Annotated in this window: 44 protein-coding genes (1 of these 44 running past the window's edge); 28 read left to right on the top strand and 16 right to left on the bottom strand. The window is 72.9% G+C overall.

Going from position 1 to position 57671, the window contains the following annotated elements; genetic code table 11:
* Positions 1–368, top strand: partial view of a lactate utilization protein C gene (locus ACFVFQ_RS21630; RefSeq protein ID WP_383418444.1) — the 3' portion only. It extends 289 nt beyond the left edge of the window; only the last 368 of its 657 coding nucleotides appear in the window; its start codon lies beyond the left edge, outside the window; it ends in the stop codon at positions 366–368.
* A 459-nt stretch (positions 369–827) separates the two neighbouring features.
* Here ACFVFQ_RS21630 and ACFVFQ_RS21625 read toward each other — a convergent pair whose 3' ends face one another.
* Complete coding sequence (locus ACFVFQ_RS21625; protein WP_383418442.1) at positions 828–2750, bottom strand: ABC transporter ATP-binding protein; 1923 nt, start codon at positions 2748–2750, stop codon at positions 828–830.
* A gap of 110 nt (positions 2751–2860) precedes the next feature.
* Between ACFVFQ_RS21625 and ACFVFQ_RS21620 the strand changes: the two genes are divergently transcribed.
* Positions 2861–3325, top strand: coding sequence for a MarR family winged helix-turn-helix transcriptional regulator (locus ACFVFQ_RS21620; protein WP_383418440.1), 465 nt, complete (start codon positions 2861–2863; stop codon positions 3323–3325).
* A 49-nt stretch (positions 3326–3374) separates the two neighbouring features.
* Entirely contained in the window at positions 3375–6359 is a 2985-nt protein-coding gene (locus ACFVFQ_RS21615; protein WP_383418438.1) for an FAD-binding and (Fe-S)-binding domain-containing protein, read from the top strand.
* A 13-nt stretch (positions 6360–6372) separates the two neighbouring features.
* On the opposite strand, the gene ACFVFQ_RS21610 is transcribed toward ACFVFQ_RS21615, so the two are convergent.
* On the bottom strand, positions 6373–7794 hold the full coding sequence (locus ACFVFQ_RS21610) for an alpha-amylase family protein (protein WP_383418435.1): 1422 nt from the start codon (positions 7792–7794) through the stop codon (positions 6373–6375).
* 342 nt (positions 7795–8136) lie between these two features.
* On the opposite strand from ACFVFQ_RS21610, the gene ACFVFQ_RS21605 reads away from it, so the two are divergent.
* Positions 8137–9573, top strand: coding sequence for a Gfo/Idh/MocA family protein (locus tag ACFVFQ_RS21605; protein WP_383418431.1), 1437 nt, complete (start codon positions 8137–8139; stop codon positions 9571–9573).
* Positions 9574–9641: 68 nt separating this feature from the next.
* On the opposite strand, the gene ACFVFQ_RS21600 is transcribed toward ACFVFQ_RS21605, so the two are convergent.
* The gene (locus ACFVFQ_RS21600; RefSeq protein ID WP_383418429.1) at positions 9642–11015 is read right to left on the bottom strand and encodes a cation:dicarboxylate symporter family transporter; all 1374 of its coding nucleotides are present in this window, start codon (positions 11013–11015) and stop codon (positions 9642–9644) included.
* 177 nt (positions 11016–11192) lie between these two features.
* Positions 11193–11960 (bottom strand): hypothetical protein, encoded by a 768-nt coding sequence (locus tag ACFVFQ_RS21595; RefSeq protein WP_383418427.1) that lies wholly within the window; start codon positions 11958–11960, stop codon positions 11193–11195.
* A 259-nt stretch (positions 11961–12219) separates the two neighbouring features.
* Here ACFVFQ_RS21595 and ACFVFQ_RS21590 point away from each other — a divergent pair, with 259 nt between their 5' ends.
* Both ACFVFQ_RS21590 and ACFVFQ_RS21585 read left to right on the top strand, forming a co-directional pair.
* Positions 12220–14220, top strand: a complete 2001-nt coding sequence (locus ACFVFQ_RS21590; RefSeq protein ID WP_383418425.1) for an ABC transporter transmembrane domain-containing protein — start codon at positions 12220–12222, stop codon at positions 14218–14220.
* Positions 14217–16001 carry an ABC transporter ATP-binding protein gene (locus tag ACFVFQ_RS21585; protein WP_383418422.1) on the top strand — a complete coding sequence of 595 codons (1785 nt, stop codon included), beginning with the start codon at positions 14217–14219 and terminating at the stop codon, positions 15999–16001. The genes ACFVFQ_RS21590 and ACFVFQ_RS21585 overlap by 4 nt, the downstream gene beginning before the upstream one ends.
* Positions 16002–16114: 113 nt before the next feature.
* Here the strand turns inward: ACFVFQ_RS21585 and ACFVFQ_RS21580 are convergent, their stop codons facing one another.
* Complete coding sequence (locus ACFVFQ_RS21580) at positions 16115–16906, bottom strand: metal-dependent hydrolase (protein WP_383418419.1); 792 nt, start codon at positions 16904–16906, stop codon at positions 16115–16117.
* A 271-nt stretch (positions 16907–17177) separates the two neighbouring features.
* Here ACFVFQ_RS21580 and ACFVFQ_RS21575 point away from each other — a divergent pair, with 271 nt between their 5' ends.
* Genes ACFVFQ_RS21575 through ACFVFQ_RS21565 form a run of 3 tightly spaced genes read left to right on the top strand, consistent with a single transcriptional unit; the run spans position 17178 to position 20912 of the window.
* Complete coding sequence (locus ACFVFQ_RS21575) at positions 17178–19691, top strand: DEAD/DEAH box helicase (protein ID WP_383418416.1); 2514 nt, start codon at positions 17178–17180, stop codon at positions 19689–19691.
* A gap of 49 nt (positions 19692–19740) precedes the next feature.
* Positions 19741–20613, top strand: coding sequence for an acyl-CoA thioesterase (locus ACFVFQ_RS21570; protein WP_383418413.1), 873 nt, complete (start codon positions 19741–19743; stop codon positions 20611–20613).
* 44 nt (positions 20614–20657) lie between these two features.
* Positions 20658–20912 (top strand): hypothetical protein, encoded by a 255-nt coding sequence (locus tag ACFVFQ_RS21565; protein ID WP_383418411.1) that lies wholly within the window; start codon positions 20658–20660, stop codon positions 20910–20912.
* Positions 20913–21250: 338 nt separating this feature from the next.
* On the opposite strand, the gene ACFVFQ_RS21560 is transcribed toward ACFVFQ_RS21565, so the two are convergent.
* Both ACFVFQ_RS21560 and ACFVFQ_RS21555 read right to left on the bottom strand, forming a co-directional pair.
* The gene (locus tag ACFVFQ_RS21560) at positions 21251–22141 is read right to left on the bottom strand and encodes a DUF6397 family protein (RefSeq protein WP_383418409.1); all 891 of its coding nucleotides are present in this window, start codon (positions 22139–22141) and stop codon (positions 21251–21253) included.
* A 72-nt stretch (positions 22142–22213) separates the two neighbouring features.
* On the bottom strand, positions 22214–22633 hold the full coding sequence (locus ACFVFQ_RS21555) for a roadblock/LC7 domain-containing protein (protein ID WP_383418407.1): 420 nt from the start codon (positions 22631–22633) through the stop codon (positions 22214–22216).
* A 164-nt stretch (positions 22634–22797) separates the two neighbouring features.
* On the opposite strand from ACFVFQ_RS21555, the gene ACFVFQ_RS21550 reads away from it, so the two are divergent.
* Positions 22798–23226 (top strand): PPOX class F420-dependent oxidoreductase, encoded by a 429-nt coding sequence (locus ACFVFQ_RS21550; protein WP_383418405.1) that lies wholly within the window; start codon positions 22798–22800, stop codon positions 23224–23226.
* A gap of 58 nt (positions 23227–23284) precedes the next feature.
* On the opposite strand, the gene ACFVFQ_RS21545 is transcribed toward ACFVFQ_RS21550, so the two are convergent.
* Positions 23285–23881 carry an ATP/GTP-binding protein gene (locus ACFVFQ_RS21545; protein ID WP_383418403.1) on the bottom strand — a complete coding sequence of 199 codons (597 nt, stop codon included), beginning with the start codon at positions 23879–23881 and terminating at the stop codon, positions 23285–23287.
* Between the two features lie 276 nt (positions 23882–24157).
* Here ACFVFQ_RS21545 and ACFVFQ_RS21540 point away from each other — a divergent pair, with 276 nt between their 5' ends.
* On the top strand, positions 24158–25648 hold the full coding sequence (locus ACFVFQ_RS21540; RefSeq protein WP_383418401.1) for a purine-cytosine permease family protein: 1491 nt from the start codon (positions 24158–24160) through the stop codon (positions 25646–25648).
* On the top strand, positions 25645–26256 hold the full coding sequence (locus ACFVFQ_RS21535) for a class I SAM-dependent methyltransferase (protein WP_383418397.1): 612 nt from the start codon (positions 25645–25647) through the stop codon (positions 26254–26256). The genes ACFVFQ_RS21540 and ACFVFQ_RS21535 overlap by 4 nt, the downstream gene beginning before the upstream one ends.
* A gap of 25 nt (positions 26257–26281) precedes the next feature.
* Here the strand turns inward: ACFVFQ_RS21535 and ACFVFQ_RS21530 are convergent, their stop codons facing one another.
* Entirely contained in the window at positions 26282–27193 is a 912-nt protein-coding gene (locus ACFVFQ_RS21530; RefSeq protein WP_383418392.1) for an oxygenase MpaB family protein, read from the bottom strand.
* Positions 27194–27406: 213 nt separating this feature from the next.
* Between ACFVFQ_RS21530 and ACFVFQ_RS21525 the strand changes: the two genes are divergently transcribed.
* A complete protein-coding gene (locus ACFVFQ_RS21525) occupies positions 27407–28192 on the top strand; it encodes a hypothetical protein (RefSeq protein ID WP_383418390.1) in 786 nt (261 codons plus the stop codon).
* A 78-nt stretch (positions 28193–28270) separates the two neighbouring features.
* On the opposite strand, the gene ACFVFQ_RS21520 is transcribed toward ACFVFQ_RS21525, so the two are convergent.
* Positions 28271–28453: a hypothetical protein gene (locus tag ACFVFQ_RS21520; RefSeq protein ID WP_274912171.1), complete on the bottom strand. Its 183-nt coding sequence runs from the start codon at positions 28451–28453 to the stop codon at positions 28271–28273.
* A gap of 147 nt (positions 28454–28600) precedes the next feature.
* Here ACFVFQ_RS21520 and ACFVFQ_RS21515 point away from each other — a divergent pair, with 147 nt between their 5' ends.
* The 8 genes from ACFVFQ_RS21515 to ACFVFQ_RS21480 all read left to right on the top strand — a co-directional run bounded on the left by ACFVFQ_RS21515 (position 28601) and on the right by ACFVFQ_RS21480 (position 38448).
* Complete coding sequence (locus ACFVFQ_RS21515) at positions 28601–31723, top strand: SNF2-related protein (protein WP_383418388.1); 3123 nt, start codon at positions 28601–28603, stop codon at positions 31721–31723.
* Complete coding sequence (locus tag ACFVFQ_RS21510; protein ID WP_383418386.1) at positions 31720–33072, top strand: SWF or SNF family helicase; 1353 nt, start codon at positions 31720–31722, stop codon at positions 33070–33072. Before ACFVFQ_RS21515 ends, ACFVFQ_RS21510 begins: the two co-directional genes overlap by 4 nt.
* Positions 33073–33265: 193 nt before the next feature.
* Positions 33266–34138: a YceI family protein gene (locus ACFVFQ_RS21505; protein ID WP_383418384.1), complete on the top strand. Its 873-nt coding sequence runs from the start codon at positions 33266–33268 to the stop codon at positions 34136–34138.
* Positions 34139–34162: 24 nt separating this feature from the next.
* Positions 34163–35095, top strand: coding sequence for a homocysteine S-methyltransferase (gene mmuM, locus ACFVFQ_RS21500; RefSeq protein ID WP_383418382.1), 933 nt, complete (start codon positions 34163–34165; stop codon positions 35093–35095).
* Positions 35096–35151: 56 nt separating this feature from the next.
* The gene (locus tag ACFVFQ_RS21495) at positions 35152–35877 is read left to right on the top strand and encodes a GNAT family N-acetyltransferase (protein ID WP_383418380.1); all 726 of its coding nucleotides are present in this window, start codon (positions 35152–35154) and stop codon (positions 35875–35877) included.
* 147 nt (positions 35878–36024) lie between these two features.
* A complete protein-coding gene (locus ACFVFQ_RS21490; protein WP_383418378.1) occupies positions 36025–36807 on the top strand; it encodes a basic amino acid ABC transporter substrate-binding protein in 783 nt (260 codons plus the stop codon).
* Positions 36807–37598, top strand: coding sequence for an amino acid ABC transporter permease (locus ACFVFQ_RS21485; protein ID WP_383418376.1), 792 nt, complete (start codon positions 36807–36809; stop codon positions 37596–37598). Before ACFVFQ_RS21490 ends, ACFVFQ_RS21485 begins: the two co-directional genes overlap by 1 nt.
* A gap of 40 nt (positions 37599–37638) precedes the next feature.
* Positions 37639–38448 carry an amino acid ABC transporter ATP-binding protein gene (locus ACFVFQ_RS21480; RefSeq protein ID WP_383418372.1) on the top strand — a complete coding sequence of 270 codons (810 nt, stop codon included), beginning with the start codon at positions 37639–37641 and terminating at the stop codon, positions 38446–38448.
* A gap of 30 nt (positions 38449–38478) precedes the next feature.
* Here the strand turns inward: ACFVFQ_RS21480 and ACFVFQ_RS21475 are convergent, their stop codons facing one another.
* Positions 38479–39309, bottom strand: coding sequence for a septum formation family protein (locus ACFVFQ_RS21475; protein ID WP_383418370.1), 831 nt, complete (start codon positions 39307–39309; stop codon positions 38479–38481).
* A 597-nt stretch (positions 39310–39906) separates the two neighbouring features.
* Between ACFVFQ_RS21475 and xylB the strand changes: the two genes are divergently transcribed.
* The 5 genes from xylB to ACFVFQ_RS21450 all read left to right on the top strand — a co-directional run bounded on the left by xylB (position 39907) and on the right by ACFVFQ_RS21450 (position 46964).
* Positions 39907–41337, top strand: a complete 1431-nt coding sequence (xylB, locus tag ACFVFQ_RS21470) for a xylulokinase (RefSeq protein ID WP_383418368.1) — start codon at positions 39907–39909, stop codon at positions 41335–41337.
* A gap of 204 nt (positions 41338–41541) precedes the next feature.
* Positions 41542–42954 (top strand): family 2B encapsulin nanocompartment shell protein, encoded by a 1413-nt coding sequence (locus ACFVFQ_RS21465; protein WP_383418366.1) that lies wholly within the window; start codon positions 41542–41544, stop codon positions 42952–42954.
* Between the two features lie 144 nt (positions 42955–43098).
* Entirely contained in the window at positions 43099–44514 is a 1416-nt protein-coding gene (locus ACFVFQ_RS21460; protein WP_383418364.1) for a family 2B encapsulin nanocompartment shell protein, read from the top strand.
* Positions 44515–44834: 320 nt separating this feature from the next.
* Positions 44835–45476, top strand: coding sequence for an N-acetylmuramoyl-L-alanine amidase (locus ACFVFQ_RS21455; protein ID WP_383418363.1), 642 nt, complete (start codon positions 44835–44837; stop codon positions 45474–45476).
* Positions 45477–45719: 243 nt separating this feature from the next.
* Positions 45720–46964 (top strand): phosphodiester glycosidase family protein, encoded by a 1245-nt coding sequence (locus tag ACFVFQ_RS21450; protein WP_383418361.1) that lies wholly within the window; start codon positions 45720–45722, stop codon positions 46962–46964.
* Between the two features lie 657 nt (positions 46965–47621).
* Here the strand turns inward: ACFVFQ_RS21450 and ACFVFQ_RS21445 are convergent.
* Positions 47622–47816, bottom strand: a complete 195-nt coding sequence (locus ACFVFQ_RS21445; protein ID WP_383418683.1) for a hypothetical protein — start codon at positions 47814–47816, stop codon at positions 47622–47624.
* Between the two features lie 340 nt (positions 47817–48156).
* Here ACFVFQ_RS21445 and ACFVFQ_RS21440 point away from each other — a divergent pair, with 340 nt between their 5' ends.
* Positions 48157–48978, top strand: coding sequence for an Ig-like domain-containing protein (locus ACFVFQ_RS21440; protein ID WP_383418359.1), 822 nt, complete (start codon positions 48157–48159; stop codon positions 48976–48978).
* A 154-nt stretch (positions 48979–49132) separates the two neighbouring features.
* The gene (gene lysX, locus ACFVFQ_RS21435; protein ID WP_383418357.1) at positions 49133–52447 is read left to right on the top strand and encodes a bifunctional lysylphosphatidylglycerol synthetase/lysine--tRNA ligase LysX; all 3315 of its coding nucleotides are present in this window, start codon (positions 49133–49135) and stop codon (positions 52445–52447) included.
* 149 nt (positions 52448–52596) lie between these two features.
* Here lysX and ACFVFQ_RS21430 read toward each other — a convergent pair whose 3' ends face one another.
* The 4 genes from ACFVFQ_RS21430 to ACFVFQ_RS21415 all read right to left on the bottom strand — a co-directional run bounded on the left by ACFVFQ_RS21430 (position 52597) and on the right by ACFVFQ_RS21415 (position 57383).
* The gene (locus ACFVFQ_RS21430) at positions 52597–53622 is read right to left on the bottom strand and encodes a 2-hydroxyacid dehydrogenase (protein WP_383418354.1); all 1026 of its coding nucleotides are present in this window, start codon (positions 53620–53622) and stop codon (positions 52597–52599) included.
* Positions 53623–53690: 68 nt separating this feature from the next.
* On the bottom strand, positions 53691–54317 hold the full coding sequence (locus ACFVFQ_RS21425) for a histidine phosphatase family protein (RefSeq protein WP_383418352.1): 627 nt from the start codon (positions 54315–54317) through the stop codon (positions 53691–53693).
* Positions 54314–55831 (bottom strand): FGGY-family carbohydrate kinase, encoded by a 1518-nt coding sequence (locus ACFVFQ_RS21420; RefSeq protein ID WP_383418348.1) that lies wholly within the window; start codon positions 55829–55831, stop codon positions 54314–54316. The genes ACFVFQ_RS21425 and ACFVFQ_RS21420 overlap by 4 nt, the downstream gene beginning before the upstream one ends.
* Entirely contained in the window at positions 55824–57383 is a 1560-nt protein-coding gene (locus tag ACFVFQ_RS21415) for an FGGY family carbohydrate kinase (RefSeq protein WP_383418346.1), read from the bottom strand. The genes ACFVFQ_RS21420 and ACFVFQ_RS21415 overlap by 8 nt, the downstream gene beginning before the upstream one ends.
* Between the last annotated feature and the right edge of the window lie 288 nt (positions 57384–57671).

The raw sequence follows: 57671 nt of genomic DNA, 5'->3' as shown, positions 1-57671 counted from the left end.
CCACCGAGGCCGCCCAGGTCCCGGACCGGGCCGCGGACACCGCGCGCGAACTGGACGCCGTGGACAGCGTGGTGACCGGGTGCGCGCTGGCCATCGCCGAGACCGGCACGCTGGTACTGGACGGCGGCCCCGATCAGGGCCGGCGCCGGATCACTCTCGTCCCCGACCACCACATCTGCGTGGTGCGCGTGCCGGACCAGGTGGTCGGCTCGGTCCCGGAAGCGCTGCCACGGCTCTCCCCGGCGCGCCCGCTGACCTGGATCTCCGGCCCGTCCGCCACCAGCGACATCGAACTGGACCGGGTGGAGGGGGTGCATGGGCCGCGGACGCTAGAGGTAATCACTGCGTTTGGCCTGCCCCCCACGTAGTTGGCTTTCCCGCCGTGCGGGTTGCTGTTGTTTGCGCCTGCGGCGCCGGGCCGCTGCGCGGGGCTGTCGGGGTGCGGTGACGGGCCTCCGGGGCGGGTGTGCCAGACTGCTTCGCTTTACGTCTGGCACACCCGCCCCTCCGACCCGTCCCCTCCCGTTGAGTGGGTGGAAAAACAGGTGAGTGGGGGCTAACCATCGTGGTCCCCTGACGGTCACCACTCAGTCCAGAGGCTTGAGTTGACCCACCGGCAGGACATGGCCCCCACCGTTTTTACCCACCCCTCCACGGGAGGGGACGGGCCGGAGGGGCAGGGTGTTCGGACGTAAAGCGAAGCAGTCCGAACACCCTGCCCCGCAGGACCGTCACCGCACCCCGACAGCCCCGCGCAGCGGCTCGGCCCCGCGCAGCGGACAACAACTCGGCCCGCCCCGCGCAGCGGACACCGCCCGCCGCAGGCGCTACGGCGGGGAAGCCAACGACGTGGGCTGAGACTCGCCCCGCGGCACCGCCCCGCGCAGCGGCTCGGCCCCGCGCAGCGGCTCGGCCCCGCGCAGCGGCACGGCGGGGCAGCCGACAACGTGCGGCGCCGACCCCTGGGCGTCACGACGAACCAACGCCGCATAGCGGCCACCCGCGGACAACAGCTCCTCATGGGTGCCGCGTTCGGCGATCCGGCCGCCGTCGAGGACGACGATCTGGTCGGCGTCCCGGACGGTGGACAGGCGGTGCGCGATGGTGAGGGTGGTGCGGCCCTCGGAGAGCGCGTCGACGGCCTTCTGGACGGCGTGTTCGGTGCGGGTGTCCAGCGCGCTGGTGGCCTCGTCGAGGACGAGGACCGGGGGGTCGCGCAGGATGGTGCGGGCGAGGGCCAGGCGCTGCTTCTCGCCGCCGGAGAAGCGGTAGCCGCGCTCGCCGACGACGGTGTCGTAGCCGTTGGGCAGGGCCGCGATGTGGTCGTGGATCTGGGCGATCCGGGCGGCCCGTTCGATCTCCTCGTCGGTGGCGTCGGGCTTGGCGAAGCGGAGGTTCTCGGCGACCGAGGCGTGGAAGAGGTAGGTCTCTTGGGAGACCACGCCGACCGCGTCGGCCAGGGTGTCGAAGCCGAGGTCGCGGACGTCGGTGCCGTCGAGGGTGACCCGGCCGCCGGTGACGTCGTACAGGCGTGGGACGAGGTAGCTCAGGGTGGTCTTGCCGCTGCCGGTCGGGCCGACGACGGCGAGGCTGGTGCCGGCCGGGACGGTCAGGTCGATGCCGTCGAGGGTGGGGGCGGCCTCCGGGTCGTAGCCGAAGGAGACGTTCTCGAAGCGGATCTCGCCGCGCGGGGCGGGCAGTTGGACGGGTTGCGCGGGTTCGGTGAGGGCGACCGGCAGGTCGAGGTACTCGAAGATGCGCTGGAAGAGCGCGAGCGAGGTCTGCATGTCGACGCCGGTGGACAGCAGGGAGACGGTGGGGCGCAGCAGGCCCTGCTGGAGGGTGACGAAGGCGACCAGGGTGCCCAGCGAGAAGGTGGGGCCGCCGAGTTGGAGGACCAGGCCGGCGGCCCAGTAGATGAGCGCGGGCATGGCGGCCATGACGATGCCGATGGTGGCCATCCGCCAGCGGCCGGCCATGCTGGCGCGGATCTCCAGGTCGACCAGGCGCTCGGACTCGGTGGCGAAGTCCTTGGTGAGGGAGTCGGCGCGGCCCATGGTGCGGCCGAGCAGCACCCCGCTGACCGAGAGCGACTCGGTGACCATCGCGGACATCGCGGCCATCTGCTTCTGCCGCTTGGTGGTGATCTTCTTGCGTTCGTTGCCGACCCGGCGGCTGACCCAGACGAAGAGCGGGAGGAGCAGCAGGGAGACGACGGTCAGCCGCCAGTCGAGGGCGATCATGGCGACGACGGTGGCGGTGACCGAGGTCAGGTTGGAGACCAGGGACGTCGCGGTGGAGGTGACGGTGGCCTGCATCCCGCCGATGTCGTTGGCGATCCGGGACTGGACCTCGCCGGTGCGGGTGCGGGTGAAGAACGCCAGCGGCATCCGCTGGAGCTTGGCGTAGACGGCAGTGCGCAGGTCGTGCATGACGCGCTGGCCGACGGTGGTGGAGATCAGGGTCTGGAGGACGCCGAAGACGCTGGTGGTGATGGCGGTGGCGATCATGCCGAGGGAGAGCAGGGTGAGCAGGCCGGTGCGCCGGTCGGGGATGGCGACGTCCAGGACCTCCCGGAGGAGGAAGGGGGAGGCCACCGAGACCAGGGAGGACGCGGCGACGAGCAGGCCGACCAGGGCCAGCCGGCCGCGGTAGGGGTGGAACAGCGCGAGGATCCGGCGGAGTTGGACCGGGGCGTCGGGGTCCTTGGGCGGCGGGGTCCAGTCCGGTGCGGGCGGTTCGGGACGCATGGGCTCCTTCGAGGGGGCGGGAAGCGGAAGGCCGGGCGGAGGGGGACTTTGCCGAGCCTAGCTCATTGTTACCTAGACTCACAATGAATCTTGTCCTGTACCCTGGGGCCATGTCCTCCCCCGAGCCGTCGGTGAGCGGCACCGAAGCCAACGTGGCCGAGCAACTGGTGCGACTGACCCGTCGGATGCACCGCAGCCAGCGGCGCCACATGGCCGACCTGGATCTCGCGTTCACCCCCGCGCAGTCCCGTCTGCTGCGGATCGTCGGCCACTGCCGCGACGCACCGCCACGGATGGCCGACCTCGCCGAGCGGCTGGAGGTGGTGCCCCGCGCGGTGACGACGCTGGTGGACGCGCTGGAGGCGAACGGCACGGTGCGCCGGGTGCCCGATCCGACCAACCGCCGAGTGGTGCGGATCGAGCTGACCGACACCGGCCGGTCCGCGCTGCGGGCGTTGCGCGGCGCCCGTCGGGCCGCCGCGGAGGAGATCCTGGCCCCACTCACCGCCGAACAGCGCGCGGAGCTCGGCGGCCTGCTGTCCACCCTCGTCGACGGTCCGGGCGAACCGCACTGACCGGGCCGCCCGGCCCACCGCACTGACGCACCGTCAACCGGAGGTCACCGTGCCCCTGCTGGAGCCCACCCCCGAGGCCCTGCGGCCCACCGCGACCCGTCCCGCATCCGACCGGGTGCCCGAGCGGCTGGCCGGCGGCACCCCCGAACCGCTGCGCGCCGACCTGGTCGCCCTGCTCGGCGCGGACAAGGTGCGGCACGGGGTCTCGGACCTGGTCCGCTACGCCTCCGACGCCAGCCCCTACCGCTTCGTCCCGCAGGTCGTGGTGGTCGCCGAGACCGCCGACGACATCGCCGCGGTCTTCGGCTACGCCCGCGCGCACGGCCGCCATGTGGTCTTCCGGGCCGCCGGCACCTCCCTCAACGGCCAGGCGCAGGGCGAGGACATCCTCGTCGACGTGCGCCAACACTGGTCCGGCATCGAGGTGCTGGACGACGGCGCCCGGGCCAGGATCCGGCCCGGCACCACCGTCCTGCGGGCCAACGCCACGCTCGCCCGCCACGGCCGGCTGCTCGGCCCCGACCCGGCCAGCGCCATCGCCTGCACGGTGGGCGGCGTGGTCGCCAACAACGCCTCCGGCATGACCGCCGGCACCACCCGCAACTCCTACCGCACGCTGTCCTCGCTGACCGTCGTGCTGCCGTCCGGCACCGTCGTCGACACCGCCCACCCGGACGCCGACGCCCGGCTGGCCCGGGCCGAACCGGTGCTCTGCACCGAGCTGTTGGCCCTCAAGGCGGAGATCGAGGCGGACCCGGAGCTGGTCGCCCGGATCCGCGCCAAGTACGCGCTGAAGAACACCAACGGCTACCGCCTGGACGCCCTTCTCGACGGGCGGACGCCGACGGAGATCCTGCGCGGCCTGATGGTCGGCTCCGAGGGCACCCTCGGCTTCATCGCCGAGACGGTCTTCACGACCCTGCCCCTGGACCGGTGCACCTCCACCGCGCTGCTGTTCTTCCCCACCCTCGCCGCCGCGGCATCCGCCGTCCCGCGCTTCAACGAGGCCGGCGCCCGGGCCGTGGAGCTGATGGACGGCAACACCCTGCGCGCGTCGGTCAGCGTGGCCGGAGTGCCCGCGGACTGGGCCCGGTTGCCCAAGGAGTGCGCGGCGCTGCTGGTGGAGTTCCGGGCGCCGGACGAGGACGGGCAGCGGGCCCAGGAGGAGGCGGCGGCCCGGGTGTTGGCGGGGCTGGAGCTGGTCGCCCCGGTGCCGTCGGTCGACAACGCCTTCACCCGGGACGCGGCCACCATCGCCGGCTACTGGAAGGCCCGCAAGGCGTTCGTCACCGCGGTCGGCGGCTCCCGGCCCTCCGGCACGACGCTGATCACCGAGGACTTCGCGGTGCCGCCGGCCCGGCTTGCCGACGCCTGCACGGCGCTGCTGGAACTCCAGGCCCGGCACGGCTTCGACGCGGCGGTCGCCGGGCACGCCGCCCACGGCAATCTGCACTTCCTGCTCGCCTTCGACGCCGGCGACCCCGACGACGTGGCCCGCTACGCCGCCTTCATGGACGCCTTCTGCCGGCTGACCGTCGAGCGCTTCGACGGCTCGCTCAAGGCCGAGCACGCCACCGGCCGGAACATCGCGCCGTTCCTGGAGCTCGAATGGGGGCCGCGGGCCACCGCGTTGATGTGGCGGATCAAGGAGATCGTGGACCCGCGGGGCATCCTCGCCCCGCGGATCCTGCTCGACCGCGACCCGCGGGCGCATCTGCGCGGGCTGAAGACCATCCCGCGGGTCGAGGCGATCGCCGACCCCTGCATCGAGTGCGGCTTCTGCGAACCGACCTGCCCCAGCGAGGACCTCACCACCACACCCCGCCAACGCATCGTGCTGCGCCGCGAGATGCTGCGCCAGCCGCCCCGCTCCGCGGTCAACGACGCCCTGCTGAGTGCCTACGGCTACGACGCGGTCGACACCTGCGCCGGCGACTCCACCTGCAAACTGGCCTGCCCGGTCGGCATCGACACCGGCGCGCTGATGAAGGACTTCCGGCACCGGCGGCACTCCCCGCGCGAGGAGCGGATCGCCGAGCGGGCCGCGCGGCACTTCGCGACCGTCGAGCGGGCGGCCCGGCTGGCGGTGGCCGCCGCGCACCGGCTCGACGACCGGCTGCTGACCTCGCTGACCGGTGCCGCCCGCAAGGCCGTCCGCCCCGACCTGGTGCCGAAGTGGCTGCCCCAACTCCCCGGCGCCGCGGCCCGCCAGCTGCCCGCGACCCGCCGGCCGGGCGCCACCGCCGTCTACTACCCGGCCTGCGTCAACCGCATCTTCGGCACCCCCGCCGACCACCACGGCCCCTCCCTGCCCGAGGCCGTGGTGGCGCTCGCCCGCCGCGCCGACCGCCCGGTCTGGATCCCCCCGGACGCCACCGGCACCTGCTGCGCCACCATCTGGCACTCCAAGGGCTACGAGCGGGGCAACCGCCTGATGGCCAACCGCATCGTCGAGGCGGCCTGGGGCTGGACGGCCGGCGGCCAACTCCCGCTGGTCGTGGACGCGTCCTCCTGCGCCCTGGGCCTGGCCCGCGAAGTGGCCCCGTATCTCACACCGGCCAACCGCACGTTGCACGCCGAGCTGACCGTCGTCGACTCGATCGTCTGGGCCGCGGAGCTCCTGCCCCGCCTGGAGATCGGGCGCACCCTCGGCTCCGCCGTCCTCCATCCCACCTGCTCCATGCAGCACTTGGGGGACGAGGAGCAGCTACGGCGGATCGCCGAGGCGTGCGCCGACGAGGTGGTGGTTCCGGACGACGCGGGCTGCTGCGCCTTCGCCGGCGACCGCGGCATGCTCCATCCGGAACTCACCGAGTCCGCCACCGCGCGGGAGGCCGCGGAGGTCACCGCCCGCCACTTCGACGCCCATCTCTCGGCCAACCGCATGTGCGAGATCGGCATGGACCACGCCACGGAGGGCCGCGGCTACCACTCGGCCCTCCTGACCCTGGAGTGGGCGACCCGGCCAGATGCCAGCCCGCCCGGCAACAGCCTCAGCCCGTCCGGCAACACCCCCAGCCCGTCCGGCGGTTGAGGACGAGCGAGCGTCAGCGAGCGATATGCAGCGCCACGGCTCCGTGCGCCGGCACCGTGATCACCGCCGAGCCATCCCCGCCGACACTCACCTCGTGCCCGCCACACGCCTTCGGATCCCCCGCGACCACGTCGCAGTACGTGCCGGCCGGCAACGACGTCGCAAACGTCCGCTTCACTTCCCCGTCCCCGCCGTTGAGGGCGACGAACCCCGCCGACCCCCGCCCGAACGCAATCGCATTGCCCCCGTTGTCCCACCAGTTGGTCAGCCCCGCCGACCCCACCGCATTGCGGAACCCCACCATCCCGGTGATCTCCCGTTTGGCGTGCTCGCCGGTCCACGCGTTGCTGCCCGACGGCGGCGGGCCGGCGTCCTTGTCGGTCCAGGTGTAGCCGGAGTAGACGTTGGGCGAGCCGTAGGGCGAGGCGAGCATGAAGACGTTGGCGAGGGTGTAGGCCGCGCCGTCCTTGTAGCTGAGGGTGGAGCCGTTCCGCTCGGTGTCCCAGTTGTCGACGAACGTACGGGCCTTGTCGCTGCCCAGCTTGCCGTCGGCGACGGACTTGAGCTGGGCGAGGTTGCCGCCCTGGAAGGCGCTCTTGAGGTGGGTGCCGTAGCGGAACTCGTCGACGTCGCCGGTGCCGGTGTACTCGTCGGGCTGGACGGCTTCGCCCGCGCCGTAGACGACCTCCTGCACCCAGTAGCCGGGGTCCTTCATCTTGCCCTTGATGGCGGCGAGGTCGGTGGCGGCGATGTGTTTGGCGGCGTCGATCCGGAAGCCGTCCGCGCCCAACGACCGTAGGTCGTCGAGGTACTTGGCGAGGGTGGTGCGGACGTAGTCGCTGCCGGTGTCGAGGTCGGCGAGGCCGACCAGTTCGCAGTTCTGGACGTCGGAGCGGTTGGTGTAGTCGGAGATCGGCTTGCGGCAGGTGTGGAAGTCCCAGTCCTGGTAGGAGCCGGGGTAGTTGTACTTGGTGTACTGGGTGCCGCCGGTGCCGGTCCCGGAGCCGGCGGACATGTGGTTGATGACGGCGTCGGCGATGACCTTGACGCCGGCGCCGTGGCAGGCGTTGACCATCGAGGCGAACGCGGTGCGGTCCCCGAGCCGGCCGGCGATCTTGTAGCTGACCGGCTGGTACGAGGTCCACCACTGGTCGCCCTGGATGTGCTCGGTGGCGGGTGAGACCTCCACGTAGCCGTAGCCGGCCGGGCCCAGTTGGTCGGTGCAGGCCCGGGCGACGTCCGCGTACTTCCACTCGAAGAGGGTGGCGGTGACGGTCCGGTCGCCCGGTGGGGTGGCCTGCGAGGGCCAGGGGGCCAGGACGGCCAGGCCGACCGCGGTCACCATCCCGGTCAGCGCCCCGCCCAGAACGCGGGCCCGGCGTCGGGCGGTTGGGCTTCCGTGTCGCCGTGCGGGACGGCTCCTGCGTCGTTGCATCGTTGCGGCTCCTTCGTCATGGGGCACGGGGACCGCGCCCACGAGAGCAGCCACGCGCCAGGCCGCCATGGGGGGATTTCCGTTCCGGAGCCTGCCTTTTCGTGCGTGGACACGTCAAGATGTTCAGCAAGGCTTTTCAGGCTCTTGCGAAAGGCGCTGACGGTGGCGGGCGGAGCATCGCGCCTCGACCTCGACAGCCGGGCACTCGCCCCTGCGCGGAAAAGTCCAGCTACGCGCACCAGGAGTCCAATGTGCCCTCTTGTGCCCCAGGCCGCCCAACCGCCAAGGTCCTCACCGAGGTTCACGACTGTCCCGCGTACGATCCGCTCCTTTGGAGGACCGATGCACGAGGCACCACCGCAGAACCAGGAGCCCGAGGAGGCCGGCCCCAGCCGCCGCTCGGTGCTGTGGACCGCCGGCGCGGCGGGCGCCGCCGGGCTCGGACTCGCCGCCCTCGGCACCGGCCCGGCGGCCGCGGCCGCCCCCGGCGCGGCCGACACCGCGCAGGCCGCCGCGACCGCCCCGAAGCCGCAGGGCAAGACCATGATCGGGGTGCCGTTCGCACCGCGCAGCACGGTCCGGGTCGGCATCATCGGCCTCGGCAACCGGGGCGGCAGCATGATCGACCTCTTCCTCGCGGTACCGCACGTCCGCGTGGTGGCGCTCTGCGATCCGGTGAAGGAGAAGGTCGCCAAGGCCGTCGCGAAGGTCACCAAGGCCGGCCAACCCGCCCCCGCCGTCTACACCAACGGGGACCTGGACTTCGAAAACCTCTGCCGCCGCACCGACATCGACTTCGTCTACGTGGCGACGCCCTGGGACTGGCACTTCGAGATGGCGAAGACCGCCCTGCGGAACGGCAGGCACGTCGGCACCGAATGCCCGCTGGCGCTGCGCCTGGACCAGCTCTGGGAACTGGTGGACCTGTCGGAGCGCACCCGAAGACACTGCCTCCAGTTGGAGAACTGCTGCTACGGCAGGAACGAGATGCGGGTGCTGCGGATGGCGCACGCCGGCCTCTTCGGCGAACTGCTGCACGGCGCCGGGGCGTACCTCCACGACCTGCGGGGCCTGATGTTCGACCCGAAGTACTACGAGGGGCCCTGGCGCCGGCTGTGGCACACCCGGCTGCGCGGCGACCTCTACCCCACCCACGGCTTCGGTCCGGTCGCCAACTACATGGACGTCAACCGCGGCGACCGGGTGGTGCGGATCGCCAGCTTCGGCACGCCCGCGCTGGGCCTGGCCGCGTACCGCAAGCAGCACATGCCGCCCGGCGACCCGAGTGGGAAGGAGTCGTACGTCGAGAGCGACCGGACGGTCAGCCTGGTGCAGACGGCCAAGGGCCGGGTGATCCGCCTGGAGCACGACGTTTCCACCCCGCACCCGTACAGCCGGATCAACAGCCTCGGCGGTACCAAGGGGGTCTTCGAGGACTACCCCGAGCGGATCTACCTGGAGCCGGACCAGGGCAACGACGAGTGGGGCGACTTCGGCAAGTACGCCGAGTGGGACCACTGGTTGTGGAAGGAGCACGCCAACCCGCCGGGCGGTCACGGCGGGATGGACTACATGCTGGTCTTCCGGCTGACCCAGTGCCTGCGCCTGGGCCTGGTGCCGGACTTCGACGTCTATGACGCGGCGACCTGGTCCGCGCCGGTGCCGCTGAGCGACCGCTCGCTGCGGGCGAAGGGCGTGCCGCAGGAGATCCCGGACTTCACCCGGGGGCTGTGGCACAAGGCGCGGTCCGGGGTGGACTCGCCCAAACCGGCCGAGTAGCGGGGGACTTGGCCCCGGCTCGGCTCCGGGGTCCGGTGGCCGGTGGCAGGCCGCCGGACCCCGGTGGGTCACTGCTCGCCGGGGGTGACGGCGGTGCCGTCCGACTTCTCCTGGCCGGCGGGGGCGGGCGTCGCCGGCGGCCGCCCGGCCGGGGCCGCGCCGGCCAGTACCTGCTTCGCCGTCACCCGGTCCAGCGCGCCCTCCCAACGGGAGACCGCGAAGACCGCGACGCAGTTGCCGAGCAGATTGGTCGCCACCCGCATCGAGTCCATGATCCGGTCGACGCCGAGCAGCAGGGCGACCGCGGCGGCCGGGATGACGCCCAGCGCGGAGGCGGTCGCGGACAGCGCCAGGAAGGCCGACCCTGGCACCCCCGCCATGCCCTTGCTGGTCAGCATCAGCACCAGGACGACGGTGAGTTGCTGGCCGAGCGAGAGGTGCACGCCGATGGCCTGTGCGATGAAGAGCGTCCCGACGGAGAGGTAGATGGAGGCGCCGTCGAGGTTGAAGGAGTAGCCGGTGGGCAGCACCAGGCCCACCGCGTCGTCGCGGCAGCCGGCGGCGCGCAGTTTCTGCATCATCCGGGGCATCACCGTCTCGCTCGATCCGGTGCCCAGCGCCAGCAGCAGCTCCTCGCGGGTGTAGCGGACGAACTTCCACAGGCTCAGCCCGGTCACGGCCTTGAGAGCGAGGCCCAGCAGGACGAGGAAGACCAGCGCGACGCCGTAGCAGACCGCGATCAGCTTGCCGTACGTGGCCATCGCGCCCAGCCCGTATTGGGCGACGAGGTGGGCGGTGGCCCCGAAGACCGCGAGCGGGGCGAGGCGCATGAGGTAGCCGACGATGGTGAAGACCACGTCCTGGGTCTGCTCGATCAGCGGCAGCAACTGGGGCACCCGCTTCTGCCCGAGGTGCAGCAGCGCCGCGCCCACCAGGCAGGCCAGGACCAGGACTTGGAGCAGCGCGTTCTCGGCGAACGCGCCGACCGCGCTGTTGGGCAGCGCCTCCAGGACGAACTGGGCGGCGGAGGGCAGCTTTCCGCCGCCGGTCTGGGCGTTCACCGCGCCCTTGTCGAGCGTGGCGGGGTCGATGTGCATCCCCGCGCCGGGCGCGAGGACATTGCCCGCCAGCAGGCCCACGACCAGGGCGGCGCTGGTCGCGACCTCGAACCAGATCAGGGCCTTGACGCCGATCCGACCGAAGGATCTCAGGTCGCCGGCCTTGGTGATGCCGGCGACCACGACGCAGAAGACAAGCGGGGAGATCACCGCCTTGATGAGGCGGACGAAGCCGTCGCCCAACGGCTGGAGCGAGCCGCCCGCCTGCGGCCAGAGGCGTCCTACCAGGACACCGAGCAGCAGGGCGAGCAGGACCTGGGCGAACAGGCTGGTGCGCAGCAGTCGTCCGGCGCGGCGGACGAGGGTTCCGGTGGCGTGCGGCACGGGCACTCCTCCATGGACGGATTTTGGAGTACGGAAGTGGACTTCCGAAGTCCGTCACTATGGTCGGTCGCCGTTCGCGCCGGAAGAGGGCGGTGTAACTTCCGGGAAAATCTTGGAGCTTGATCCAAGAAGGGGCCGGTGACGGTCGCCTCCACCGTCGGCCCGTCGCGCACCGGCTCACCCCGACAGGTGCGCCTTGTCCCCCATCACCACCACCGGCCGCCGCGCCGGATCGAGCCCCCGCAGCAACGCCGCCATCGCCGGCTCGGCCACGCTGATGCACGCCGAGGTCCCGCTCCCGTGATCCACATGGAGCCAGACCCCGCCGCCCTTGGACTGCCCCTGTGGGCGCGTGGGGTCCAACGGGGAGGCCCCCGCGACCCGGTTGTAGTCGATCGCCACCACGTAGTCGAAGTCGTGACGGGTGTTCTTCGACCAGTACGACGGCGGGGTGAAGGCCGCCGAGTGGGTATACGGCAGCCGGGTCCCCGGATTGCCGCGCACCCCGCCGGCGTCGGTCAGCCGGAACACCCCGACCGGGCTGCGCTGATCGTCCTCGTGGTGATCCACCGTCCACCCGCGCCGACCGTTGTGCGCCGGCCAACTCCCCTTGCGCACCCAGTCGTTGCCCTCCCGGTCGTACAGCACCACGGTCGCGTCCGGAGAGTTCGGGCCCGCCCCGTACACCGCGACGACCTGGCGGCTGCCGGCCGGAATCCGGGAGCGCAGCGCGACGCCGACCTCCGGGAGGTCCTTGTGACGGGTGGTGGCCGAGCCCCCGCGGGCCGGACCGCCGGGCCGCTCCCGGGCCCCGGCCCCCTCGCCCTTGGCGTCCCGCCGCCCCTCGCCCCCGTGGCCGGCACCGCAGCCGGCCAGCAGGACCGCCGTCGCCGCGGCCACCGCCGCCGCCCTCATCGCACCGCCCACCGTCCACATGACGCCCATGGTCCCACCTCACCCTGACGGGTCATCCGCCCCCAACGGGTGGGGACCGTAAGGCCGTTCCAACGGCTTAACCACCTTTCTGGGGAAAAACGGTTTGAAGCCGGACCCCTCGACGCGCCACGCTTCCCTGTGCCGCCGCTCGCGCCGGGGCCCGTCACGGCCGGTCGCGAGGGCCGCTCCGGCCTGCCCGCACGGCACCGCACCAGCCGACGCCCGCACGGCCCACCCCTCGACCACCGCGACAACTCCCCTGGACATCATGCGCATTCGTGACCTACCCCATCCCGACCCCGGCGTCCCCGACGTCCGCAGCGGCGGCAGGTTCCTCGCCTGGCTGTGCCGGCAACAGCGCGGCGGGCTGCTCAAGGCCCTCTTCTGGGGGCTGGTGCACATGGGCTCGCTGGCCGCCTTCCCGCTGCCGGTGGGCCTGGCCGTGCAGGCCGCGGTCGACGGCCACGGCTCCCGACTGGCGCTGGCGGGCGGGGTGTTGGCGCTGCTCGGCACCGCGGTCGCGGTCAGCGACATCATGCTGCACCGCGCCTCCGTGACCAACTGGATCGTCACGGTGGCCCGGATGCAGCAACTGCTCAGCCGCAAGACCGCGGAGCTGGGCGGGGCGATGACCCAACGGGTGGCCGCCGGCGAGATCGTGGCCGTCAGCACCGGCGACCTGGAGCGCATCGGCTGGTTCGTCGAGGCGCTCTCGCGGTTCGCCGCGGCGCTGGTGGCCTCGGTCGGCGTCTGCCTGGCGCTCGTCGCCTACCAGCCCACGCTCGGCCTCGTCGTCGCCCTCGGCACGCCGGTCCTGGCGCTGGCCGTGCTGCCACTGCTGCCGCCGGCCACCCGCCGGGCCGACGACCAGCGCGAGAAGGCCGGGCGGGCCACCGAACTCGCCTCCGACACCGTCGCCGGACTCCGGGTGCTGCGCGGCATCGGCGGCGAGGACCTCTTCCTCGGCCGCTACCGCGACGCCTCCCAGGAGGTCCGCCGGGCCGCCGTCCGCAGCGCCCGCATGTGGTCGCTGATCTCGGCCGTCCAGGTCGCGCTGCCGGGCCTGCTGCTGATCGCGGTGGTCTGGTACGGCGTCCGCCTCGCGCTCGACGGCACCATCGCCATCGGCGAACTCGTCACCGTCTACGGCGCGGTGTCCTTCCTGCTGTACCCGCTGCGCCACTTCGAAGAGCTCACGATGTCCTGGTCGTTCTCCCTCCCCTCGGCGGGACGCACGGCCCGCGTGCTGGCGCTGAGCCGGCCGGCGGCGGGCCGACTGACCGCCGCGGAGCCGCCCTCCGGCGACCTGCACGACCCGGTCAGCGGACTGACCGCCCGGGCCGGGCAGTTGACCGCCGTGGTCTGCGGCGACCCGGACGCGGCCGGCCGACTCGCCGACCGACTCGGCGGACATGCGCTGCACAGCGACCCGGTCCGGAGCCCGGATCTCGACCCTGCCGTCGGAGCCGGCGCCGGAGCGGCCGCGCTCCCCGGTCCGCAGACCGGCGAACCGGCCTCGCCGCGCCACGACGGGGGCGGACCCGACCCGGAGCACCACGCCCCGGGCCACCGCAACGCGGACCACCACGCCCCGGCTCGCCGCGATACGGCCAACTCCGGTGCGGCATCGGACCGTTCGCCCTCCGTCGTCCTCGGCGGCACCCCGCTGGACGATCTCCCCCGCGACACCGCCCGGGCCGCGGTGCTCGTCCAGGACAAGGACCCGGTGCTGCTCTCCGGGACGCTCGGGGAACTCCTCGACGTCCCGGCATCCGGCCGGGTGGCCGCCACCGCGGCGCTCGACGCGGCCCACTGCGGCGATGTGCTGGCCGCGTTGGCCCGGGCGTCCGCCGACGAGCGCGACGACCCGATGCGCAGCCGCCTCACCGAACGCGGCCGGTCGCTCTCCGGCGGCCAGCGACAGCGCCTCGCCCTGGCCCGCTCGCTGGTCGCCGACCCCGAGGTGCTGGTGCTGGACGAGCCGACCAGCGCGGTCGACGCCCACACCGAGGCCCGGGTCGCCGACGGCCTGCGGGATATCAGGACGGGCCGCACGACCGTGGTCCTCACCTCCAGCCCGCTGCTCCTGGACCGCGCCGACCAGGTGGTGTTCGTCCAGGACGGCAAGGTCGCCGGCGAGGCCCCGCACCGCGAACTGCTCGTCACCCACCCCGAATACCGCGCCGTCGTCACCCGCGAACCCGACCCCGACCCCGCCCCCGTCGCGCCGGCGCCCCGCGCCGAACCCACCATCGAGGAGACCGCATGATCGGCCTGGCCCCGCCGGAGCAGGACGCCGGCCCGCCACCGACCGCCACCACCCTGCCGGTCGGCTCGCCGGCGACGGTCCGCGCCTATGTCGGCGAGCTGATCCGCCGGCACCGCGGGCCGTTCACCGTGCTGGTCACCGTGAACGCCGTGGCGGTGATCGCCTCGATGGTCGGGCCCTACCTCCTCGGCGGGCTGGTCGAGGACCTGTCGGCGGGCCGCGGCGGTCAGATCCAACTCGGCCGCACCATCGGCCTGTTCGCCCTCGCGCTGGTCGTCCAGACGGTCTTCGTCCGGATGGTGCGGCTGCGCGGGGCGATGCTCGGCGAGCAGATGCTGGCGGACCTGCGCGAGGACTTCCTGGTCCGCTCGGTGGCGCTGCCGCCGGGCGTCCTGGAGCGCGCCGGCACCGGCGACCTGCTGTCCCGGATCACCACCGACATCGACCGGCTCGCCGAGGCGATGCGGGAGGCCGTGCCGCAACTGTCGATCGGCGTGGTGTGGATCGGCCTGCTGCTCGGCGGGCTCACCGTCACCGCCCCGCCGCTCGCGCTGTCCGTACTGATCGCGCTGCCGGTGCTGTTCGTGGGCTGCCGCTGGTACTTCAAGCGCGCGCCCGCCGCCTACCGCTCCGAGGCCGCCGGCTACGCCGCGGTCTCCGCCGTCCTCACCGAGTCCGTGGACGCCGGCCGCACCATCGAGGCGCACCGGATGGGCGCCCGCCGGATCGCCCTGTCGGAGCGCCGGATCCGCACCTGGACCCAGTGGGAGCGCTACACCCTCTCCCTGCGCTCGGTCCTCTTCCCCGTCATCAACGTCACCCACGTACTGATCCTCGGTGCGGTCGTGGTGCTCGGTGGGGCGTTCGTGCTGCGCGGCTGGCTCACCCCGGGGCAGTTGACGACCGGCGCACTGCTGGCCCAGATGCTGACCGAACCGGTCAACCTCGTGCTGCGCTGGTACGACGAGCTCCAGGTGGCCCAGGTGTCGATCGCCCGGCTCGTCGGCGTCCGGGAGATCGAGCCCGAGGCCGCCGACTCCTCGGCGGCGCCCGACGGCCGGGAGGTGCGCGCCGAGAACGTCACCTTCGGCTACCGCGCCGGCGTCGACGTGCTGCGCGAGGTGTCGCTGCGGGTCCAACCGGGCAGCCGGGTGGCGCTGGTTGGCCCCTCGGGTGCCGGAAAGTCCACCCTGGGCCGGCTGTTGGCCGGCATCTACGGGCCGCGGGCCGGCTCGGTGTCGCTGGGCGGCACCGAGCTGTCCACGATGCCGACCGAGCGCGTCCGGGAGCACGTCGCCCTGGTCAACCAGGAGCACCATGTCTTCGTCGGGACGCTCCGCGACAACCTGCTGCTGGCTCGCACCGACGCGGCCGACGCCGAACTCTGGGCGGCGCTGGGCGCGGTGGACGCGGACGCCTGGGCCGGCGCGCTGCCCGACGGCCTGGACACCGAGGTGGGCTCCGGCAGCACGACACTGACCCCCGCCCAGGCCCAACAGATCGCGCTGGCCCGCCTGGTGCTGGCCGACCCGCACACCCTGGTCCTGGACGAGGCGACCTCGCTGCTGGACCCGCGCGCCGCCCGCCAGTTGGAGCGGTCCCTGGGCAAGGTCCTCGACGGGCGCACGGTCGTCGCCATCGCCCACCGGCTGCACACCGCGCACGACGCCGATGTGATCGCGGTCGTCGAGGACGGCCGGATCAGCGAACTGGGCAGCCACCGCGAACTGGTCGCCGCCGGCGGCGCGTACGCGGCGCTGTGGCGCTCCTGGCACGGCTGAGCCATGGACGACGCGTGGTGGCGCCCCGACGTGCAGCGGTGCGCCACCCGCGCACCGCTCCGCCGTGACGCACCGGACGCGACGGATGCGACAGACGCGGCAGACGCGACGGATCAGACGTAGCCCAAGGCCCCCAACGCCCCCATGCCGCCCAGCAACATGAAGACCGGCATCAGCACCTTGATCTCCACCCAGCTCCCGGCCCGGAACCGCATCGGCTTGGGGGTGCCCAGCGGGTACCACCGCTTCCGGCCTATCGGGATGGGCCACAGGATCGGGCAGCCCGAGACGGTCAGCGCGTCGCCGATGTCGTGCACCAGCGCACCCAACATGATCGGCAGGCCCAGCCAGAGGTACTCCTGCCCTGGCTCGGCGAACAGCCAGTTCGCGCCGTTGCCCGGCTCGTCCATCACCTGCGCCAGGATCCACGCCGTCGTGGCGCCGAGCAGCCACACCAGCACGTCGCTGGAGACCCGCGCCGCCCGCCACAGCAGTCCCTCGATGGCGAGCACCATGTGCACGAAGAGGATGCCGAGCACCGCCCAGCGGCCCCCCTCCGTGGCCAGCAGCGACATGCCACCACCGACCAGCACCGCCCACAGCCAGGTGTGGGTCAGCGTCCGGTGGCCGCCGGAGCGGTTCGCGTCGCCGCGCATCTTGGTCGCCTTGTAGGCGGCGTGCGAGAGGGTGTCGACCACTTCGCACAGCCACCGCGACAGCGGCCCGAAGGCGCGCGAGATGGTGGCCGCCTTGTGGTCGAGGTCCGGAGCGAGCGCGGCCCCGGCACAGATCAGCGCACCACTGACCAAGACCGGCCAGGGCATTGGATGCCCGGCGCCGTAGGCCGCCGCTCCCACCCCCAGCCAGGCCGCGGCTCCCGACAGCGAGTGCGCCGGTCCCATCATGGTTGTTCCCCACCCCTTGTTCTGCGCTTCTGATGCCCGGTCGGCAACTCAGCGTAGCGTCAAACGATCTCCGTCCGAGGAGCGGGTGCGGCGGCCCGCCTGCGCCGACGGCAGGGTCCGACACGGTCCGCACGCGTCCGTGCGCGGGGTGTGCGCCCCCTCGTGCGCGGGGGCGCAGAACGGCCTCCCCCGACCGTCGTTGGTCTCCGGTTGATCTCCATCCGGAGCACCGGTTCCCGCATCCGGGTGCCGGGCAGGCAGTATGGGGGGCGTGACCCTCATCGATCATCTGCCGAACACCGCCGACCCCGACGCCCTCTTCGAAGCCTTTTCGGGCTGGGCCGAACAGCAGGGCATCGCGCTCTACCCTGCCCAGGAGGAGGCGCTGATCGAAGTGGTCTCGGGGGCGAACGTGGTGCTGTCCACCCCCACCGGCTCCGGCAAGAGCCTGGTGGCGGCCGGCGCGCACTTCACCGCCCTCGCCAACGACCAGGTCACCTTCTACACCGCGCCGATCAAGGCGCTGGTCTCGGAGAAGTTCTTCGACCTGTGCAAGCTGTTCGGCACCGAGAACGTCGGGATGCTCACCGGCGACGCCTCCGTCAACTCCGATGCCCCGGTGATCTGCTGCACCGCCGAGGTCCTCGCCTCGATCGCGCTGCGTGACGGCAAGCACGCCGACATCGGCCAGGTCGTGATGGACGAGTTCCACTTCTACGCCGAACCGGACCGCGGCTGGGCCTGGCAGATCCCGCTGCTGGAGCTGCCGCAGGCGCAGTTCGTGCTGATGTCGGCGACGCTCGGCGACATGTCGCGCTTCGAGGAGGACCTGACCCGGCGCACCGGCCGACCCACGTCGGTGGTCCGCTCCGCGACCCGTCCCGTGCCGCTGTCGTACGAGTACCGCACCACGGCGATGACGGAGACGCTGACCGAGCTGCTGGAGACCCGCCAGTCGCCGGTCTACATCGTGCACTTCACCCAGGCCGCCGCCGTCGAGCGGGCGCAGGCGCTGATGAGCATCAACATGTGCACCCGCGCCGAGAAGGACGAGATCGCCAAGCTGATCGGGAACTTCCGCTTCACCACCAAGTTCGGGCGGAACCTCTCCCGTTACGTCCGGCACGGCATCGGCGTGCACCACGCGGGCATGCTGCCGAAGTACCGACGGCTGGTGGAGAAGCTGGCGCAGGCGGGACTGCTGAAGGTGATCTGCGGCACCGACACCCTCGGCGTGGGCGTCAACGTCCCCATCCGCACGGTGCTGTTCACCGCGCTGACCAAGTACGACGGGACGCGGGTGCGGACGCTGCGGGCGCGGGAGTTCCACCAGATCGCGGGCCGCGCCGGGCGGGCCGGCTTCGACACCGCCGGCTTCGTGGTGGCGCAGGCGCCCGAGCACGTGGTGGAGAACGAGAAGGCGCTGGCCAAGGCGGGCGACGATCCGAAGAAGCGCCGCAAGGTGGTCCGCAAGAAGGCGCCGGAGGGCTTCGTCAACTGGAACGAGAACACCTTCGAGAAGCTGATCGCCTCCGATCCGGAGCCGCTGACGTCCCGTTTCCGGGTGACGCACACGATGCTGCTGTCGGTGATCGCCCGGCCGGGCAATGCGTTCGAGGCGATGCGGCGGCTGTTGGAGGACAACCACGAGCCGCGCCGGAACCAGCTGCGCCACATCCGCCGCGCGCTCGCTATCTACCGCTCCCTGGTGGACGGCGGCATCGTCGAACGGCTTCCGGAGCCGGACGCGGAGGGGCGGATCGTCCGCCTCACCGTGGACCTCCAGCAGGACTTCGCGCTCAACCAGCCGCTGTCGACGTTCGCGCTGGCCGCGTTCGACCTGCTCGACCCCGAATCCCCGTCCTACGCCCTGGACATGGTCTCGGTGGTGGAGTCCACGCTGGACGACCCCCGGCAGATCCTGGCCGCCCAGCAGAACAAGGCGCGCGGCGAGGCGGTCGCGCAGATGAAGGCCGACGGCGTCGAGTACGAGGACCGCATGGAGCGCCTCATGGACGTCGAGTACCCCAAGCCGCTGGACGAGCTGCTGTCGCACGCCTACGGCCTCTACCGCAAGAGCCACCCGTGGGTCGGCGACCACCCGCTGTCGCCGAAGTCGGTCATCCGCGACATGTACGAACGCGCCATGACGTTCACGGAGTTCACCTCCTTCTACGAGCTGGCGCGCACCGAGGGCATCGTGCTGCGCTACCTCGCCAGCGCGTACAAGGCGCTGGACCACACCGTGCCGGACGACCTGAAGTCGGAGGACTTCCAGGACATCGTGGCCTGGCTGGGCGAGATGGTCCGGCAGGTCGACTCCAGCCTGCTGGACGAGTGGGAGCAGCTGGCCAACCCGGAGGTGGAGACGGCTGAGGAGGCGGCCGAGCGCGCCGACCAGGTCCGGCCGGTCACCACCAACGCCCGGGCGTTCCGCGTGCTGGTCCGCAACGCGATGTTCCGGCGGGTGGAGCTGGCGGCGCTGGACAAGGTCGAGGAACTCGGCGAGATGGACGGCGAGTCCGGCTGGGACGCCGATGCCTGGGGCGAGGCGATGGACGCCTACTGGGACGAGTACGAGGACCTGGGCACGGGCCCGGACGCCCGCGGCCCCAAGCTCCTGCAGATCGAGGAGGATGCCGAGCACGGGCTGTGGAAGGTGCGGCAGACTTTCGCCGACCCGAACGGTGACCACGACTGGGGTATCTCGGCCGAGGTGGATCTGGCCGCCTCGGACGAGGAGGGGCGCGCCGTCGTGCGGGTCACCGAGGTGGGGCAGTTGTGAGGCGGCGGCCTCGGCCGAGGCCGCCGGGGAAGACGACGGAGGGCCACCGGTGACGACGAATCCGGCAGAGAAACTGGTCGATCTGCTGGACCTCGAACAGATCGAGGTCAACATCTTCCGGGGGCGCAGCCCCCAGGAGAGCCTCCAGCGGGTCTTCGGCGGGCAGGTCGCCGGCCAGGCGCTGGTGGCCGCCGGGCGGACCACGGACGGGGACCGCCCGGTCCACTCGCTGCACGCGTACTTCCTCCGGCCGGGCCGGCCCGGGGTGCCGATCGTGTACCAGGTCGAACGCGTCCGGGACGGGCGGTCGTTCACCACCCGTCGAGTCGTCGCCGTCCAGCAAGGACGCACGATCTTCAATCTCACCGCCTCCTTCCACAAGCCGGAACCCGGCTTCGAACACCAACTACCGATGCACCGGGCGCTGCCCGACCCGGAGGAACTGCCCAACGTCGCGGAAGAGGTCCGCGCGCACCTGGGCGGTCTGCCCGAGGCGCTGGAGCGGATGGCGCGCCGGCAGCCGTTCGACATCCGGTACGTCGACCGGCTGCGCTGGACCCCGGACGAGATCGAGGGCGCGGAGCCCCGCAGCGCGGTCTGGATGCGCGCCGTCGGACCGCTGGGCGACGACCCGTTGGTGCACACCTGCGCCCTGACCTACGCCAGCGATATGACGCTGCTGGACGCGGTCCGCATCCCGGTCGAACCCCTGTGGGGCCCGCGCGGCTTCGACATGGCCTCCCTCGATCACGCGATGTGGTTCCACCGCCCGTTCCGCGCGGACGAGTGGTTCCTCTACGACCAGGAGTCCCCGATCGCCACCGGCGGCCGGGGCCTGGCTCGCGGCCGCATCTACGACCGCGCCGGCCGCCTGCTGGTCTCCGTGGTCCAGGAGGGCCTGTTCCGCAAGCTGGGCGACTGACGGGGCCCGGACGACGGGCGGCGTCGAAGTCCTACGCTCGACTCATGGACTTCACCCTCACCGCCGCGGAGCAGGCCACCGTCCGCCAGGTCGCCGCCCACCTGCGGGCCGGCGCGCCCCCGACCGATGACGACCTGGCCGACGAACTGGGCGACGAGACCCGCCCGCTGCTGCAGTCCCTGCTCGACAAGGGCTGGCTGGTCGTCGGCGAGGACCGCACCGTGACCCTGTCGACCATCGCCCGGGCCGTGCTGTGGGAACCGTCGGACCAGGGGGACGCCGGGCAACCCCACCGGTGAGGGCGGGCGGCGCCTCCTGACTCACCGCCCACGCCCCGGGCAGCCACCTGACAGCCACCGCCTCCCCCTTCGCGGCGGCCGGACCGCGTGCCGCGAGGGGGCCCGCCGGACGCCCGGTGACACCGCGGAGATCCGTGAGCGCGCCCTAAGGGTCTGTCCGATGGGTCAGGGTCGGATAGGCCGCGGCGTCTGGTGCAGGGGGCACCTCCCAGCGGTAGCTGGGGGCGCATCGCAAGGCGCCAAAGCGGCCTGATAGCGGAGCTATTGGGGCGGTTTGGCAACGCCGCGAGGTGCCGTGCCAGGCGTCGCGGCCCCGGCCGTGACCCATCGGACAGACCTTAGCCACGAGCGGTGAGGTTTCTGGCCCCGACCGGCCAAGTGGGGGCGTTCCGCAGGCTCGGCGGCCGGCCGGTGCGCCGAGCGGCAGCCGGGCGGGCCCGGCCCGGGTCCTCTCGGCGGGCGGTTTCCAGGGCGCGGGAGAGATTGACGCGATACCACAGCACCTCGTCGAACTCCTCCGCCACCAGGACCCGTTCGAAGGATTCTCGGGCCGCCGGGGTCGCCGTGATCGCGGCGGCGAGGGTGGGCCGGAGCCGGCGCAGCACGGCGCGCTCCAGCGCGTCCTCGGCCACCGACGCCAGCTCCTCCGGTGGCAGGACGGCGGCGATCACCGCCGCCGACTCCCAGGGATCGGCGGTCCGGCCCATGAGTTGGGCGACCCGGCGGCTGCGCCACTGGCGGGCCCGCCAGTCCTGCCCGCTGGTGAGCATCACCCGCATCGCGAGCGGGGTGTTGCCCCGCAGCAGTTCCGGCTCGCGGTCGGCGAACTCCGCGATCTCCGCGGCGAGATAGAGCCAGACCACGGCACCGAAGCGGTTCACATAGAAGCGGACCGGGGCCACGCAGCCGGCGCGGGTGAGCCGCAGCGCCCGGCCGGGGCCGACGCCCATCAGTGCGGCCGCCTCATTGGTGGTGACCGTACGGAGGCGGGTGCGGAGCGTCTCGGGAAAGCCCGGCTCGATCTGGAGGCGGGCGACCTCCTCCGCCGGCACCCGGCGTCGGCCGGGCGGCCCCCCGCTTCCCGGCCGGCCATCGGACCGGGCCGGGACCGTACGGACCTCCCCGAGCTGGGTGGCGAGCTCGAACTCACCGGTCCGCAACTGGAGTTCCTGGGCGGCGCGCCCCGTCGAGAGCGTCTGCTGCCCGTCGCACATCACTGTCACCGTCATGGTGGTTTCCCCCTGCGACTCGTTCGTCGTTCACTGACGGTTACGACGTTAGCCGCTGGCGGTGACAGCGCGTCAACGCTCGCTTCGGGCCTGTGGATAACTCTCCGGCCGGCGGGCCGCGACGCCCAGGTGCTCCCCCACGCGGTTGACCAACAGCGTCATCTCGTAAGCGATCTGGCCCATGTCGGCGTCGGCGCCGGCCAGCACGCAGAGGCAACTGCCGTCGCCCGCCGCCGTCACGAACAACACCCCGTCGTCGTACTCGATCATCGTCTGCCGCACCCGACCGACGCCGAAGTGCAGCGCGGATCCCTTCGCGAGACTGTGCAGTCCGGAGGCGACCGCGGCGAGGTGCTCGGCGTCCGCCCCCGCCAGCTCCTGGCTCGCGCCGGTCACCAGCCCGTCGTTGGACAGCACCAACGCGTGCCGCACCAACTCGACGCGCTTGGTCAGGTCGTCCAGCAGCCAGTCGAGTCCGCTGCTCAGTGCCATGCCGCTCCCTCCCCGTATCCCCGTCCGCGGTCTGACCGGACGGCAGTTCGCGGCCCGTCGACGGGCCGCCGTGCCAGCCTGTCCCACCTCCGCCGTCTCGGCAAGCGGCCCCACAACGGCGTGCCACGTGCGGCGCTGATCGTGCCGACGGCGAGGATTGCGGCATGGCACACAGGATGACGAAGGATGAGTGGCGGGCGTTCCTTTCCGAGGGCACCCGAACCGGAAAACTCTCGACGGTGCGGGCCGACGGCAGCCCGCACATCGCCCCGGTGTGGTTCCTCATGGACGGCGACGAGCTGGTGTTCAACACCGGTCGGGACACGGTCAAGGGCCGCAATCTGGCCCGCGACGGCAGGGTGGCGCTGTGCGTCGACGACGAGCGGCCGCCGTTCTCGTTCGTCGTCGTGCAGGGGACCGCGGAACTGGGCGAGGAGTTGTCGGACGTGCGGCACTGGGCGACCCGGATCGCGGCGCGCTACGTGGGCGAGGAGCGGGCGGAGGAGTACGGCGCCCGCAACGGCGTCCCGGGCGAACTGGTGGTGCGGGTCCGGATCGACAAGGCGGTGGCGCTCGCCGGGGTCTCGGACTGAGGAACGGCCCTGCTGGCCGGCGCCCGCGCCCGGTGCCGGTCAGCCCGCCGGGCCCCAACTACCGGGCGGAGTGCCGCCGCCCGGCGTACTCGACCAGCCGGACCAGCACCTCCTTGCCCGAGTCGCGGTCCCGCGCGTCGCACAGCACGACGGGCGTCCCGCGGCCCAGGTCCAGGGCGCGGGAGACCTCGTCGGCCCCGTAAGAGCCGGCCCCCGGGAAGCAGTTGACGGCCACCACGAACGGCAGGTCGCGGCGCTCGAAGTAGTCCACGGCCGGGAAGCAGTCCGGCAGCCGCCGGGTGTCGGCCAGTACCACCGCACCCAGCGCCCCCTCGGAGAGGTCGTCCCACAGGAACCAGAAGCGGTCCTGGCCCGGGGTGCCGAAGAGGTACAGGGAGAGTCCCGCCCGTATGGTGATGCGGCCGAAGTCCATCGCCACGGTGGTGCTGGTCTTGCCCACCACTCCCCCGGCGTCGTCCACCACCCGGCCCGCCTCGCTGAGTTGCTCCTCGGTGCGCAGCGGCCGGATCTCGCTCACCGCGCCCACCAGGGTCGTCTTGCCCACCCCGAATCCGCCCGCCACTAAGACCTTCAGGGCCATATCGGGGGCAGGGGGCGGGGGCGTGTCCTCCGGGGGCCCTTGTACGGCGTTCATCGGCCGTCTCCTCCAAGGTGCGAGGTCCCGCGCGGCGCGGGCGTGCGGATCCAGGGCACAGCGCTGGGGCCGGCAGCGGCACCGCGTGCCGTCCGGAACCATGGCGAGGACCGTACCTTCCGCTGATCGGGATGTCCTCGGATTCGGGAAAGCCGGTGCCGGCCCGTTCGGTGCGCTGCTTTCGGCCAACCCCGCCACGGACCGGGGCGGCGTCGGACCTCCGTTGTCGTACGGGCGTTCCCCCCGCCCGCGCCGGCCATGGGGAATCATGTGCGCATGACGCAGCAGCGGGCAGCGCGGTCGCCGGAGCGGCACTCGACGGCCGCCGGGGCCAACACCTCGGCGGCGGCCGTCGAACGCAACGGCATCAACCCGGTGCCGGACGCCGAACGGCACGGCGCGCCCCGGGCGTTGCTCTGGCCCTGGGCCGCCTCCGGGCTCTCCCTGCTCGGCATCGCCTACGGGATCTACGTCATGGGGCTCGGCCTCAATGCCTGGCAGGCGGTGGTCACCGGGACGGTGGGCTATGTGCTGTCGTTCCTCCTGGTGGGCCTGGTGTCGGTGGCCGGGGTGCGAACCGGCGCGCCCACCATGGCCATCGGGCGGACCGTTTTCGGCCGTCGGGGCAACGCGCTGCCCACCGTGTTCAGTTACGTCTCCAACGTCGGCTGGGAGACGGTCCTGGTAGCACTCTCCTCCCTGGGTGGTGCCACCATCCTGGCGCGCGTTGCGCCGGCGGCCTTCGCGCGGGCGGACGGGCGGACGCCGACCACCGGGGCGCAGGCGCTGTGCTTCGCCGTGACCGCCGTGACGGTGGTGGTCGTCGGCGTCTACGGGCACGCGCTGATCATGAAGGTGCAGAGGTACCTGACCGCCGCCATCACCGCGATGACCGCGGCCTACCTGGCGCTGATGGCGGACCGGATCCACCTCTCCGCCCTCGGGGCGGGCCGGCCGGCCCCCCTCGGCACCGCCATCGGGGGCGTGGTCTTCGCAATGACCCTGTTGGGGCTGGGGTGGGTCAACTGCGCCGCGGACTACAGCCGTTACCTGCCGCGGGACAGCAGCGCCCGGGCCGTCGCCGGCTGGACGACGCTGGGTGGGGTGCTGGCCCCGGTGGTGCTGCTGGTCTTCGGGGTGCTGCTGAACGCCGGCGACCCCAAACTGGCCGCCGCGGCCGCCGCCGACCCGGTGGGTGCGCTGGCGGCCACGCTGCCGACCTGGTTTCTGGTGCCCTATCTGCTCACCGCGATCGGGGGGTTCGCCTCCGGGGCGATCATGGACATCTACAGTTCGGGGATGTCGCTGCTGACCCTCGGGGTGCCCGTCCGACGGCACCTCGCGGTGCTGGTGGACGGGGCGTTGATGGCCGTCGGCGGCTGGTACGTGCTGTTCGTCTCGCCCAGTTTCTTCGCCACGTTCCAGGCGTTCCTGTCGGTGGTCGGGGTGGCGATGGCCGCGTGGACGGCGGTCTTCCTCGTGGAGCGGTGGCGCGCCCGCCGCTCCAGTACGGGGCTGGCCGCGGCGCCCGCCGTCAGGTGGCCCGCGCTCCTCTCGCTCACCGTGGCCACCGCCGTCGGGCTCGGCCTGATCACCTCCGCCGACCCCAACATCGCCCGCGCCACCGGCTTTCTGCTCGGCGACGACGCCGCACACGGCACGCTGGGCGCCATGAACCTCGGCGTGGTGGCCGCGCTGCTCGTCGCGGGCGCCCTCTACGCCCTCACCGCCCCTCTGGCCCGTACCGCACCCGAAGGAGACCGATGACCGGCCCGCACAGCAGTCATCCGCACGACGTCCGCGCGTTCTTCGGCGTCCGCGCCGCCGGCTGGGACGCCAAGTTCCCCCACGACGGCCCCGCTTACGCCGCCGGTGTGGCCGAGTTGGGCCTCCGGCCGGGGCAGCGGGTGCTGGACGCCGGCTGCGGCACCGGACGCGCCCTGCCGGCCCTCAGGGCGGCCGTGGGGGCGCATGGGACGGTGCTGGGCGCGGATCTCACCCCGGAGATGCTGGCGGCCGCCGTGCGGGCCGGACGGGACGCCTGCGCGGGCCTGATGCTCGCCGATGTGGCCCGACTCCCGCTGCCGTCCGCGGCGTTGGACGCCGTGTTCGCCGCCGGGCTGATCTCCCACCTGGCCGACTCCGCGGGCGGGCTGTCCGAACTCGCCAGGGTGGTGCGCCCCGGTGGGCGGCTGGCGCTCTTCCACCCCATCGGAAGGGCCGCCCTCGCCGCCCGCAAGGGGCATCCGCTCACCCCCGACGACCTGCGGGCCGAGCCCCGGCTACGGCCCCTCCTGGCCAGCAGTGGATGGGAGCTTCGCCAGTACACCGACGAGGACACCCGCTATCTGGCGCTGGCGGTACGGCGGGGGTGATGCGCCCCTGGCGGACCGCCGCGCCTCAGGCCGCCGGGTCCCCTTGGGCGGGAGCGTCGCCGACGGGGTGAACGGGACAGCCGCCGAGCCCACGGGACTTGGGGAAGGTCCCGAGTTCGGCGACCCGGTAGCCGTTCGGGTAGCCCTTGATCTCGGGGTTCTGGCGGGCGTAGTGGGGCGTGCGGCGCGGCGGCAGCAGTCGCACGGCCTTGGCGCGCAGCTTCAGCGCCGTCTGCACCGCCGTCCGCACCGCGGGCCGGGGGCGCTCGTAGCGGAAGGTGTCCAGCAGCGCGTCGTCCAGGAGGGCCTTACTGGCACCGCGCACCACGGGGGCGAGCGGGCCGTACCAGCCCGCCATCAGGTCCAGGGAGGCGTCGGCCACCCGGCGGGCACCGGGGTCCCACCCGAAGTGCGCCTCCTCGTAGGCGTCCAGGCAGTTCAGGAACTCCTGGTAGGTCTCCGGGATGTCGCTGATCCCCATATGGCGGCCGAGGGTGCGGTAGTACGCGGCGATGGCGCGCTTCTCGTGTTCGCTCAGCCGTCGCCAGCCGTACTGCTCGATCCAGCGGATCGGGACCGCCACGAAGGTGCACAGCACATAGCGCATGTCGTCGTTGCTGATGTCGTAGCTGCGGTGCATCTGGTTGATGCGGCGGATCGCGGTCCGGCCCTCGCCGGCCTCGAAGCCGTGCTCGATGACGGTGTCCAGGAGCAACGCGGTGTCGTCGTAACGTTTTTGCGTGCGGTCCGTGAGCTCCGCGGTCTCGGCGAGCAACCGCCCAATGCTCGGCACCGCGTAGGTGCGGTAGAGCGCCAACTCCAGGGCCCTGGTGATGTCCCAGGGGAACTCGTGGGCGTAGGTGATGCGGTGGATCGTTAAGAAGTCGCGCTCGGGGTCGAGCCGTTGGATCTCCTTGAGCCAGTCGTAGCGCTGCACCGGTCGTCCGTCCCTTCGTCGCCGAACCTCCCACAGTACGGGCTGCGGAGGTCATCCCGCCCCGAAGGGGACCGAGTTGTCGCCGCTCCTACGGGCCGGCGGCCCCGCGTCCCGGTAGCGGTCGCATCGTCGCAGCGTACGAGTGGTGACAAGGTCACTCCCGGCCAATTAGGGTGCGCGGCGAAGTGCGGACCCGATGGAGGGAGATCCGGCGTGACCACGACCGAGAGCGGCGACGGCGATCAGCTGTTCGTGCTGACGGCGGTGCTGCTCACGCCCGCGCAGTTCCCGAGCGTGCTCGGCGACGACTATCCCGAGGTGTGCGCGGGTCTCGGTCTCGAACCGTACGCGGAGGGCTACGGGTTGCTGCTCGGGCAGGACGGCACCGGGGCGCGCTGGACGGTGGCCACCGAGGACGTGTCGCTGGTGGCCTGCGCCATCGCGGCCTGGGACTGCGGCATGGAGTACGACCTGTCGCCCGACGAGGAGAGCATGGTGGCGGCGCTGCCGGGCTGGCCGCTGGCGCTCGCGGTGTCGGCCCCCGGGGTCCCGCAGCCGCACGACCCGGAGCCGCAGGAGGGCGACCGGGCGCCGCTGACGCCGCCGGACGCCGACGACTGGGGGCCCGCCCAACGGCGGCTGGGCGCGGACGAGATAGCGCTCCAGTGGGCTTCCTGGCGCGCCCAGGTCGAGGACGCGGACGTGACCTTCGCCGAGCCCGGCGCGGAGCGGCACCGGGGCGTGCGGCGGGTGCTGGCCGAGGCCCGTGGCTATGTGACCGATCCACCGCCGCCCGGCCGGGTGCGGTCGTCGTTCGCCGCGGGCGGGGCCCGCACGCTGCGGGTCGACGGGCCGGGGTGGAGCATGGTGGCCCGCACCGACGACATCGCGCTCGTCCTGTTGGACGACGAGCCGGGGCAGGTGCACCCGGTGGGCCGGGGGCCCGAACTGCCCGGCCTGTTGGCCTCGTTGGACGGGCTGGCGGCCCGCCCCGTCTGACGGCGGTGCCCCGGGCCGCGCTCATCCGCGGCCCGGTGGGGCCCGTCGGCCAGGGCCTGTCCGATGGGTCCGGCGGCCCTAGCGGCCGAGCTCCTTGCGGCTTGCCCTGCGCAGCCGACGCCGCTGGGAGGGGTCCAGCGTCAGATACGCGGCGGCCGGGATCCCGACCATGACCAAGACGGCCGCCCAGAACGGCAGCAGCCACAGCAGGATCACTCCCACCGCGACGCCGCCGATCGCGACCTTCGCCTGTGTGGACATCCTTCACGCCCTTTCTGCGGCGCGTGCCGCGCTCCGTCGTATTCCATTGAACGCCGGTTCGGCGCCGGAGGTTCCCTCACGGGGCGGTTCGTGCTGTACCCTCGGCCGCTCCCCGCCCAGTAGTCAAATTTGAGGAGTACCGATCCAGTGGGTTCCCTCCCCTCGGTCACGCCCGCGCCGCGCTCCGCGCTCTCCGGCTGCGCGGCGGTCTTCCTGCCGTCGGATCCGCCGCGACTCGGACGGGTCGCCTTCTGGCATCCGGGCGGCGAGGGTGCCCTGGACACCGTCGTACGGGACGCCTCCCGAGAGGCCGGCGGACGGGCTCCCGTACTGGAGGACCTGACGGTCGTGCTGCCCACCGGGGCAACGGGTGGCACCCCGGCCGACGGAGGCAGCGGCGACGGCATCGCCGTGCGTGCCGTGCCGGCCCTGGTGCTCCCGGTCGCCGAGGCGCTCCCCCTCCTCACCCGCATACGGGGCCGCCGCGACGCCCATCCGGCCGCCGCCTTCTGGGGCGCGGCCGCCCTCCTGGCGCTCCACCTCGCGGCCCGCGGCCGGCTGCTGCCCGGCCTGTCCCCCACCGACCACGACGCCTGGCGGGCCGGCCCGCTCGACCCGGACGACATGGCGCGGCTGCGCGAGCTGGCCGACGCGATGCCGCCGCACGCCCATGCCACCCCGCTCCCCGGTTCCACCCCGGTGCGACTGCCGGAACCGGAGCGCCAGGTGCGGGCCTTCCTGGACGCGGTCGCCGACGGGCTGCCCCGTACACCGGCCGCCGAACTCGCCGCCGGCGGACCGGCGTTCGCCGCGTCCGCCCCGCAACACGTCCCCGAGCTGCGGCCCTGGGCGGCGGAGGTGGCCGCCGGGCACGACGCCGGGGTGCGGCTCTCCCTACGGGTGGAGGTGCACGGCGTGGACCTGGGGTGGCCGGGGGTACCGGCGGCGACCGGGGAGCGCGCGGGCGAGTCGGGTACGCCCCGAGAGCAGGTGGCAAGCGGCGCGGCGGGTCCGTCGACAAGAGGGGACGACGGCGAGGCGCCCGGTACGAAGGGGGCGGGCATCGCGTCCTCGGAGGCGACGTTCTCCGCCGTCGTCCAGGTGCACAGCGCCTTTGACCCCACCGTGGTCGCCGACGCCGCCGAGGTGTGGGCGGGCACGGCGGCGACGGGGCGCGAGTTCGGCGCGCGGGCGCGGGCGGAGACGCTGCTGACGCTGCGCCGGGCGGCCGGGGCCTGGGAGCCGCTGGCGCCGCTGCTGAGCGCGGCGGTGCCCGATGCGCTGGAGCTGGCGGACGAGGAAGTCGCCGCGCTGCTGGGGCCGGCCTCCGGCGCGCTGGCCGCGGTCGGCGTCCGAGTCCACTGGCCCGAGGAGCTGACGCGGACGCTGACCACGCGGGCCGTGGTGGGACCGCCGGACGGGCCCGACGCAGGCGCATACGGGGCCGGGCCCGGGCCCGTTGGGATGCCGTCGCTGGTCTCCGCCGACGCGCTGCTGTCGTTCAGTTGGCGGTTCGCCGTCGGCGACCGGGAGATCGACCGGGCGGAGCTGGACCGGCTCGCCGAGGCCCGGCGCCCCTTGGTGCGCCTGCACGGCCGATGGGTCCTGTTGGACCCGGAGGAGGTGCGCGCCGCCCGGGAGCGCCGGGACCGCGCCGTCGCCCCGTTGGACGCGCTGGGGGCCGCGCTCACCGGTTCCGCCCGGGACGACGACGGCCGACGGGTGGAGGTCCAAGCGGCGGGCTGGCTGGCGCAGTTGCGCGACCGGCTGGCCGACCCGGAGCGGGCGCAGGGGCCGTCCATCGGGCAACCGGCCGGCCTCACCGCCACGTTGCGCGACTACCAGGTGCGCGGCCTGGATTGGCTGCACGGCATCACCTCGCTCGGCCTGGGCGGCTGCCTGGCCGACGACATGGGCCTGGGCAAGACCCTCACCCTCATCGCCCTGCATCTGCACCGGCAGACCGACCCGGAGTCGGCGGGCCCCACGCTCGTCGTCTGCCCCACCTCCCTGATGGGCAACTGGCAGCGCGAGATCGAGAGGTTCGCGCCGGGGACACCGGTGCGCCGCTTCCACGCCGGGCGGCGGAGCCTGGCGGACCTCGCCGACGGGGAGTTCGTCCTCACCACCTACGGGACGATGCGCCTGGACGCCGCCAGACTGGCGGAGGCCGGCTGGGGGCTGGTCGTCGCCGACGAGGCGCAGCACGTCAAGAACCCGTTCTCCGCCACCGCCAGGGCGCTGCGCACGCTTCCCGCCGGGGCCAGGGTGGCGCTGACCGGCACGCCGGTGGAGAACAACCTGACGGAGCTGTGGGCGATCCTGGACTGGACGACGCCGGGGCTGCTCGGGCCGCTGGCCCGGTTCCGGCGGCTCTACGCGCAGCCCGTCGAGGGTGGTGCGGCCGGGTCCCACGAGGTGGCCGCGGCGGCGGAGCGGCTGGCCCGCTTGGTGCGGCCGTTCCTGCTGCGCCGGCGCAAGTCCGACCCGGGAATCGCCCCCGAACTGCCGCCCAAGACGGAGACCGACCGGGCGGTGGCGCTCACCCCCGAACAGGCCGGGCTCTACGAGGCGGTGGTGCGCGAGGGGCTCGACGAGATCGCCGGGACGGACGGCTTCACCCGCCGGGGCCTGGTGGTCAAGCTGCTCACCGCGCTCAAGCAGATCTGCAACCACCCCGCGCACTACCTGAAGGAGCCGCCAAACGGGCGCGACACCGGCACCGCGCGCTTCGCCGGCCGCTCCGGCAAGACGGAACTCCTGGACGAGCTGCTGGACACCCTGCTCGCCGAGGACGCCGGCGTCCTGGTCTTCACCCAGTACGTGCAGATGGCGCGGCTGCTGGCCGGGCACCTGGCGGCGCGTGGGGTGGCCGCCCAACTCCTGCACGGCGGAACGCCGGTGGCCCAACGGGAGGCGATGGTGCGGCGCTTCCAGGAGGGGGCGGTGCCGGTGTTCCTGCTGTCCCTGAAGGCGGCGGGGACGGGCCTGAACCTGACCCGGGCGTCGCACGTGGTGCACTTCGACCGCTGGTGGAATCCGGCGGTCGAGGCGCAGGCCACCGACCGGGCGTACCGCATCGGGCAGACCCAGCCGGTGCAGGTCCACCGGATGGTCACGGAGGGCACGGTCGAGGACCGGATCGCCACACTGCTGGCCCGTAAGCAGCGGTTGGCGGACGCGGTCCTGGGTTCCGGTGAGGCGGCGCTGACCGAGCTGTCCGACGCCGAGCTGGCGGACCTGGTCGCCCTGCGCGGCGGCGAGCGATGAACACGAGGGACGAGCGGGAGGACGGGCCGGTGTACGGGGACCCGACGGATGGGGGCACGGTGTACGGGAGCGGAACCGAACGACCGGGTGTGGAGCGGACGTTCGCCGCGCTCCCGGTACCGCGCGGCCGGGGCTTCGCGCAGACCTGGTGGGGGCGGGCGTGGCTCAAGGCGCTGGCGGACACGGCGCTGGATGGGGAGCAGGTGAAGCGGGGGCGACGGCACGCGCGCTCCGGGGCGGTCGGCGCGGTCTCCGTGCGCCCCGGGCGGGTCACCGCCGTCGTCCAGGACCGCGACCACACCCGGTACCGCGCCGACGTGTTGCTCCAACAGTTGTCGGCGGCGGACTGGGACCGGCTGCTGGACGTCGTCGCGGACCGCGCCGGGCACCTCGCGGCGCTGCTGGACCGCGACCTACCGCCCGTATTGGCACAGGACGCGGCGGCCGCCGGCGTGGAACTCCTGCCGGGCATCGGGGACTTGGAGCCGGAGTGCGACTGCGGCGCGTGGGACCACTGTGCGCACACGGCGGCGCTGAGCCACCAGGTGGCGCGGCTGCTGGACGAGGACCCGTTCGTGCTGCTGCTGTTGCGCGGGCGGGACGAGGAGGAGCTGCTGGCCGAGCTCCAGCGGCGCAGCGCGTCCCGGGCCGGCATGGCGGCCGGGGGCGGCCGCACGCAGGCGGGCGTGCCGGCCGGCGCGGCGTACGCGGCGCTGGACGCGCTACCTCCGCTGCCCGCGCCCCCGCCGCCGGTCGCGACCCCCGGCCCGGCGCCGGTGCTCGGGGACTGCACCCCGCCGCCCGAAGTGGCCACAGACGCGCTGGAGTTCCTGATCGGCGACGCCGCGGCGCGCGCCCAGGGGCTGCTGGCCGAGGCGCTCTCCCCCGGGCACCCGAACGACTCGCCCGCGCCGGCCCTGACGCTCGCGCAGGACGCGGTGCGGCAGGCGGCCGCCGGCCCGGGGGCGGCGGTCTCGGCGCGGCTGGCGGACGGTTCGGGGCGCGATCCGCGGGGCCTCGTACTGGCCGTCCGCGCCTGGCAGTTGGGCGGTGCGGCCGGGCTGGCGGCCCTTGAGGAGGAGTGGGTGCCGGCGCCGGAGGTGGCGGCAAGGGCGCGGGACCGGCTGGCGGCCGCCTGGGCCGACGAGGCGTCCCGGCCGCGGCTGCGGGCCGCCGGCAACCGCTGGACGGTCGTGGGCGGCGGCACCCAGCTCCGCTACGGGCGCGACGGCCGTTGGTGGCCGTTCCGCAAGGAGGGCGGTCGGTGGGCGCCCGGGGGTCCGGCGGCGGACGATCCGGCGGCGGCGTTGGCCGGGATCGCACCGGATCTACCCGATGCGAACTCGTAGGGGAATCCCCATGCAGTGCGAGAAACCTCACGTTTAGACAAGCCTTGACACCTGGTGGTCAGTTCGGGTCGCCACCAATGACAGGATGGAACCGAATCCGCACCCTTTTCGTGCGATTCATTCCGCGACGCCGCCCGCTTGCGTCCGCATACGTCCTCGTCCGACCGATCCGACCGTTAGGCCCCGTCCTGCCATGCCGCTCGCCATCCTCCGCCGCCTGCGCGACCGCACGCCGCACAGCCCGCAGCCGACCCTCCCGAACGGGGCGGGCGCGTTGGACCTGTGCGTCAACGATCCCGTCGGACTGCCGATGGCCGGAGTGGAGATCGCCGTCCGGGACGCCGAGGGCCGGGACGTCACGCACGGCCAGACCGACCCCAACGGCCGGCTCACGGTGACCCTGCGGCCCGGCCCCTACCGGGTCGTGATGACCTCCGACGGCTTCCAACCGGCCCGTTTCGAGGTCGCGGTGGTGGCGGGCGAGCGGACCGCGCCCCTCCCGGTCACCCTGGAGCTGGCGCCCGCCCTGCCGCTCCCGGAGGCCGGCCAGTGGCGGCTCGACCCCGACCACAGCGCCATCCGCTTCACCGCCCGGCACATCGGACTGGCCGAGATCCACGGCCGGTTCAACCGCTTCGAGGGCGGGCTGTGGATCGGCGAGCGGATGCAGGACTCCCGGGTCGACGTGACCATCGACGCGGCCAGCATCGACACCGGCGTACGGATGCGCGACGACCACCTGCGGTCGGCGGAGTTCCTGGACGTGGACCGGTACCCCCACCTCCAGTTCGTCAGCGACAAGTTCGTCCACAAGGGGGGCGGCCGGTGGACCGTGCAGGGCGTGCTCTACCTGCACGGCGTCAGCCGCACCATCCAACTGGACACCCGCTACCTGGGCATCGGCACCGGCATCATGGGCGAGACCCGCACCGCCTGCCAGGCCGTCACCGAACTGCACCGCGAGGACTTCACCCTGGACTGGCGCAAGATGCTGGCCAGGGGCATCGCCGCGATCGGCGCTACGATCCGGATCGAGCTGGACATCCAGGCGGTCCGGCCCGAGTAGTTGCCGCGAAGAGAGGTTGTCGCCATGACCGGCCCGTCGCCGAAGCCGTCGCCCCCACTGGCCGAGGCGCTCGCCGCCGGCCCGGTGGTCCTCGACGGTGGCCTGTCCAACCAACTGGAGGCCGACGGGCACGATCTGAGCGACGCCCTGTGGTCGGCCCGGTTGCTCGCCGAGGACCCGGAGGCCGTGGTCCGCGCCCACCTGGCGTACTACCGGGCCGGCGCCCAAGTGGCCATCACCGCCAGCTACCAGGCCACCTTCGAGGGGTTCGCGCGGCGCGGCACCGGGTCCGAGGAGGCCGCCGGGCTGCTGCGCCGGAGCGTCGCACTGGCCCGCGAGGCGGCCGCACGGGCCGCCGCGGCCGGAACCGCCGGCCCGCTGTACGTCGCCGCGTCGGCGGGCCCGTACGGGGCGATGCTGGCGGACGGCTCCGAATACCGCGGCCAATACGGGCTGTCCGTAGACGCGTTGCAGCGCTTCCACCGACCGCGCCTGGAAGTCCTGGCCGCCGCCGGGCCGGACGTCCTGGCCCTGGAGACGGTGCCGGACGCGGACGAGGCGCGGGCGCTGCTGCGAGCGGTCCGCGGCCTCGGCGTCCCGGCCTACCTGTCGTACAGCATCGCCGGGGACCGCACCCGCGCCGGGCAGCCGCTGGCCGAGGCGTTCGCGCCGCTCGCCGACGCGGACGAGGTGATCGCCGTCGGCGTCAACTGCTGTGCGCCGGACGACGCCGATGCGGCGGTGGCGCTCGCGGCCGACCTCACCGGCAAGCCGGTGGTGGTCTATCCGAACAGCGGCGAGCGCTGGGACGCCGCGGCCCGGACCTGGCGCGGCAGCCCGGCGTTCCACGCCGACCGGGTGGCCGGCTGGGTCGCGTCGGGCGCCCGGCTGATCGGCGGCTGCTGCCGGGTCGGCCCGGAGACCATCGCCGAACTGGCGGCCGTACTGGGCCGCTGACCTGCCCCGGGGAAAACGGGGCGCGTACCAGCGGCGCGCCCCGTTAGCCTCCCGCCATGGAGTGGGACGACGCGGCATTGCTCGCGCTGGAAGTGGACACCATCTACGGGCTGGTGCCGGCCACCGCCGACGGCCCGGCGACCGTGACCAACAAGCCGGTCAAGGCCGTCTGGGCCTGGTCACCGCGGGCCCGCCTGCTGGCGCTGGGGCCCGGCGCGTCCGGCCCGTTGCCGCCCGCGGCCACCGCCGGTAACCAGGCGCAGCCCTACGCCCCGGAGGTGGCTCCCCTGGAGCTGGTGCGGCTGGCCCGCGCCCTAGGGGTGGCCGACCCGGACGCCGCCATCGAGGGCGGCCCGTCGTTCGTCTTCCCCCGCCAACTCCCGGCGCCACCCCCGGCGGAGCTGCCGGTGATCGTGTCGGACGCCGACGGCCGCCGGGCCGCAGCGCGCCTGGACCGGCCCGGCAACTGGGAGCCCGACGAGTGGGCGGAGTTGATCTCCGGCGCCGCCGGGGAGTGGGCGATGGCCCTGGACGGCCCCGCGCCGGTGTCCATCTGCCACACCCCGGAGGCCAACGCCACCGCCGCGGAGGCCGGGATCTGGACCCGCGCGGACTTCCGCGGCCGCCGGCTGGCGCCGGCCGTCGTCGCCACCTGGGCCCACCGCATCGCCCGCCACAAGGAGGTGCTCTTCTACAGCACCACCGCCGGCAACCACGCCTCCCGTTCGGTCGCCCGTGCCCTCGGCCTCACCCCACTCGGCTGGCTCTGGACGCTGCGCTGAGCCGCCAGGGGGTGGCGCGGCCCCCTACGGGCGTTACGGAGCCGCAACGGGACGCACCGCAGACAGCGCCCCCGGCCGATGGCAGGATGCAGCGCAACTCGCCGCACCCACGGCCCGGTTGCCCGGCACGGCACTCCTGGAGGACCTGTGACCGCTCGCTCCGCGTTGCCCGTATCAGCCGCCGCGGCGGTAGCCGCCCTCCTGGCGGGCTGCACCAGCACCGCCCCCAACGGGAAGCAGGGCGCCGGCCCCGAACTGGTCCGCCCCGGCACCCTGGTGACCTGTACTCACCTGCCCTACGCCCCGTTCGAGGAGACCCGGAACGGCAAGATCGTCGGCTTCGACGTCGACCTGGTGGACCTCGTCGCCAAGGATCTAGGCGCCACCCAGCGGATCGTCAACACCCCGTTCGAGGGCATCGAAACCGGCCAGGACTTCGCCATCCGCACCTGCGACCTCGCCGCCTCGGGCATGACCATCACCCCCGCCCGCGCCAAGGTCATGGACTTCTCCGACCCGTACTTCGACGCCACCCAGGCACTCCTGGTCAAGCGCGGCACCACCCCGGTCAAGAAGATCGCGGACCTGAGGGGAAAGAAGCTCGGCTACCTCAAGGCCACGACCGGCGCCAGCTACGCCAAGGAGCACGGACCGGGCGTCGAGCTCGTCGAGTTCGAGGACGTCGGGCTGCTGCTGGCCGCGGTACGGTCCGGCCAGGTCAACGCCGCCATCAACGACAACGGCGTGCTCCTGGACTACGCCAAGCACAACCAGGACACCACCGTGGCCACGGAGTTCGACACCGGCGAGCGCTACGGACTCGCCGTCCGCAAGGGCAACGACGCGCTGCGGCGGCGCATCAACGCGGTCCTCGCCAGGGCAAAACGGGACGGGAGCTACGACCGGATCCACCGGAAGTGGTTCGGCTGATGCCCCGGCCGCGCTCCCGGCGCCGCCGGGCCCGACTGGTCCGCGGCGCCCAATACGGCGTACTGGTCGCCGCCGTGGCGGCACTCGCCCTGCTCGCGGACTGGCACCGGCTGGGCACGGCGTTCTTCGACCCCGCCGTCGCCGGCGCGCTCTTCCCCGACGTGCTCACCACCGCGCTGGTCAACACCGTGCGCTACACCCTCCTCGGCTTCGGCTTCGGGCTCGCCCTCGGCATGGTGCTGGCGCTGCTGCGGCTGTCGTCGGTACCGCCGTACCGCTGGCTGGCGGTGGCCTACATCGAGTTCTTCCGCGGCATCCCCGCCCTGTTGGTCTTCCTCGCGCTCGGCTTCGGGGTGCCGCTGGCGTTCCAGGTCGCGCTCGACCAGAGCGCCACGGTGATGCTGTCCCTGGGGCTGGTGGGCGCGGCCTATATCGCCGAAACCCTGCGCGCCGGGATCCAGGCGGTGCCCAAGGGGCAGACGGAGGCGGCCCGTTCACTGGGCATGTCGCAGGGCCGGGCGATGGTCTCGATCGTCCTGCCGCAGGCGTTCCGGATCGTGCTGCCACCACTGACCAACGAGCTGATCCTGCTGACGAAGGACTCCTCCCTGGTCTATCTGCTGGGGCTGTCGCTCAACCAGTTCGAGCTGGCCAACTTCGGGCGGGACGCTCTGAACGAGCACAAGAGCCTCACCCCGGTACTGATCGCCGGGCTGCTCTATCTAGTGATCACCCTTCCGCTCGGCCAGCTGGTCCGGCGGCTGGAATCCCGTACGGCGCGGGCCAGATGAGGAGCGCGGGCGGACCGATGGGGAAACGGGAGGGGGTCCGATGACCGACGGTGGGCACGACCGCGCCATCGATGTGCGCGGGCTGCGCAAGGCGTTCGGCGACCTGGAGGTGCTGCGCGGGATCGACCTCTCGGTGGGCCGCGGCGAGGTGGTGTGCCTCATCGGGCCGTCAGGTTCGGGCAAGTCCACGCTGCTGCGCTGCGTGAACCTGCTGGAGGAGCCGACCGCGGGCCACATCACCGTCGCCGGCACCGAGGTCACCGACCCGGACGTGGACATCGACCGGGTGCGGCGCCGGATCGGCATGGTCTTCCAGTCCTTCAACCTCTTCCCGCACCTGACCGCCCTGGAGAACCTCACCATCGCCCAGCGCAGGGTGCTCCACCGGGACCGCGGCACGGCCGAACGGATCGCCCGCGACCAACTGGCCCGGGTGGGGCTGGCCGACAAGGCGGCCGCCTATCCGGCACGGCTTTCCGGCGGGCAGCAACAACGGGTGGCCATCGCCCGGGCGTTGGCGATGGACCCGGAGCTGATGCTCTTCGACGAGCCGACCTCGGCACTGGACCCGGAACTGGTCGGCGACGTCCTGGCGGTGATGCGGGCACTGGCCCGGGACGGGATGACGATGCTGGTCGTCACGCACGAGATGGGCTTCGCCCGGGAGGTCGCCGACCGGGTCGCCTTCCTGGACGGCGGGCTGATCGTCGAGGAGGGCACCCCGGAAACGGTGGTCGGCGCGCCCCGGCACGAGCGGACCCGGGCGTTCCTCACCCGCGTCCTCAACCCGGCGGCCACCGAGGTGGACGGGGCGGGCGAGGAGGACCCGACGGCCGGCCGGCCCGCCTAACTGGCGCGCCGGCCGCTCCCGGTTGCCGGCTCAACGCAACGGCGCCGTCAGCTTCTTGCTGCCGCTGCGGTTGCCGGTCAGGCTGCACACCACGGACCTGATGCCCACCTTGTAGCCCTCGGCGTTGGGGAACTGCACATAGGTGCCCTCGGCCGTCCCCTTGGGCTGCTTGGACGCCCGTTCGTGGAGTTCGACCGAACACAGCGCGGCCGCCTTGTCCTTGATCTCGCTCTCGGAGGCCAGACCGCGCGGCAGGGTGTAGACGAAGACCACCTCGGCGTCGTGCGGGGCGTGGCAGGAGGCCGGCTCGTTGTTGCCACCGTTGCCGCCCGGCGGGATGTCGTAACAGTCGCCGGCCTTCAGCCGGTAGAAGGGGGCGATACGCCCCGTGGGTGCGGCCGTGGGGCTCTCCGGGGCGCTCGGGGTCGCGGAGTCGGAGGGGGTCGGGGCGGCCTCCGACGGGGTGGCGCTCGCGCCGGTGCCGGGGCCCGGGCCGGCCTGCTTGCCGTTGTCGCCGCCGCTGTTGGCCCAGAGGAAGCCGCCGACGACGAGTGCCAGGACGAGCACGCCGGCGCCGATGATCAGCGCGACGGCGGTGCCGTTTCCGCCCCCCGAAGGCGGTGTGGGCGGCTGCTGCCAGCCCCCGTTGCCCCCGCCCGGACCACCCCCGGCGGGACCGTAGCCACCGGGCGCGCCATACGGGCCGGCGGGTGGCTGCCCGGTCTGCGGCGTCGGCCCGTAACCCCCGGGACCGAAACCACCCGGGCCGTACGCGCCGCCCGTTGGCGGACCGAAACCGCCCCCTCCGCCCTGGGGCGGCTGCGGCGGCTGGTTGGACTGCGGGGGCGGAGGAAAGCTCATGCGGAATTGATCGCTTCTTCGGTGTGGCGTCAGGGACCCGGCGACCGCTCCGGACCGTTCCGACGCGAAATGTCCGCGCTGCGGCCGCCGTTGACGACCAGCGGACCGGTACGGACGGCTCCCGGCCCCGATCGCCCGGGCCGACCCTAACGCGCCTGACGTGCGCACCTCACCGCCCGGAGGGTGCACCGCCGTCCCCGACCTCGCCCTGGAGGACCTGCGCCGCCCCGGGCCCGTACGGCGAACTGGCCCGCCCCCTCACCGACCAGCACGACCCCCTCGACACCGCGCTGAGCAACGAGGTCGCCCCACCCTCCACGGCCTTCGTCACCCACCACCAAGCCGCCGAGCGACAGTTGGCGATGCGACGGCCCAAGTCGCGAGAGCGACGAGGACGCACGGCACACCACGGAAATCCGCTCCCCCGGGAGCGGTTCGGCACCCGGTCCACGCCCTTCGACGGGCCCGGCGCGTGTCGTCCACAGGCGCCGCGGGAGCCGTCGCGCGCGCATTACTATGCGGCAGCGCACGGGGTCCGAAGCGGCCGGGGCCCCGCCGTCAGGGCCTGGGCCACCGGCCGCCGAGGGAGAGTGCTCGATGGGCGCAGAGTCGGTCGGACCGCTGGTCGTCGGGGTGGACAGCTCCACGCAGTCCACCAAGGCGCTGGTGGTGGACGCGTCCACCGGCGAGGTGCTGTCCCGGGGGCAGGCGCCGCACACGGTCGACGGCACGGCGGGCAAGGAGAGCGATCCCCGGCAGTGGTGGCGGGCGTTGGGCGAGGCGCTGGCGCAGTGCGGGCCCGCCGCGCGCCAGGCGTCCGCGGTCTCGATCGCCGGGCAGCAGCACGGCCTGGTGACGCTGGACGCAGCCGGCGAGCCGGTCCGCCCGGCGCTGCTGTGGAACGACGTCCGACCGGCCCGGGAGAGCGAGCAGTTGATCGCCGAGGGCGGCGGGCCGGCGGCCTGGGCGGAGCGGATCGGGAGCGTGCCGGGCCCGGCGTTCACCGTCGCCAAGTGGGCCTGGCTGCGCGCCCACGAGCCGGCGGCGGCCGCCGCCACCGCCGCCGTCCGACTGCCGCACGACTACCTCGTCCAGCGGCTGACCGGCCAGCCGGTCACCGACCGCGGCGACGCCTCCGGCACCGGCTGGTGGTCGTCCGCCACCGGCGCCTACGACCCGGAGGTCCTGGAGCGGGTCGGGCTGACCCCCGCCATGCTCCCGCGGGTCGCGCTCCCCGGAGAGGCGGCCGGCACCGTGCGGACCGACGAACTACCGCTTCCCCACGGAGCGTTGGTGGCCTCCGGCACGGGCGACAACATGGCGGCGGCGCTCGGCCTGGGCCTGCGCCCCGGGCAGCCGGTGCTGAGCCTGGGCACCTCCGGCACGGTCTACGCGGTCAGCACCCGCCGGCCCGCCGACCCCACCGGCACCGTCGCGGGCTTCGCCGACGCCCGCGGCGACTGGCTCCCCCTGGCCTGCACGCTCAACTGCACGCTCGCCGTGGACCGGGTGGCGGCGCTGCTCGGCCTCGGCCGGGAGGCCGTCGAGCCGGGCGGCGACGCCGTGTTGCTGCCCTTCCTGGACGGCGAGCGGACCCCGAACCTGCCGCACGCCTCGGGCCTGCTGCACGGCCTGCGCCACGACACCACCGCCGGCCAGTTGCTCCAAGCCGCCTATGACGGCGCGGTGTTCGCGCTGCTGCGGGCGCTGGACGAGCTCCCGGGAGCGGACGCCGCGCCGGGCGCGCCGCTGCTGCTGATCGGCGGCGGGGCCCGGGGTGACGCCTGGCGGGAGACCGTGCGTCGGCTGTCCGGCCGGCCGGTGGTGGTGCCCGACGCCGACGAACTCGCCGCGCTGGGGGCGGCGGCGCAGGCGGCCGGGCTGTTGCTGGAGGAGGATCCGGCGGCGGTGGCGCGCCGTTGGGGCACGGCGCGCGGCGCGGAATACCCGGCCCTGGAGCGGGACACCGCCACCTGGGGGCGGTTGACCGCCACGCTGAGCAACGGGGCGGCGCTATGGGGTAGTTGACCTCCCGGGCAATCGCCCCGGCACACCGTTCCCGCAACGAAAAAACGCTAAACCCTTTCCAGGGAAAGCGATTTCCATGCCACCCATTCGAGCGATTGTGCCGATAAAAACAGCACCACTATCTTCGAGGCGGCGGCGAGCTGCCGGCGGACATTTCCGACTTTCCCCGGTGTACGGTGCCGCAGCCTCCACGAGATAGGTGACATGGTGACGATTGCCGGCGAAGCGTTGTCCGGAAGCGCCGAAGAGAGCCAGATTTCCAGCCTGACCACCGCGGCCGCGCGGAATCTGGCGACGACCACCAAGACCGCGCCGCAGATGCAGGGCATCACGTCCCGCTGGCTGCTGCGGCTGCTGCCCTGGGTGCAGGTCTCCGGCGGCACGTACCGCGTCAACCGGCGGCTGGCGTACACCGTCGGCGACGGGCGGATCGACTTCGACATCAACGGCACCTCGGTCTCGATCATCCCCGACGAGCTGCGCGAACTCCCCGTGCTCCAGAACTTCACCGACACCCAGGTGCTGGCCGCACTTGGCGAAAGGTTCACTCAACACGAGTACGCGCCGGGCGAGTTGATCGCCCAGGCCGGCACCCCGCACGACCGCCTGGTCCTGATCGCGCACGGCCGCGTCGACCGGATCGGCATCGGCAAGTACGGCGACGAGGCCGTCCTCGAAGCGCTGGCCGGCGGCGACCACCTCGGCGACGCCCCGCTCAACACCGCCGACGGCCCATGGGAGTTCAGCTACCGGGCGGTGACCCGGGTGACGGTGATGGCCCTGGCGCGGCAGGACGCCCAGGAGGTCATCGGCCGCTCCCCGGCCCTGCGCGACCACATCGCGAGCGACCCGCGCGGCGACGCCCGACCGGCCAACGCCAGCGGCGAGTCCGAGGTCGCGCTCGCCTCCGGCCACCACGGCGAGCCCGCCCTGCCCAGCACCTTCGTCGACTACGAGCCGGCCCCGCGGGAGTACGAACTCAGCGTCGCGCAGACCGTCCTGCGCACCCACACCCGCGTCGGCGACCTCTACAGCGACCCGATGAACCAGGTCGAGGAGCAGCTCAAGCTCACCGTGCAGGCGCTGCGCGAGCGCCAGGAGCACGAGATGATCAACAACCCCGACTTCGGGCTGCTCCACAACACCGACCTCAAGCAGCGCATCCACCCCCGCAGCGGCCCGCCCACCCCCGACGACCTGGACGAACTGCTCGCGACGGTATGGAAGGACCCCAGCTTCCTGCTGGCCCACCCCAAGGTGATCGCCGCGATCGGCCGGGAGTGCAGCGCCCGCGGCCTCTTCCCGGACGCGGTCGACTTCATGGGCCACTCGGTGCCGTCCTGGCGCGGCGTGCCGATCTTCCCCTGCAACAAGATCCCGGTAACGAAGGAGGGCACCAGCTCGGTACTGGTGCTGCGCACCGGCGAGGAGAAGCAGGGTGTCGTGGGGCTGCACCGCAGCGGAATTCCCGATGAATACGAACCGAGCCTTTCGGTGCGTTTCATGGGCGTAGACGACAAGGCCATCGCCAACTACCTCGTCAGCGCCTACTATTCGGCGGCCATTCTCGTACCCGACGCGGTGGGACTCCTCCAGGACGTGGAAATCGGGCACTGAGCGGACGAACGGGATAAACAACTGCCGCCCAAAACGGACCGGCAGCACACCCTCCGCGCCCAACTCCCCCTCTCTTTTTCGCGCTTGCCCGGAATTTTCCGCAGCGACGTCTCACGCACCGAACAGAACAGGTGACTTCCCGTCATGACCACATCCGTGGACCCCACGTCCGGCCCGCAGACCGACGGCACCGAGCAGCTCCGGTCCAGCCTGGACCCCACGGCCGCCCGCAACTTGGCGACCACCACCAAGACCCCGCCGCAGATGCAGGGCATCTCCTCGCGCTGGCTGCTGCGCATCCTGCCCTGGGTACAGGTCTCCGGCGGCACCTACCGCGTCAACCGCCGACTGACCCACACCCTCGGCGACGGCGAGGTGGAGTTCATCACCGAGGGCCCCGAAGTCCGGGTGATTCCGCAGGAGTTGCGGGAGCTCGCCCCGCTGCGCGGCCTCACCGACGACGCCACCCTCCAGGAGCTCGCCGGGCGGTTCGTCCAGCGCGACATCGTCCCCGGCGACGTACTCGCCGAGCGGGGCACGACGACCGACCAGATCGTCCTCATCGCGCACGGCAAGTTCGAGCGCATCGGCACCGGCAAGTACGGCGACGAGCGAGTGCTCGGCGTCCTCGCCGGTGGCGGGGCGGCCGGCGAGGCGGCACTGCTCGCGCCGGACGCGGAATGGGAGTTCACCCTGCGCGCCGCCACCCGCGGCACCGTCCTCACCCTCTCCCGCGGCGACTACGAGGAGGTGCTCGGCCGTTCCGCGGCGCTCCGCGAGCACATCGAGAGCGTCCGCACGGCCCTGGTTCCGGCGCAGAACAAGCACGGCGAGGCCGCCATCGAACTGGCCGCCGGCCACAACGGCGAGCCGGAACTCCCGGGCACGTTCGTGGACTACGAGCGGGCGCCGCGGGAGTACTCGCTCAGCGTCGCGCAGACCGTGCTGAAGATCCACTCCCGGGTCGCCGACCTCTACAACGACCCGATGAACCAGCTCGACCAGCAGTTGCGGCTCACGGTGGAGGCGCTGCGCGAGCGCCAGGAGCACGAGCTGGTCAACAACCGCGAGTTCGGCCTGCTGCACAACGCCGACCTCAAGCAGCGCATCCACACCCACAGCGGCCCGCCCACCCCCGACGACCTGGACGAGCTGATCTCCCGGCGCCGCAAGACGCAGTTCCTGCTGGCGCACCCGCGGACCATCGCCGCCATCGGCCGCGAGTGGAACGCCCGCGGCATCTACCCGGCGACGGTGGACTTCGACGGCACGCCGGTGCGCGCCTGGCGCGGCATCCCGCTGCTGCCCTGCAACAAGATCCCGGTCAACCCGGACCAGACCAGCTCGATCCTCGCCATGCGCGTCGGCGAGGAGAACCAGGGCGTCGTCGGCCTCCACCAGACCGGCATCCCCGACGAGTATCGCCCGGGCCTCTCGGTCCGCTTCATGGGCATCAACGACCAGGCCATCATCAAGTACCTGGTCAGCGCCTACCATTCGGCGGCGGTACTGGTGCCGGACGCGCTGGGCATCCTGGAGGACGTCGAGATCGGCCGCTGACCACCGGGCCGGGCACCGTCCCCGAACGTCCGGACTGGAGACGCCACCACACGGGCGCCGCCGCCGTACTGACGGCCCGTAAGGGCCCAGAGGTACGGCGCGGCACCCGGGTACGCGCATGCGACCTCCCCAGGAATCACTGGGCGTTGGGCCGATCAGGGAACGTTGAGCGCTTTTGACCCGCCGTGGGCCTTCTTTGGTCAAGCCATTGACACAACGGCCATTCCCTTGGCAGGGCGCGCGCTGTTGCGCATGATGAACGCACCGGCATGTGCGTGACATGTACGCGACCACCCCCTCGGTCCTTGTCAGGAGTTCACATGGAACCCGACCAGCACTTCCCGGCCCGCCGACGCCTGCTCACCGGCGCCGCCGCACTCGCCGCGGCCGCCGCGCTCACCCCCCTCACCCCGGCCGCCGCGGCACCGCGCAAACGCCCCGCCCAACCCGCCGGTTACCCGCCCGTCCACTGGACCCCGGCCGACCCCGCCAACTACACCGCCGCCGACCGCCCGGCCCAGTACGCCATCGACACCGTCGTCATCCACGTGACCCAGGAGACCTTCCCGGACACCCTGCGGCTCTTCCAGGACCCCGCGCACAAGGCCGCCGCCCACTACGTCGTCCGCTCCTCCGACGGCTTCACCGCCCAGTGCGTCCGCGACGGGGACGTCGCCTGGCACGCCGGCAACTGGAGCTACAACACCCGCAGCATCGGTATCGAGCACGAGGGCTGGATCGACGACCCGAAGTGGTTCACCGAGTCGCTCTACACCCACTCCGCGATGCTCACCGCCGCCATCTGCGAGCGCTACGGCATCCCCAAGGACCGCGAGCACATCATCGGCCACGTCGAGGTCCCCGGCACCGACCACAAAGACCCCGGCCAGTACTGGGACTGGGCCCACTACATGGAGTTGGTCAACGGCATGACCGTCTGGGAAAACCTCCTGGGCACCTGACACCCCGTAGGGCAGTCCGCGGCGACCCCGCCAACGCCCACCCCCACCGGGCCGCCCAACGCACCCCACCCGCCGCACCGTCCACCCCAGGCGGCACCGCGCGACACAACTGCATCACCCGACTCACCCGGCTCACCCGTCACCCCGCTACACCGTTCCGCGGATGTTCGGCACACCGCCATCCGCGGGCCACGGCACGACCGCCACCACCTGGGACAGTTGACACAACGTCAGGGGGCTGATGTGAAACAGCGGTTGAGCAAGGCCCGGACGGTGGCGGCGGTCGCCGTCGCCTGGGGCGTCCTGGTCGGTGGTGCCGCCGCCGGCACGACGCGGGCGAACGCCGCGGACGGCGGCCTCACCCGATCCACCCCGATGCGGCTGGCGCCCGGGGTGACCTACACCGAATTCCGCATGCCGCTGCCGCGCGGCCTCGTCCACGGACACCTGCTGACCGTGGACCTGTCCGCCCCGGCGGTCACGGTGGACCTGCTCCACCCGGCAGCCGTCGCCGCCCGCGCCCGGGTCTCCGAACTGGCCGGGGAGCGGGACGCGGTCGGGGCGGTCAACGGCGACTTCTTCAACATCTCCGAGGTCCAGCACCCCGGGGTCGAGGTCACCGGCTCCTCGGTCGGCCCCGCGGTGTCCTCCGGGCGGGAGCTCAAGGCCGCGGTCCCCAACGGCCAACGCTTCGGCCCCGTCCTCCCGCCCGGCGCCACCACCGAGGACGTGCTCGCCGTCGGCTACGACCACCGCGCGCGCCTGGACCGGCTGGCGCTGCACGGCACCATCCGCACCCCCCACGGCTCCTGGCCACTGCGCGGCCTGAACCAGTACGCGCTCCCGGAGGGCGGCATCGGCGCGTACACCGCCCAATGGGGCCAGGTGTCCCGGGAGCGGGCGGTCTGCGGCACCGACACCAACCGCGCCGCCGGCTGCGACACCGACACCGCCGAGGTGACGATCCGCAACGGCCGCGTGACGGAGACCGCCGAACGCCCCGGCGCCGGCGTGATCGAAGCGGGCTCGGTGGTCCTGCTCGGCCGCGAGGCCGGCGCCCGTCAACTGCGCACGCTCCACGTCGGCCAACGGGTGCGCCTCACCCACCGGCTCGTCTCCCGCCTACCGGGCCGACTCCGCTGCGCCGTCGGCGGCTTCCCGGTCCTCCGCAACGGCCACCCGACGGGCGGCCTGGACACCGCCGCGGTGACCATGCGCACCTCCGCCGGCACCGCCCACCACGGCCGCACCCTGCTCCTGATGGCCCTGGACGGCGAGCAGGGCCTACACCAGACCGGCCTCACCGTGCGCGAACTGGCCGACCTGATGGCCCGCCTCGGCGCCCGCGACGCGCTGGACCTCGACGGCGGAGGCTCCTCGACCTTCGTCACCCGCGACCAGCACGACGAGGAGCAGGTCCGCAACCACCCCACCGACGGCAGGGAACGCCCGGTGGCCAACGCGGTGGGCGTCTTCTCCACCGGCTGAGGCGCCGGGTCCACGCGCCCGCGGCGCCGGCTCCACCGGCCGAGGCGCCGGCCGAGGCGTGAGGCGGGCCGCGGGGTGAGACGGGCCGCGGGCGAACCGCTCAGCGAACACCGGGCAACCGCAGTCGCGCCGAGGGCCCACCGGTGAGCGCCTATCGCCGGGACCGCCACCGGTGCGGGCCTACCGGCCCAACCTGCGGCAGTGCCCGCGCAGGGCCACCGGCTGGCGCGGCTCCGTCATCCTCGCTCGCGCGCTGGGCCACCACGTCGTGCGCGAGGGGCACTGGACCACCGCGGTCGCGTCGGAGGGCGGACGGGGCGGACAGCAGCAGACGCAGCCGGGACGGAGGGCAGACGGGGAGCAGCGGTCCCGGGGACAGAGGCAGCGGAGCGTTGGGCGGGCTCGCGGCGGCGCGGGGCGCATCGCGGACGAGATCGAGATGGGGTGGGCGTCTGGGGGCGAGGCCCACAGCTGAGGGCGAGGCCCACAGCGCTCGTCGGGGGCCGTCGCCGGGGCCTCGATGCCTGGCCGGTGCCGGGCGCCGCTTGCCTCCTCCCGCCGCTTGCCTCTTCCTTGTTTCGGCAACGATTACGGAGAGTGGGACGTTCCCGAGACTTGCTACTTAGGGTGATTATTGGGGGTGAGTCAGGGGAGCACCTAGGGGCGGACGCTGCTGACGACCTCGGCGGCGCCGGCGAGGCCGTGATGGATGTCCGGGGCGAGGCTGCTGCCCGCGAGGTAGAAGCCGAGCAGTCCGCACACGATGGCGTGCGAGATCTTCAGCTTTCCGCTGCGCAGGAAGATCACGATCAGGACCACCAACAAGAGGATGACGGAGACGGAGACGGCCACGGACACAACACCTCCTCGACCAGCGCCCGAATGGGCGGCGAGCGGTGGCCAGTTTGGCGCATTTCGGGGTATGTACGGTTCGCGGCGTGGTGCTCCGAATGGGTGATCACTGCGGGTTACGGGGAGGGGCGGTGACGCCGGGGCGCGGTGGCGGCGTGCATGGCGGAGACTGCGGGTCGGCTCAACTTCCGCGCCGGAGCGCCACGTTCGAGGGGGTTTTCGGCCACCGGTAAAGAAGTGGCATGGATCACCCCACCCCTCGCAACGTGGTGCGGCGATTAACCGTCTTAGCGGCCGACATAGCCGCCGCTCCCGTACCCCCCGACGGAAAGCCCGCCCCATGAGCCTGAGCCACGCCCGGCCGTTTAGGCCGTCCAGGTCGCTGTGTGTCGCCCTCGCGCTGATGCCGGTGCTCGGCGTCGGCACGCTCGCGGCGTGCGATGCGGCCCGGGCCTCGGCGAGCCAGGGACAGCCGGTGCGGGTGGGGCTGGGGTCGGCCGACGGGCAGCCGACGGTGCAGGCCGGCGACCGGTTGCAGGTGAGCGCGCATGGTGGGGTGCTGACCGAGGTCACGGTGACCGATCCGCGTGGGCGGCAGTTGGTCGGCGGGTTCAGTCAGGGCGGGACAGTGTGGACGTCGCGGGCCAAGGCCGCGCCGGACACCAAGTACTCCGTGCTCGCTCGGACCAAGAGTCCGCAGGGCGGGACGAGCGAGGCCAAGGAGTCGTTGACGACCGGGAAGGTGGTCAAGCGGAACCGGCTGACGTTCAGCCCGCGCCCGCACGGCGAGGTGGTCGGCGTCGACGATCCGATCACGCTGACCTTCAGCTTCCCGGTGCGCAATCGCGCGGCGGTGGAGCGGCGACTGGAGGTGACGACGGACAACGGCACCGGGGGCGGGTGGACGTGGGAGACCTCCCGCGGCGGTCGGGACCGGGCCGTCTGGCGTCCGGAGCAGGCGTGGAAGCCGGGCACCAAGGTGGTCCTGCGGGCCGAGCTGAACGGCGTGGACTCCGGTGGAGGCCGGTTCTTCACGAAGGACTATGGGCTGCGGTTCACCGTGGGTCGGAGTCCGGCCGTCCGGGCGGACCTCGATTCTGACGCGTACATCACACCCGGACTCGGACTTACGCCGGCTTTATGGCAAGGTCCAGGTGGGTGACCCCGTGGCGGTCACCCGACCCTCCTCGCGAGGGACAGACAACGTAGGGGGCGGGGCCGGCGGGTCGGCCGGTCGCAGCGGCAGTGGAACTACAGGCGGAGAGCTCGCGCCTCGTGGTGGACTGCCAACCCCTTTCAGAGCCTAATGTGACGGAATGAGCACCGTGCAGGACCAGGATCAACTCACGGGGTGGCGACGCTTCCGGCGCCGCGTCCCCAATGGCTTTGCCATCATCTTCAGCTTGCTGGGGCTCTTCTGTGCCCTGACAGCGCTGATCGGGCCCCTTCGGCGCGCTCTCCACTCAGTGATCTACTGGCTGGACACGCTCACCATCCCGGTGGCGCCGAACTTCGCCTACGCCGCGTTCCTCTTCCTCCTGGCCGCGGCGATGACCGCCCGGAAACGGGTGGCCCTGTGGTTCGTGGCCGCGTACATGGTGTTGAACGTCCTCGCCGACGCGCTGTTCCTGGCCGCCGGGTACTGGGAGTTCGGCTTCTCTCTGGTGCTGTGCGCCGGGGCGCTGGTGCTGTTGGTGGTGTCGCACCGGGAGTTCTACGCGATCACCCGGCGCGGGGCGTTCCTGCGGGCCGCGTTGGTGCTCGTCGGCGGTCTGGTGACCGCGGTGCTGATCGGCTGGGGCCTGGTGTCGCTGGCGCCCGGTTCGCTGGAGCACGGTGGCGGCAACCGCCTTCTGTGGGCGGCCAATCGCGTCTGCGGTGGGCTGGTCGGCGGCCGGATCGTCGAGGGGCACCCGCCGCACTGGATCGGCACCCTGCTCGGTCTGCTGGGCGCGCTGGCGCTGCTCAACGCCGCGGCCGCACTGTTCCGTTCGCAGCGGATGGAAGCCGCGCTGCACGGTGACGAGGAGGACCGGATCCGGGCGCTGCTGTCGAAGTACGGCAGCCAGGACTCGCTCGGCTACTTCGCGACGCGTCGCGACAAGGCCGTGGTCTTCTCCCCCAGCGGCAAGGCCGCGGTCACGTACCGGGTCGAGGCCGGTGTCTGTCTGGCCAGTGGTGACCCGGTGGGCGACCGGGAGGCGTGGGGTCCGGCCATTGATGCGTGGCTGGAGGTCGCTGGTCGGTACGGCTGGCAGCCGGCGGTCATGGGGGCGAGCGAGGACGGCGCGAAGGCGTTCGCGCGCGCCGGGCTGGGTGCGTTGCAGCTCGGTGACGAGGCGATCCTGCACGTGGCGAGCTTCGATCTGGACGGCCGGGACATGCGGGTCACCCGCCAGGCCGTCAACCGCGTCCAGCGGACCGGTGCGACGTTCCGGGTGCGGCGTCACGCGGAGTTGACCGACGCGGAGATGCAGGAGGTCATCCACCGGGCGGATGCCTGGCGGGACACCGAGACCGAGCGTGGCTTCTCGATGGCGCTGGACCGGCTCGGGGACGAGCAGGACGGCGACTGCCTGTTGGCGGAGGCGTTCGACAGCGACGGCAAGATGATCGCGCTGTTGTCGTTCGTGCCGTGGGGCAAGGACGGCATCTCGCTGGACCTGATGCGGCGCGATCGCAGTGCGCCGAACGGCGTGATGGAGTACATGGTCGCGCAGGTGTGTGCGCAGGCCGGGGCGCTGGGAGTGCGCCGGATCTCGCTGAACTTCGCGGTGTTCCGGTCCGCCTTCGAGGAGGGTTCCCGGATCGGTGCCGGGCCGGTGTTGAAGGTCTGGCGGCGGCTGCTGCTGTTCTTCTCCCGTTGGTGGCAGTTGGAGGCGTTGTACCGCTCGAACTCGAAGTACCACCCGGAGTGGTACCCGCGGTTCCTGTGCTACGCGGACGCCGGTGCGTTGGCGCGGATCGGTATGGCCTCGGGTATCGCCGAGGGCTTCGTGGCGGTGCCGAGCCTGGGCAAGTTGTGGGGCAAGGGGCACAAGAAGCGGGTGTTGGCCCCGGCGAGCACGGCGGGTCTGCCGTCGCTCGACGAGCTGGGTCTGGTGGCGGCCGAGCCGGCCACCGAAGAGGAGCGGCGCGCGCAGGAGTTGGCGGCGCTGCCGGAGCAGGTGCGGGTGCGGCACCAGAAGTTGGAGCGGCTGCGGGAGACGGGTGTGGACCCGTATCCGGTGGGCGTGCAGCGGACGCACACGCTGGGTCAGGTGCGCGAGGAGCACCGGGGGCTGGCGGCCGGGGAGCGTACCGGCAAGACCGTGACGGTGGCCGGGCGGGTGTTGCTGGTCCGGGATCACGGCGGGGTGCTGTTCGCGGAGTTGCGGGACTGGTCGGGCGATCTGCAGATCGCGCTGACGCGGGACGCCTCGGGCGAGTTGCTGGATCGCTTCGCCTCGGATGTGGACCTCGGTGACCATGTGGAGGCCGAGGGCGAGGTCGGGGCCAGTGACCGCGGCGAGTTGACGGTGTTCGTCACCGAGTGGCGGCTGACGGCGAAGTGTCTGCGTCCGCTGCCGGACAAGCGGCGGGGGCTGTCCGACCCGGAGGCGCGGGTCCGTCAGCGGTATGTGGACCTGGTGGTCTCGCCGGATGCGCGGGAGACCGTGCGGGCGCGCAGCACCGCGGTGCAGGCGCTGCGGCAGGGGCTGATCGACCGGGGTTACCTGGAGGTCGAGACGCCGATGCTCCAGCAGATCCACGGTGGTGCCAACGCCCGGCCGTTCCACACCCATATCAACGCCTATGACCTGGACCTGTATCTGCGGATCGCGCCGGAGCTGTATCTGAAGCGGCTCTGTGTGGGCGGTATGGAGAAGGTCTTCGAGATGGGGCGGACGTTCCGGAACGAGGGCATCTCGTACAAGCACAACCCCGAGTTCACGATGTTGGAGGCGTACCAGGCGTTCGCCGACTACGACGTGATGCTCAATCTGACCCGGGAGTTGATCCAGGGTGCGGCGGTCGCCGCGTTCGGGAGTGCCACGGCTCGTAAGGCGGACAAGAACGGGCGGCTGGTCGAGCACGACATCTCGGGCGTCTGGCCGGTGAAGACGGTGTACGGCGCGATCTCCGAGGCGCTCGGGGAAGAGGTGACGGCCGATACCGAGCCGGATGTGCTGCGGCGGCTGTGTCTGGGCGCTTCGGTGCCGGTGACCCCGGAGATGGGTCGGGGCGATGTGGTGTTGGAGATGTACGAGCGGTTGGTGGAGGAGAAGACGACGCTGCCGACGTTCTACAAGGACTTCCCCACGGACGTCTCGCCGTTGACGCGTCAGCACCGGGTGGATCCGCGGTTGGCGGAGCGTTGGGACCTGGTGGCGTTCGGCACCGAGTTGGGCACCGCGTACTCGGAGTTGACCGATCCGGTCGAGCAGCGGCGGCGGTTGACCGCGCAGTCGCTGTTGGCGGCCGGCGGTGACCCGGAGGCGATGGAGCTGGACGAGGACTTCCTCCAGGCGCTGGAGTACGCGATGCCGCCGACCGGTGGTCTGGGCATCGGCGTGGACCGGCTGGTGATGTTCCTGACGGGTCTGTCGATCCGGGAGACGCTGCCGTTCCCGTTGGTGCGTAAGCGCTAGCCGCGCGGGGCGCCGACGTCCGGACGGTTCGGTCCGGATGCGCGGGGCTCCGCCCCGGACACCGGTCCTCAAACGCCGGACGGGCTGAATAGCAGCGCCGGGCGGGCTGGACTTTCTTCCAGCCCGTCCGGCGTTTTCGTTTGTGTGCCCTAGGCGTTGGCCTGGTGGTGGAGGGGTTCGCCGCGGAGGTAGCGGCCGACCTCGGCGGCGGCGATGTCGGCGGCCTTGTGGGCGACTTGTTGGCTGCCGCCGGCGATGTGCGGGGTGAGGACGACGCCGGGGGCGGTGCGGAGGCGGGAGTCGGCGGGGACGGGTTCTTCGGGGAAGACGTCGAAGCCGGCGCCGGCGAGTTGGCCGGAGGCGAGGGCGTCGCAGACCGCGTCGTAGTCGAGGAGGGCGCCGCGGGCGCAGTTGACGAGGATCGAGCCGCGGGGCATCGCGGCGATCTGGGCGGGGCCGATCATGCCGGTGGTCTCGGGGGTGACCCGGGCGTGGAGGGAGACGATGCGGGAGCGGGCGAGGAGTGCGTCGAGGGTGACCTGTTCGGCGAGGCCGGCGAGGGCTTCGGGGCGGACGTAGGGGTCGTGGACGAGGACGTGGGCGCCCATGGCGTGCAGGACCTTGGCGACGCGGCTGCCGATGGCGCCGAAGCCGATCAGGCCGATGGTGGTGCCGTCGATCTCGATGCCGCAGTTGTCGTAGTCGTAAGTGTCGCCGCGCCAGATGCCGCGGCGGAGGTCGGTGTGGGTGTCGCCGACGCGGCGGGCGGCGGCCAGCAGCAGGGTGAGGGTGTGTTCGGCGGTGGCGGTGGCGTTGCGGCCGGGGGCGTTGCAGACGGCGACGCCGTGGCGGGTGGCGGCTTCGAGGTTGGCGTTGACGGGGCCGCCGCGGGTGGTGCAGAAGAGCTTGAGGTCGGGGCAGTTGGCGAGGATGCGGGCGGTGAGCGGGCCGTGTTCGGTGACGCAGATCTCGACGCCCTGGAGGGCCTCGATCATTTCGTCCTCGGTGCCGGATGCCTCGATGACCTCGGCGACGGGGCCGAACGGGGTGTGGGGCCAGCCGAATTGGAGTTCGCGTAGCGCGAGGGGGGTGTCCCCGGCCGCCTTGCGGACGGCGGCGCTGAACAGGCCGGGGCGGATGAAGTGGTTGCCGGCGGCGAGGACGGTGGTGGTCATGCGGGGCTCTTCTCCTGCGGTTGATGGGGTTGTTGGGGTGGTGGTGGGGCGTGGGGGCGTGGTGGTGGTCAGGGCAGGGCGGGGGCCGTGGTGTGAGCGGGGGCGTTGAGGCGGAGGAGGGCGGTGTGGTCGTCCTCGATGCGGATCTCGGTGAGGGCGCCGTTGTGGAGTTGGGGGAAGGTGCGGCGGTAGGCGGCGAGCGGGATGCCCAGCAGGTGGCAGAGGAGGAGCCGGAGGAGGGTGGAGTGGGCGACGATCAGGACGCGGCCGTGGGGGTGGTCGCGGGTGATGTCGGCGAGGCAGGCGGCGGCGCGTTCGGCGGCGTGGCGGGGGTGTTCGCCGCCGGGGAGGTGGTGGTCGGCGGGGTCGGTGAGGAAGGCGACCAGGTGGTGGGGGAAGCGGTCGCGCATCTCGTCGCGGGTGAGGCCCTCGCCCTGGCCGAAGTCGAGTTCGTGGAGCCGTTCGTCGACGTGCAGGGGGAGGTCGCAGGCGTCGGCGGCGGGGGTGGCGGTGAGGCGGGCGCGGGAGAGGGGGGAGCTCCAGATGGCGGTGAGGTGGGCGGTGGTGGCCCAGTGGGCGAGGGTGCGGGCCTGTTCGTGGCCGCGGTCGGTGAGCGGGACGTCGGTGCGGCCGGCGTAGCGGTTCTCGGCGTGCCAGGTGGTTTCGCCGTGGCGGACGAGGAGGAAGTCGGTCACCAGGTGGCCTTCCTGAGGGCGTGTTCGGCGACGGCGGGGGCGAGCCAGCCGCGGTGGGTGAGTTCGTCGACGAAGCGGCGGTAGGTGGGCAGGTGGCGGGTGGTGCGGTCGGGGGCGGGACGGATCTCGGGGCCGGGGCGGACCATGGCGGCGGCGGTCTGGGCGAGGGGGGCGCCGGCGGAGGTGGCGGCGAGGACGGCCATGCCGAGGGCGCCTTCGGCGTGTTCGGGGACGTGGACGGTGCGGCCGAGGACTTCGGCGCGCAGGCGGCACCAGTAGGCGTTGCGGGCGCCGCCGCCGGTGAAGGTGAGGGGGCCGTCGGTGGGGGCGCCGAGGTGGTCGAGGTAGTCGAAGCAGAGGCGTTCGAGGCAGGCGACGCCGAGGAGGTAGGCGTGGAACTCGGTGGCGCGGTTGGGGATGTCGCCGAGGAGGAAGGGTTCGGCTTCGGGGGCGTGGAAGGGGAAGCGTTCGCCGCCGGTGGAGACCAGGGGGTAGGCGACGGCGTCGGGGTCGAGGGCGGCGGCCTGGTCGGTGAGGACGTCGAGGTTCTCGCCGTGGAAGTACTGGGAGATGACGCCGGCGCCGCTGCCGGAGGCGCCGCCGGGGAGCCAGGTGTCGTCGGGGCCGCGGTGGCAGTAGACGACGCCGGCGGGGTCGCGGACGAGGTGGTCGCTGCTGCCCTTGAGTACGAGGGTGGTGCCGAGGACGGAGTTCCAGGCGCCGGGGGTGAGGGCGCCGGCGCCGATCTGGGCGGCGCAGCCGTCGGTCATGCCGGCGACGATGGTGGTGCCGGTGGGGATGCCGGTGGCGTGGGCGGCGTCGGGGCAGACGGTGCCGAGGACGGTGCCGGGGCGGACGACGTCGGGTAGCAGGTCGGCGGGGATGCCGAGGGGGTCGGTGACGTCGTGGGGCCAGCGTTCGGCGATGAGGTGGTAGCCGGTCTTGAGGGCGTGGCTGGCGTCGCTGGGGAGTTGACGGCCAGCCAGTTTCCAGGTGACGAGGTCGACTTGGTGCAGGAGGCGGGTGCCGGTGCGCAGGGTGGGGTCGTGTTCCAGGAGCCAGCGGAGCTTGGGCAGGGCCCAGGAGGGCGGCATGGTGCGGTAGCCGAGTTCCTGCCAGACGGCGGCGCCGGTGGTGTTGACGGCGTCGGTCTGGTCGGTGGCGCGGCCGTCGTCGTACATCAGGCCGGGGGTGAGGGGGGTGCCGTGGGGGTCGGTGAGGAGGAGGGTGCCGGAGGTGCCGTCGATCGCCAGGCCCCGGATGCGGCGGGTGTCGAGGCCGGTGAGGGCCTCGCGGCAGGCGTCGGCGAGGGCGGTCCACCACTGTTCGGGGTCCTGTTCGTGGCGGTTGCCGGTGCGCTTGCTGGTGAGCGGGCGGGCGGCGGAGGCCAGGAGGGTTCCGGTGCCGTCGACGGCGAGGCAGCGGGCGCTCTGGGTGCCGAGGTCGAGGCCGAGCCAGAGGTCGTCGGGGGCGGGGCCTGGGCCGGTGGGGCCGGGGGCGTGCGGGTCAGACACGGATGCCTCCTGGGGTGGGGGTCTCGGCGGGGTGGTGGGGGCGGTCGGAGTGGTGGGCGGCGGGGCGCGGGCGGCGGGTGGCGGCGCCCTGCCAGCCGGCGGTGCGGGCCAGGCCGCGCCAGGCGAGGAAGTCGTCGTGCAGGGCGGCGTAGAAGGCGGCGCGGTCGGGGTCGGGTTGCCAGGTGCGCTGTATGCGGACGTAGGTGTCGGCGGCGCGGTGCATGCTGCTGGTGGCGCCGGTGCGGACCAGGCCGGTGAGGAAGGCCCCCTTGGCGCCGATCTCGGTGTCGCCGGAGCGGGCGGTGGGCACGCCGGTGGCGTCGGCGATGAGGGCGCACCAGGCGTCGCTGTTGGCGCCGCCGCCGCACAGTCGTAGTTCGGTGACGTCGGTGCGGGCGGCGGTCAGGCAGTCGCGCAGGACGAGGGAGAGTCCGTCGAAGACGGCGCGGGCGAGGTCGGCGGGGGTGTGTTCGAGGGTCAGGCCCCAGAAGGAGCCGCGGGCGCCGGGGTCGAGGAAGGGGGCGCGTTCGCCGGCGGGTGAGAGGTAGGGCAGGAACATCAGGCCGTGGGCGCCGGGTTCGGACTCGAAGGCGAGCCGGGCGAGTTCGGGCGGGCCGGGGAGGTGGAGGAGGCGGGCGGCCCAGCCGAGGACCTCGGCGCCGTTGAGGGTGGGGAAGGCGCGCAGGACGCGTTCGCGGCCGCGGTAGGCGATGTGGACGCCGGAGGGTTCGCCGGTGGTGTCGATGCCGGTGCGGACGATTTCGGTGCACAGGGTGGTGCCGAGGATGCTGCATGCCTGGCCGGGGTTGACGACGCCGACGCCGCGGGCGGTGGCGGCGATGTCGTAGGGGGCCATGACGACGGGGAGGCCGGCGGGCAGGCCGAGTTGGGCGGCGGCGTCGGTGGTGAGTTCGGCGATGCGCTGGTCCTCGGCGAGGACGGTGGGCAGCAGTCGGGCGTGTGCGGTGAGGCCGAAGAGGTCCAGGATGGCGGGGTCGTACTGGCCGGTGGTGTGGTCGAGGAAGGGCGCGGAGGCGTCGGATTCGTCGGTGGCGCGGGTGCCGGTGAGGCGGAGGAAGAGCCAGCCGGCGGCGGTGAGGGAGGTGGCGGAGCGGGCGAGCCGGTCGGGGTCGTGGGCGGCGAGCCAGGCGAAGAGGGCGTTGGGCATGCCGGCGCAGGTGAGCGAGCCGTTGCGGCGGAAGGCGGCTTCGAGGAGGCCGTCGCGCTGCCAGGTGGTGAGCAGTTCGCCGGCGCGGCCGTCGGACCAGAGGATGGCGGGGCCGGTGGGGCGGCCGTGGTCGTCGACCAGCCAGGCGCCGTCGCCCTGGGCGGTGAACGAGACCAGCCAGACGGGGTCGTTGAGGTCGGTGAGGACCTCGTGGACGGTGCGGAGGACGGCCTGCCAGACGGCGTCCATGTCCTGTTCGGCCCAGCCGGGGTGGGGGCGGGTGACGTGGGTGGCGACGCGGGAGACGGCGATCTCGTTGCCCTGGTCGTCGAAGACGACGGACTTGATGACGGTGGTGCCGGCGTCGATGGTGAGTACGGACATCATTTGCCTCCCACGTTGTTGGCTTTCCCGCCGTGCGGGGTGCTGTTGTTTGCGCCTGGCGGCGCGGGCTTGTTGTCCGCTGCGCGGGGCTTTTGGGTGCGGTGACGGTCCTGCGGGGTGGGGGTGCCAGACTGCTTCGCTTTACGTCTGGCACCCCCACCCCTCCGGCCCGTCCCCTCCCGTGGGGGGTGGGTGAAAACGGTGATTGCCACGTCCGCCCGGTGGGCCAACTCGGGCAGTTGCGCCGAGTGGTGACGGTCACGGATGAGTGTGCCCGTCAGGGGGGCG

The organism is Streptomyces sp. NPDC057743, assembly GCF_042798755.1.
GTDB lineage: Bacteria > Actinomycetota > Actinomycetes > Streptomycetales > Streptomycetaceae > Streptomyces.
This window is presented reverse-complemented; position numbering and strand designations above follow the sequence as displayed.

Coding starts and splice junctions, on each gene's coding strand:
- ACFVFQ_RS21535 (WP_383418397.1), top strand. CDS start 25,645: ATGACCGGCCCGCACAGCAGTCATCCGCACGACGTCCGCGCGTTCTTC.
- ACFVFQ_RS21465 (WP_383418366.1), top strand. CDS start 41,542: ATGGTGACGATTGCCGGCGAAGCGTTGTCCGGAAGCGCCGAAGAGAGC.
- ACFVFQ_RS21560 (WP_383418409.1), bottom strand. CDS start 22,141: ATGACGGTGACAGTGATGTGCGACGGGCAGCAGACGCTCTCGACGGGG.
- ACFVFQ_RS21455 (WP_383418363.1), top strand. CDS start 44,835: ATGGAACCCGACCAGCACTTCCCGGCCCGCCGACGCCTGCTCACCGGC.
- ACFVFQ_RS21460 (WP_383418364.1), top strand. CDS start 43,099: ATGACCACATCCGTGGACCCCACGTCCGGCCCGCAGACCGACGGCACC.
- ACFVFQ_RS21555 (WP_383418407.1), bottom strand. CDS start 22,633: ATGGCACTGAGCAGCGGACTCGACTGGCTGCTGGACGACCTGACCAAG.
- ACFVFQ_RS21520 (WP_274912171.1), bottom strand. CDS start 28,453: ATGTCCACACAGGCGAAGGTCGCGATCGGCGGCGTCGCGGTGGGAGTG.
- ACFVFQ_RS21475 (WP_383418370.1), bottom strand. CDS start 39,309: ATGAGCTTTCCTCCGCCCCCGCAGTCCAACCAGCCGCCGCAGCCGCCC.
- ACFVFQ_RS21440 (WP_383418359.1), top strand. CDS start 48,157: ATGAGCCTGAGCCACGCCCGGCCGTTTAGGCCGTCCAGGTCGCTGTGT.
- ACFVFQ_RS21620 (WP_383418440.1), top strand. CDS start 2,861: ATGTCCTCCCCCGAGCCGTCGGTGAGCGGCACCGAAGCCAACGTGGCC.
- ACFVFQ_RS21610 (WP_383418435.1), bottom strand. CDS start 7,794: ATGCAACGACGCAGGAGCCGTCCCGCACGGCGACACGGAAGCCCAACC.
- ACFVFQ_RS21595 (WP_383418427.1), bottom strand. CDS start 11,960: ATGGGCGTCATGTGGACGGTGGGCGGTGCGATGAGGGCGGCGGCGGTG.
- lysX (WP_383418357.1), top strand. CDS start 49,133: ATGAGCACCGTGCAGGACCAGGATCAACTCACGGGGTGGCGACGCTTC.
- ACFVFQ_RS21540 (WP_383418401.1), top strand. CDS start 24,158: ATGACGCAGCAGCGGGCAGCGCGGTCGCCGGAGCGGCACTCGACGGCC.
- ACFVFQ_RS21505 (WP_383418384.1), top strand. CDS start 33,266: ATGCCGCTCGCCATCCTCCGCCGCCTGCGCGACCGCACGCCGCACAGC.
- ACFVFQ_RS21430 (WP_383418354.1), bottom strand. CDS start 53,622: ATGACCACCACCGTCCTCGCCGCCGGCAACCACTTCATCCGCCCCGGC.
- ACFVFQ_RS21510 (WP_383418386.1), top strand. CDS start 31,720: ATGAACACGAGGGACGAGCGGGAGGACGGGCCGGTGTACGGGGACCCG.
- ACFVFQ_RS21585 (WP_383418422.1), top strand. CDS start 14,217: ATGATCGGCCTGGCCCCGCCGGAGCAGGACGCCGGCCCGCCACCGACC.
- ACFVFQ_RS21580 (WP_383418419.1), bottom strand. CDS start 16,906: ATGATGGGACCGGCGCACTCGCTGTCGGGAGCCGCGGCCTGGCTGGGG.
- ACFVFQ_RS21590 (WP_383418425.1), top strand. CDS start 12,220: ATGCGCATTCGTGACCTACCCCATCCCGACCCCGGCGTCCCCGACGTC.
- ACFVFQ_RS21565 (WP_383418411.1), top strand. CDS start 20,658: ATGGACTTCACCCTCACCGCCGCGGAGCAGGCCACCGTCCGCCAGGTC.
- ACFVFQ_RS21415 (WP_383418346.1), bottom strand. CDS start 57,383: ATGTCCGTACTCACCATCGACGCCGGCACCACCGTCATCAAGTCCGTC.
- ACFVFQ_RS21625 (WP_383418442.1), bottom strand. CDS start 2,750: ATGCGTCCCGAACCGCCCGCACCGGACTGGACCCCGCCGCCCAAGGAC.
- ACFVFQ_RS21605 (WP_383418431.1), top strand. CDS start 8,137: ATGCACGAGGCACCACCGCAGAACCAGGAGCCCGAGGAGGCCGGCCCC.
- ACFVFQ_RS21480 (WP_383418372.1), top strand. CDS start 37,639: ATGACCGACGGTGGGCACGACCGCGCCATCGATGTGCGCGGGCTGCGC.
- ACFVFQ_RS21550 (WP_383418405.1), top strand. CDS start 22,798: ATGGCACACAGGATGACGAAGGATGAGTGGCGGGCGTTCCTTTCCGAG.
- xylB (WP_383418368.1), top strand. CDS start 39,907: ATGGGCGCAGAGTCGGTCGGACCGCTGGTCGTCGGGGTGGACAGCTCC.
- ACFVFQ_RS21495 (WP_383418380.1), top strand. CDS start 35,152: ATGGAGTGGGACGACGCGGCATTGCTCGCGCTGGAAGTGGACACCATC.
- ACFVFQ_RS21545 (WP_383418403.1), bottom strand. CDS start 23,881: ATGAACGCCGTACAAGGGCCCCCGGAGGACACGCCCCCGCCCCCTGCC.
- mmuM (WP_383418382.1), top strand. CDS start 34,163: ATGACCGGCCCGTCGCCGAAGCCGTCGCCCCCACTGGCCGAGGCGCTC.
- ACFVFQ_RS21485 (WP_383418376.1), top strand. CDS start 36,807: ATGCCCCGGCCGCGCTCCCGGCGCCGCCGGGCCCGACTGGTCCGCGGC.